The sequence below is a fragment of the Alcanivorax borkumensis SK2 genome (assembly GCF_000009365.1).
Lineage (GTDB): Bacteria > Pseudomonadota > Gammaproteobacteria > Pseudomonadales > Alcanivoracaceae > Alcanivorax > Alcanivorax borkumensis.
The window spans coordinates 2,321,479-2,377,786 of sequence record NC_008260.1 but is presented as its reverse complement, the minus strand read 5'-3'; the positions used below and the strand labels follow the sequence as shown (position 1 = coordinate 2,377,786).

The following is a 56,308-nucleotide window of genomic DNA, read 5'->3' as shown; positions in this document are numbered from 1 at the left end:
CGGCCTTCCAATCCGCGGATAAGGTTTTCAGTAGCGTTAGTGAACGGGAGTCCCGGCGCGTTGCGTCGTGAAAATAAAACCGCTTGCCGGTAATCGGGTAGAGTGCCTTGAATAAACTTTCTTTAGCAGAAAAAATTAAGGTGATGCGGTTGGCACGCTGAATGTCCGATAACCCTTCTAATTGTTCCCGTTCTTCATGGGTCAGCAGTTCGCGGCATAGTCGTGCCGCTCGTTCTGCGCTGAGCCATTGCTCCGTGTCCAGCCCCACGGTTAGCCAATGGCGCGCGTCAGCGACCATGACTTCAGCGATACCCTGGCTATGGGTAATGCTGCCCAGGGTGCCTTCGGGCCATTGCGGGGCTCGATCGGCCCCCAGAGCAGGAATGCCGCTCACGCCAAGCATCGCCAGCGCTTCACGTGCGCACCAACGCCCAGCCAGATACTCGCTTCGGCGTTTCGCCACGGCGGTGCTCAGAGACGGGGGCAAGGGAATGTCTGCCTGAGCAAAACTATCGTCGCAAAGTCGTTCAGGAGCGTAGTGGCAGCCCACGCGCACCAGCCCGGTGGCGAGCTCTTCGCGATGAAGGTGAGTTAGGCATGAAGGGCGATGGAATAATGACATGATTAGCAGCTTTCCCGGTTGCCGGTACTATATCAGAGCTGCCCGGCAGCGAGGAATTTGATCCTCATTAGAATGCCACAACTGTTACACTGGCCACACTGCTTGCTCTGTATCTTGCTGTTTTTTCTTGCCACCTTTGCCACAGGCTACCTCCGTGACCGATTCTTCTTTTGCCTCCCTGCCGTTGACCCCAGAAATGCTCGCTAACCTGGACGCGCTGGGCTACGTCACCATGACTCCCGTACAAGCGCAAAGCCTGCCGTTATTGCTTAAAGGGCACGATGTGATTGCCCAGGCCAGTACCGGTAGCGGCAAGACGGCAGCCTTTGGGCTTGGTTTGCTGCACCCTTTGAACCCGCGCTATTACGGTTGCCAGGCGTTGGTGCTGTGCCCAACCCGGGAGTTGGCAGATCAAGTGGCCGTGGAAATTCGCCGGTTGGCCCGTGGTCCCGGCAATATCAAAGTACTCACCCTGTGTGGTGGGCAACCCATCGGCCCGCAGATCGGCTCACTGGAGCACGGTGCGCAGATTGTGGTTGGCACACCGGGGCGCGTTCTAAAACACTTGAGTAAGGGGACGCTGAGCTTGGACGGGCTGAATACGCTGGTATTGGATGAAGCCGATCGCATGCTCGATATGGGCTTTTACGACAGCATTGCGGAGGTGATTCGGCAGACGCCGCCACGCCGTCAAACCCTGCTGTTTTCCGCCACCTACCCGCCGGGAATCAAGCAGCTGGCAGAAACTTTCATGAGTAATCCCCAGCATGTAGAAGTGGAAACCCTGCACGATAATAGCCAGATCGAGCAGCGCTATTATGAAGTGGAGCCGTTCCAGCGCGAAGAGGCAGTGGCCAGCGCCATTGCCTGTTTCCGTCCAGTATCCTGCGTGGTGTTCTGTGTGACCAAGCAGCAATGCCAGGATGTAGTGAATCAGCTTTGTCGTCAGGGGCTGTCAGCCATGGTGCTCAACAGTGACCTGGAGCAGCGTGAGCGCGATGAGGTGCTCACGTTGTTTGCCAACCGCAGCTTATCGGTGCTGGTGGCCACGGATGTGGCGGCCCGGGGGCTGGATATTGATAACCTGGATATGGTCATCAATGCGGAGTTGTCCCACGAGCCGCAAACCCATATCCATCGTGTTGGCCGCACCGGCCGTGCCGGCGAAAAAGGGCTGGCTATTAATCTGGTAGCCCCCCGTGAATCCCGGCGCGCTATAGCTATTGAACAGTTGCAGGGCGCGCCTTTGAATTGGCATCCGCTCAATAGCCTTAAGCCTCGAGAGGGGGAGCCAATGCAGCCGCCTACCATCACCTTATGTATCGGTGCAGGCCGCAAAGACAAGCTGCGCCCCGGTGATATCCTCGGTGCGCTTACCGGTGATGCTGGCATTGCGGGTAATCAGGTGGGAAAAATTACCGTCACGGATTATCAGGCCTATGTGGCTATCGATCGTGAGAGTGCGGACTTGGCTCTCGAACGATTACTGAAAGGCAAAATCAAAGGAAAAAACCGGCGGGTGAAAAAGCTTTAATTACCAGGCTGAAAAATGGTGCGCTGTGGAACGCGGTGTTGCCGGCGAAGGCTTGCGTCCTTCCACTGGCGCGACCTCAGGGGGCTTTACCTCCTGGGTGACGTGCATTGCCTACAGCAATTTGCTCTCACATACCCCCACCTATTATTGAAGATGGCCCAGAGCCCGGGGCGGTTTGTTCGACGAGCGCGGTTTTGCCCTAACGCTGGGGGCGATGTGGTTCGTGACGAGGGGGGAGGATATCCAGGTGGTTTGGCATCAGTTTCTTGATAGGTATCCTTCGATAGGTATTTAAGGCCAGCCTAAATTGTTGGGAGACCCACTAATTCGCCGCCTAAAAAATCCTAAAGCATCTGGTCTTTAACGGCTCAAGCCTCAGGCTTATGTGTCGTGGTTAACTAACTACCGGACAGTGATTTAGGTTTTCCCTCGGCCAGCAGAGGGGCTTAAGTACCGCCTCAATATAAGAAAAATCGATAATGGAAAAGGATATCCCATGACACAAGGCCGTAGCATTCGACTGTTTCTGGTAGACGGTGCGCCCAATGGCCTACTTTCTGCCGAGATTATGAACTGGACCGGCCATGTGCTTACCGGTCCACGCTCCAAACTTAGCGAACTGGTGCCGCGCCCGGAAGTGGGGCGCACGGGCATCTATTTTTTGGTGGGGCCAGACCCGGATAACAGCTTTCGCTCGTTAGTTTATATCGGCGAATCCGACGATGTGGGTAAGCGCCTCAAGCAGCACAATAGACCGGAGGGGCAAGGCGGTAAGGATTTTTGGGAAAAAGTCTGCTTGGTTACCAGCAAAGACCAAAACCTGACCAAGGCCCATGTTAAACACCTGGAGAGCCTGCTGATCCAAAATGCTCGCGACGTGGCGCGCTGCACCTTGGTCAACGGTACCGCCCACGACTATATCAATCTGCCGGAAGCGGACCTGGCCGACATGGCCTTCTTTCTGGAACAGATCCGCACCGTGCTGCCGGTGCTGGGGTTCGACTTCCTCCGCGACAGCACACGCCCTGCCAGCCAGCCCAAGACACAACCAGCAGAACCGCAGGAATCTCCTTATTTTGTGCTGGAACTGCCTAAACACAATATCAAGGCTCGTGGCCAGGAAGTGGATGGCGAATTTTTTGTGCTGCAGGGCTCTCTGGCCCGCGAAGAGTGGGTGGGTACCGATCGCGGCTATAAGACCCTGTTCAATCAGTTGCTGGAAGACAGAATCCTGATCCCCACCGATAGCGGCCTCACCACTTTTACCGCTGACCAGGCATTCTCCAGCCCCAGCGGCGCTGCTGCCGTCATCTCCGGCCGTAGCGCTAACGGGCGCACCCAGTGGGCCGTGGAAGGAACTGGCAAGACCTATGGAGATTGGCAGGATGAGCAAGTGTCGGCTAGTACAGGGCAGGGTTTGGATTAAGGAATAACAATGAAGATCGGTTTTGACTTTGGTACCAGCTTTTCAGCATTGGCAGTCTATCGGGATGGTGAGATTCACCGAATCATGTTTGATGGTGAGCCGCAATTTCGTACAGCAATCTACTTTCCTCCTTATGCACCAAGTGCAGATTTTTTTAATGCTGATGATCACCAAACCGAAATAGCCTCTATTCGTTCAGCCCTAATTCGCTCAGAGACGGAGGCCAAAGAAAATTACAGTGACAGGGTGAGAGAAGAAAGAGTCAGGGTTACTAGCCAAGCCAGGAATGATCCTGCTGGTTATAACGCGGATAGACAGCTGTCTGCGAAGTATCAAAGGATGTTGAGCGACGCAATTATCCGTATTCCTGAGCCTGTAGAAACGACGCGAGCAGATAAGGATAAGCAGGCAATTGAAACAGCCCGCAGACAATGGCTTGAATCAGAAGCAGGTAAAGACCGCGTTCTTGGGAATCTGGAGGAAAGCCAGCTTGAAGGCGCGTTGTTTGGCAATGAGGCAGTTGATGCCTACCTGAATAATGATCGCAAGGGACTTTTGCTCTACAACCCTAAGGCTTTTCTTGCTCATGATTTGTCTTCCAGGCTCTCGGCACCTCTGGAAAGGGCGATTGGCAGCTTGTTCAGGAAGGTTGTTGGTGCCGTAGAAGAGCAATTTCAGGGAGAGCAAGTAACAGGGGTTGTTATCGGGCGTCCCGTTAACTTCGGGAAAAAGCAGAGTGATGTGGAAAATGATCGGGCTATTTCGATTATTACCCATGCAGCTGAGCTTGCCGGCATGTCCAATGTTTCTTTCATGTATGAGCCTAGTGCTGCGTCCTACCAATTCCACGTTTCTCAAGATACTCCTCGTAAGGTTCTGGTGGTTGATCTAGGCGGTGGTACGGCGGATTTGTCGTTAGTGACCCTTGGCGGTGCTGAGCCCGCTCCAATTCCTCATCGGCAGCAGGGCTATCTGCTAGGGGGGAATGACGTAGATCGTGAGCTCAACAAGAAGGGGTATATGCCCTTCTTTGGAAAGGGCCAGGAGGTGAGGGGCATCCCTGCGTTGAACTCCTATTTCGCCTATGCCGCTAACGTTCAGCATATCGAATACCAGAAAAAATTTATTGAGGCGGATCTTCGCCTAGTGCCGGAGCCATTCAGGGAGCGCCTGAATCACCTCAAAAAATCCGGTAATACCATTCGATTAAACAGGTTGGCCGAAGAGAGCAAGATTGAGCTGGGGCGGCAGGAAAGTCGCAGCCGAAAGGTGATCGACTTTATCGGTGAAGAGCGTGGGGTCGATATTGATGGCGCTATCTATGCTGATGCGATGGCTCGATATCTAGAGAAGCTCAAGGTTCTGCTGCAGGAGTTTTCTGATGAAGACTTCGATATGGTGTCTCTTACGGGCGGTATGAGCCGTGCAAAAGGCGTCAAGGAACTGGTCGAAAGGGTTTTTCCAGACAAGGATGTTCAGAGCTCAGAGTCTACCCTTGATGTTGTCTCGGGGTTGGCGATTTACGCAGCTCAGCAATAATTTAGGGGAAGTGATAATTGCTGGCAGCCGAGAAGCACTTCTTCAGCTGTACATCATCGACTAGATGATGCCAGCGGGATGGCTAACCGGCCCGGCCCAGCCTTATTTTGGTAAGGTGCTCACACTGTACCGAAATTGTACCTTTGAGAGAAATTGATTGGTGCCAGGCTAAATGGCTGAAGGGGGGGCGTCACAGCTTTATTATCCTCCTGATTTAAAAGGAAAAAATATGTTCGTGTAACCATAAGTTGGCCGGATTTTGATGGCATAGTTTGTCCAGACTATGATCTATCCGGCCAATATGGTTTGTGGTTACTTACATTTTGCCTTTGTCATTGAGGGCTGGAGCTAGTCGGCTCATCAGCAACAGGATGTCTCGTGAATCAAAGTAATTTGCAATTTCATTGATGGATACATCTCTGCCTGATTTCGGGTCAACATAGGTCTTTGCCGTATCACCCCCATGGACAAGCATGATTTCAAAAAGATCAACTTCGTCGAGTTCGGCTGCAAGCATCAATGGTGTATAGCCTTTGATTGGGCTGCTGTGCTCGGCGTTGGCGTCGGCTCCAGCTTTGATCAGAAGAGACGCTACCCTCCTCATTTCTGCAAGGTTCATATTTTCGCAAATGCGTTGGTACATTAAGTCGAGATAACGCTCCCAGATCTGTTGATAAAGTGCTGAGGATTCCATCTGTTCCAGATTTTTCATCTGGTCCTCGAGAGTAAAACCGAAAGCGCCTTGAGAGTAACGACGAATTGAGTCAAGAGTCTCGGGTGTGATTGGGATACTAAGTTGTTCGTTCTTGCTTAATTCTGGGTTTTTAAGGATACCAATGAGCTTCAAACAAACCGTGAGTGAGGTTTGCTCATCAGTTTTGCCTCGTCCATTAGGATTTGCCCCCATGGAGAGAATCTTTTCTACAATCTCAAATCGACCTGTTTGTACCGCCGAGATTATCGGTAGCAAGCGCTTCTTTTCAGTTCGCGTGTTGATGGTTGCTCCATTATGCCTTTCCATTGATATAAGCTGATAAAGTTCATCATTAAGAGATCGATACGGAACTTCTGTTAAGTTAAGTGCCTCTAAAGCAATAAGGATAGGGGTGTCGCCGACTTCAGATTGAACGTTAATGTCAGCACCTTTCTCTAAGAGTTGCCTGCAAGCTTCAATATTTTCATTAATAGCAAACCAGACAATCTGTGGCATGGAACGCTTCCATGTGTCCCCAATCTTGATTTTTCTGCGTGGATACCGGTAATCCGGCTTGATATTTCCAGGATCGGTAAAAATTAGAGGGCCTGTAGAGTCGACCTTGAAACCAAAATCAGTGCCAGGATAAAGGCCTTCTTTGGGGAAAACTTTGAAGAATGCGCTTCTCCACTGCTCAATTTCCCATCTTTCAATAGTGTCTGAAACCGTGTTCGACGGCTTGGATACTGATGCCGAGGGGATGTCATATCCAAAGTTAACAAGAGACCATTTTAGTTGTTTAAGAAAGACGATGTCGGATTTGGATTGATTGGCGGCTACGACAAGTGCCTCTCTTATGATGTCTCTAAGGTTTTCTCCTGCTACAAAAGAGGCCTTCTCGAACGATTCTTTATATAACCGGTTTGCTTCTTCCAATTCTCCGGAGAAAACATGCCACCTAGCATCGTACCAATCTATCCAGTACTGAGCAGATTTAAGGCTGCTTGAATATTGAATTATTTTTCTGACTTGTCTGATGGTTTCTTGGTGCCCCTCACTATCGGACTTTTCAGTTCCTCGCATTAAGTCGCGTTGTAATTTTCCAACATGCTGATCCTTATTTTTTACTGTAAGCCATAATCGGGCCTGAATCCTCTCGATTGCGTTGCCGAAATGAATCCCATTTTCTGCATTCCAGATTGAAAGACGAGCCTCATCAATCAATCTTTTACCCTGGTCATGCCTTTTGATGAAATCGACGGCCCTTGCCATAAAGAGTAATGACTTGGCGAAATTCCTGTTTCTGGTTATCTCACAGGTTTTTGATGGGTTGCTTGTGGAGAATAGCAACTGGATAGACTGAGCTGATGGCAGTTCTTTGCCATTTCTCCATGAGGAAATTCTGTCTCTGTTCTCTTTGCTCAGTGAGGCCAGATAAGCAGTCATGCCGGGTTGATGCTCTTCTAGCCAGGCAAAGGTTGCACCAACAGTATTCGCCCCTGGTGAGAACCAGAAGCTTGGGTGAGGGGCTTTAAGCTCTTGATTTAGCTTTGTTACAAAGCCAACAAGGTGCTCCTTGATGCAGCTTCTAATTAATAAGCCCAATACATCGGCTCTGCTTACTCCGTCAGCGGCAGTCTTACCCACAATGTCGCGCAAATAATGATCAATAAATGTGCTGAGGCTTGTTGATATTTTATCGGAAGCGACTGGACCCATATATTTTTCCAGGGTCGAGGGAGCACTCTGCTCCAGCTCTCTCGTTAGCTCTCTAGGGTCATAGATTGATTTCCCTGCCAGATCATCAAGGCGCTTGTTGGACTGCTTTAGGTCAAGGCAGCGCAACACATAGCGGATAAGCTCGAAGGGATTGGGATAAGGTGTTTCAGCTAGCATGAAGCTGTTCCTGTTTCTTATTGATATGTCGTATATCCCGGTTGAAATTACGCCAAGTACGGCAGTCGCTGGGTGTTGAGGGTATGGCCACACGGTAACCTAGGGGTGATATTAGCACCGAGTGCTTATTTCCGGGTCTGACTGCCCAGCCTGATTTGATCAATGATCGGACCTTTTGATTGATGTTTTTGTCATTACTGTATCGTTTCATCTCTCTACCCCAAGAAACATCGGCCCTCACAATCCAGAGGGCCGAGTAATTACGCCTTACTTGCCCTGCCTGCCGTTGCCGCGACCGGGGCCTGAAGGATTGCCGGTCTTGCTGGGCCAGTTACCGCCAGGACCGGGATGCGTAGACGGACGAGAGCTGCCTTTGCTGGAGCTTGATTTAGCCATGTTAAGTTCCTCAGTTTTGCATTCCCTGGGATTGGGGAAATGCGTCAGTGGAGATTACGAGGATGGCCACTGTGCATCAGCTGGGCTGTTGGCGAGATAATTATCGTTTTTACAAATGAATCGCCACCAGTTTGCTAGATACCTTTTAGCCATACAAAATGGCAACCAGAGAGGTATCCATGAGCAGCAAACGCTATCCCGAAGAATTCAAGATTGAGGCAGTTCGTCAGGTGACGGATCGTGGTCACAGTGTGGCCCAAGTGGCTGATCGTCTCGGTGTCACCACTCACAGTCTGTATGCCTGGATCAGGAAGTTTGGCCCGGATTCCGAGCAGCATCAGGCCAATGCAGATGATCAAGTCGAGATTCGCCGACTCCAGAAAGAGCTCAAGCGCGTTACCGAAGAGCGAGACATCCTAAAAAAAGCCGCGGCGTACTTCGCCAGTCAGTCCGATTGAGGTACGCCTTCATTCAGGAGCACAGCGAGCGGTGGGCAATTCGCTCACTGTGTTCCCTGTTGGACGTTCACCCCAGTGGCTTTTATGCCTGGCAGAAACAGCCTCGTTCAGCTCGAGCAATCGAGGACGAGCGCCTGTCCGGGCTGATAAAGCAATTCTGGTTGGAATCTGGAGCCGTGTATGGCTACAGGAAGATCCACACGGATCTACGCGAGTATGGCGAGCGCTGCGGGCCCAATCGAGTCCATCGCCTGATGCGCCACGCGGGAATACGAGCGCAGGTTGGTTACCGTAAGCCACGCCATAGGGCCGGGGAGCTACACAAAGTGACACCGAATATCCTGCAGCGGCAGTTCAATCCGCAAGCGCCGAACGAGAGCTGGGTAACGGATATTACCTATATCCGCACACATGAAGGCTGGTTGTATCTGGCGGTTGTTCTGGATCTGTTCTCAAGACGGGTGATCGGTTGGTCAATGCAATCCCGGATAACCAAGGAGCTGGCGCTGGATGCGCTGCTGATGGCGGTCTGGCGCCGCAAGCCTGAAGGCAAGGTGGTTGTTCACTCCGACCAAGGCAGTCAATACACCAGCCACGACTGGGATTCGTTTCTGAGGGCGCATGACCTGGAGGGGAGTATGAGTCGGCGCGGTAACTGCCACGACAATGCTGTTGCTGAGAGCTTCTTCCAGCTGTTGAAGCGGGAAAGAATAAAGCGAAAGATTTACAGCAGCCGTGACGCCGCTCGGGCAGATATTTTTGATTATATCGAGATGTTCTATAACAACCGGCGGCGCCATGGTTCTAATGAAAAGCTGTCACCGGTAGAGTATGAAAAGCGTCACCAAGAACGGCTGGGAAGTGTCTAGAGAACTGGTGGCGATTCAAACGTAACCCCAGTGTAACCCTGACAAATGCTGACTTTTTGATCTGTTGTGAGCTTGAAACGGGAAGTGAATAGGTAGAAGGCTGGGGTTACACAGTTGTGAACCCTGAGAGAGTTGTCTTGGAGATGCTGAATGATTGTAAGCTGTTGATTTTTATGGTGAAAATGGTGGGCCCACCAGGACTTGAACCTGGGACCAATCGATTATGAGTTGGCAAGGTATACCGCAAAGCCAGCAAAATCAAGAGTTGCTGACCGTAATGTCGCGTAGCGGAAAGTATTTTAATAACAGTAGGTTAGCGTAATTGTCTGTAGGTGGCCAGAACCTGTGAGTGTACCTGTACTGTACCTTTGTTGGGGTGGGATTTGTTGTCCTCATTGATTTGTTAGTGCAAAATTAGTGCGATAGTGAGGGAGAGAAAGGGGCTTTTATGCCGCAGTCCAACTTTACGTGTCGTCTTGATTCTGAACTCAAAAAAGCTTTCATCAAGGCTGCAAAAGCAAACGATAGATCAGCCTCTGTTCTAATTCGTGATTTCATGCGTGACTATATTCGAAATTTTGGAAATAGCCAAAAAAAGGAATCTTCGTTCTCTGCTGATCATTAAAATTCGTCTACAAAATCCATCTTTGGTTATTAAGCCGGTTTTAAAAGGGAATAAAATGACAAGTGGAACTATCTGCTTTGACCTGTTCGAGCAATGTGTTAAGGCCGTTCAAGGCGGTGAGCTAATTAAATCAGCGCATAAAAAGGATAAAGAATTTCATTTCCAGAATTGGGTCGAAGAGCGGCTAGAGAACATTTCTGTTCATTTTGAAGGCTCTGGCCGTAATACCTATCCTGATTTTTCATTGGTTGAATATGCCGAAGGTTATGAGATTAAAGGCTTGGCTTGGCCTGGTCGTGAGAGAGATTACGATTCAAATAGCCAGGTGCCAACGGGGCATCATAATGGGCGGAAGATTTTCTACGTATTCGGTCGCTACCCTAAAGACCCTGATGGCTTAGAGTATCCTGTTGTGGATCTTGTTATGTGTCATGGCGACTTCTTGAACGCTGACCACAATTACGTCCATAAGAATAAGAGCGTCAAAGGTTTTGGCACTTACGGTGATATCATGATCCGCGATAGGAAAATGTATGTGGCTCCAACCCCTTTCGCATTGACGGAGGGTACTACTGGACTTATGACCTTGATTTTGCCTGCCAACATGGATGGGGACTCGCGGTTTCAAGAAGTTGGATCAATAACGCGTACAGAAGCTGAAAATTTGGTGGTTGGCTATACTTTTGATTTAAGGACTAATGAGCTCAAAGCCGATCTGGTTCCAAACCCGAATGCTGGTAAGGAGCATCATTTTACTGCTTATCGCTTGCTCAGTCAGTCAAACAAGCCTGTGACCTTGGCTTGTAAAGGGTAGTTGGCTGAAAATGGAAAAGATAAAAGATAATGTTGGAAATACACACAAAGACGCATCTAGTGTGTTGGAGTGTGATTTTCCCATGATTGAAATAAGTGAAGTTGCAGAGCAAGAAAGTTGGCGGAAAGAAATAAATAGACCCGTCTATCATATTCATAAGTGGTGGGCTACGAGGCTTGGCTCGGTTTTCAGAGCAATTGTGTTGGGGGCATTGAGTCCGCCTGGGAAAGGTATTTGGGATGTTTTTTATGAAAAGCATAATTTCTCTGGAAAGGTTGTTCTTGATCCATTTATGGGTAGTGGGACGACTCTTGGTGAAGCTGTAAAGCTTGGGGCTAAGGCTGTTGGGTGTGATATTAATCCGGTTAGCTCTTTTCTCGTTCGCCAGGCATTTACTCCAGTTCACGATTCTAAGATAAAGGCAGCATTTTCTTCTTTGGAAGATAAGGTCGCGTCAGAAATAAAATACTATTATCGGACAGTGGACCCACATACTGGGGGGATTATCCCGGTGCTATACTATTTTTGGGTTAAGACTGTTTTTACTCCAACGGGTGAAGAGATTCCGCTTTTCTCTCGTTACGTTTTCTCCCAGAACGCGTATCCAAAGAAAAAGCCGAAAGCGCAGATAGTTTGCCCTAAATGCTGGGGTGTCTCTGAAGGAAGATACGATGACACAGAGTTTATATGTGGGAGTTGTGGTCATGAATTTAATCCACAGAAAGGCCCCGTAAGTGGTCAGTCTGTAACTTCAAAGGATGGCAAGCTATACAGAATAAAAGACCTTCTTTCTGAAGGTGGGTCTCCACCTAAACATAGAATGTATGGCGTATTGGCGCTTCGCCAAGATGGCTCAAAGATCTACTTGCCTGCTCGTGAACAAGATTTTGCCCTATACAATGAGGCAAAAAAACGTCTTGAGGAAGAGAACCTTCCCTTGCCAGATAGTCCTGTTAGGGAAGGACATAATACGAACCAAGCGCGCGGTTATAACTACAAGTATTGGCGGGACTTTTTTAATTCTCGCCAACTTCTTTGCTTGGGTATGCTGCTCAAGGAAATACTGAATATTGAGGATAGAGTAATTCAGGAGCAAATGCTTTGCCTTTTTTCGGGTGTTCTTGAGTTTAATAATCTTTTTTGTAGTTTCAAAGGTGAAGGTACGGGTGCAGTTAGACATATGTTTTCTAACCATATCCTCAAGCCGGAGAGGACTCCTTTGGAGAACTCTGTATGGGGAAACAAAAAAAGTAGTGGCACCTTCAGTACCTTGTTCGAGTCGCGACTTCTCCGGGCAAAGAAATACCTAGATGACCCGTTTGAGGTTGCGATTAAACGTGACCTTTTAGGAAAGCGATTGGGGTCAAGCAAGGTCGTTGCTAGTAGCCCTGTAGAGGCGAAAATAGTTGAATCCTGGGAAGAGCTAGATTCAGCCGAAAAAGGTTTGCTTGTTCTTAATGGTGATAGCTCTAAGCTATCGGTTCCGGAGAAATCTATAGATGCGGTTATAACCGATCCTCCTTATTTTGACTTCGTTCACTATTCGGAGCTAAGCGATTTTTTCTTTGCCTGGCTTTCTCCTGTTCTGAAAGATAGGTACGAATGGTTTTCTCGTGCCGACTCATCAGGTGAGGGTGAGGTCCAGCATAAAGATCCATTAGTTTTTTCGCGGCAGTTATCATCTGTTTTTTCTGAGGCTTGTAGAGTGCTGAAGGATACAGGGGTATTGGCCTTTAGTTTTCATCATTCTAGGCCAGAAGGTTGGGCTGCTATTTATGAAGCTATCAATAATGCAGGATTGGCTGTTGTGACGGCGCATCCTGTTCATGCAGAACTTCGTGGTGCCAGCCCAAAAACAGCAGCTAAAGATCCGATTAGTTTAGATGCAATCCTTGTGTGCAGGAAAAGGGAGTTTGCAATAGTAGATAAAATGGAAATTAAAGATGTCTGCAGAGCTGTGGATACACTTGCGGGGAAATTTGAGAAAGCAGGAATGACTGTCTCCAATGGTGACAGGTTTGTTATTGGTGCAGCAGAAACAATGATTGCAAGAGCTACGGACGATCTCACTTTTGATCAAATGAAAAAGGTTTTAACTTCGGTATATTCAGCTGTGAGGGTATAGGTATGAAAAAATGAATGTTGGTCGTTTATTATGCGTGACTGTTATATATCAATTCCCTTGGTATGCAAATAAGGGATATTTAAATGGTCTTTATGTGAGCCTATAAATAGGTTCTTCTATCGATCCCAGCCAGTAGTTGTCGAAAACATGCGCTTCCCCCCCTGGATCCGATACCTGCTCCTTCTCCTGATCGCCGGCACCGGTGGTGGCCTGTCCATCCTTGCTGCCAGCTACCTGTATCTGGCACCTCAGCTCCCACCCGCCAGCCAGATCCGCGAGGTGGAATACCAGATTCCCCTGCGCATTTACAGCAGCGATATGAAGCTAATTGCGGAATATGGAGAAAAGCGCCGACAACCGGTCTCTTACGAGGAACTGCCGGAGGGGCTGATACAGGCCGTACTGGCCGCCGAAGACGAGCGGTTCTTCAGCCATAACGGCGTCGACCTGAAAGGCTTGCTGCGCGCCGCCGTGGAGCTGGCTCGTTATCGGGAGATCCGCTCCGGGGGATCCACGATTACCATGCAGGTGGCCCGAAACTTCTTCCTCAACCGGGACCAGCGCTTCCTTCGCAAATTCAACGAGATCGTTCTGGCCATCCAGATTGAACGGGTACTCGAAAAAGAAGAAATCCTCGAGCTTTACCTGAACAAGATCTATCTGGGGCACCGTGCCTACGGGGCTGAAGCGGCCGCCCAGGTCTACTACGGCAAATCCGTGGGCGAACTCGATATTGCCCAGCAGGCCATGATCGCCGGCCTGCCCAAGGCGCCCTCCGCCTACAATCCGATCACCAACCCGGAACGGGCACGGGTACGGCGCAACTGGATCCTGTTCCGCATGGAAGAGACCGGCGCGCTGACCCAGGAAGAGCGCATGGCCGCCCAGGCCGAGCCCGTCAGCGCCCGCTTCCATGCCGCACAGCCGGAAGTGGAAGCCGCCTACCTGGGCGAGATGGTGCGCCTGCAAGCCGCCAAACTGGTGGATGACGACATTTTTACCGACGGCATTCGCATCATCACCACCGTGGACAGCCAGCGGCAGAAAGCCGCCGTTCATGCCTTGCGCAACGGTCTTCACAGTTATGATGAGCGCCATGGCTATCGTGGTCCGATCGCCCAGCGGGACCTCAGCGACGCACCCGCCCTGCCTGCGCTCAGCTCCGCCGACAACGAGCAACCGGACGCAGATGACGGCGAACTCCCCAAACAGGAAGACAAGGCGGAAATCGAGAAAACCATTACCGGTCTGGACCCAAGCGTGGCCAGCTGGGCCAAACTGATTCGCGATCAGCGACGCATTGGTCCGCTGCAGCCAGTGATCGTTACCCGTGTCGGCGACCAGGATGCCGACATCCTGTTCCGTGACGGCAAGCGAGCCAGTCTGGCCTGGGACGACATACGCTGGGCCCGCCCCCAGCTCAACAACAAGTACGTTGGCGACAAACCGCAGAAAGCCGGGGACGTGCTAACCCGAGGCGATGTGGTCCGCGTTCGCCCAGTGGGCAGCGAAGACAGCCGTCGCTGGCGCCTGGCACAACTGCCCAAAGCCCAGTCAGCTCTGGTTTCACTGGACCCGGCAAACGGCGCTATCGTTGCCATGCAGGGCGGCTACAGCTTCTCGGCATCCAATTTCAACCGGGCCGTACAGAGCGAGCGCCAGGCCGGCTCGGTCTTCAAACCGTTTATCTACACCTCCGCCATGGAGAACGGCTTTACCCCTGCCTCCATCATCAATGATGCGCCCGTGGTCTTCGACGACGACAAGCTGGAAACCGCCTGGCGCCCCACCGGGGCCAGCGGCAAGTTTTACGGCCCCACGCGCATGCGAGAGGCCCTCTACCGCTCCCTGAACCTGGTTTCCATCCGCATCCTTCGCCAGATCGGCATCAGCCAGGCCATGGGCACGCTGAAGCGCTTTGGCCTGCCGGCAGACACCTTCCAGCGTGATCTGTCCCTGGCTCTGGGGAGCGCCAGCGTGACCCCACTGGATATTGCCAACGCCTACAGCGTTTTTGCCAACGGCGGCTACCGGGTAACCCCGTGGGCCATTGAGCGCATCGAGAATGCCAATGGCGATGTTCTCTGGAAAGCACCGGAAGTGATTCTCTGCGAACCTCCCTGCCTGCCGCCTGTGGAACTGCGTGAAGAAACCCAGAACGACAAGCCGACACTGACCGAGATGCGCGACCGCCAGGAAAGCGACGCACCTGACGCACCGCTCAAGACAATCCAGCCTGCCCCCATCATGGCCCCACGGGTACTCGACCCACGGGTTGCCTGGCTGATGAACTCCATGCTCCAGGACGTGATTCGCATGGGCACCGGCAGCAAAGCGCGCGCCCTGGGCCGTGACGACCTGGCCGGCAAGACCGGCACCACCAATGACCAGGTGGATGCCTGGTTCTCCGGCTATTCTCCCGACCTGGTGGCTACCGTCTGGGTCGGTTTTGACAACCCGGCCAACCTGGGCTGGGGCGAGTATGGCGGCAAAGCCGCTCTACCCATCTGGATCGACTATATGGGCCCGGCCCTGCAAGGGGTCGAAGAACGGCAACTGGAACAGCCGTCGGGCATCGCCACCGTCCGCATCGACCCGGACAGCGGCCTGCTGGCACGGCCGGACAACCCGAATGCCATCCGGGAGTACTTCATTGAGGATCAGGTCCCGGAGCTGGAACCACAGCGAGGCCCCGGGGGCAGCAACAGTGCGCCGGAACAGATTTTCTGAGGGACGTAGATGTTTTTTGTAGTTTATCCACACCACGTTCGGGTTTTCCGCACGCGGTTTACCCGCATGCGGTAAACCCGAACGACTAATAAGTAATAAGCCACTAATAAGAAATAAAAAGAAAATAAATCGCTGTGGATAACGTGAATCTGTGGATAAGTTCAGATGGAGCGAGTCAGAGAAAGAGAAAGTTATCAATACTGGGATGACAAGGGCGCAGAAGCTGCCTGAAATGCTCTCTGGTTCGTTTTCTTTTCTTGGGTGCGGGGTTGGGTGGGTGATGCTGTTATGGCCGATAAGGCGAATTACAGAGCGGTTTTCAGATAGGAGCTTCAGCGCTGATCCATACTTTTGATATTGGTCATTACCAGTGTTGTTGGCCAGTTCTCTGCGGACAAGCTCGTTTGCGAAGTCAGAGGGCCTTTCGCTTCCATGCGACACTGACTAAAGCTCGCTGGCCAATCTTTTCCTGGCGCTTTGTGAGCATGCTGTAGCTCGCAGGTAGTTATGATTTAGCGACGATGCCGCGCTTCAGGTCTTCTGCCTCCAGGGTTTCCATGAATGCATCCCACTCTGCTTGTTTGTCAGTCATTCGCTTCATGACAGCGTCCATATCCATATGTTCGATAGATTTGCCGGTCGCGGTTACTTCAACATAGCGGCGCATGGCTTCACGCAGTACTTGAGCGGCAGTTTGGTTGTTGGCATGGGCCGTTTCAATGAAGGCTTTTTTCAGTTCAGGCTCAACACGAAAGGTGATTGTCTTCTTTGTCGGGGCAGTTGCCATGATGGTGCTCCTGGAACGCGGAGTGGCAGGCGGTCGGGCGTAATGATGGCCGGTTTGGGCCATATCACTGCTTGGGCTCAAGACCTTGTTTCTTATCCTGGGCTTTGAGGTTCTCCATGAATTTGTCCCATTGCTCGTGGCTATTCGCAATACGGCGCATTATTGCGCGGGAATCTGAGGCTTGATCATCCTCGCCATCTAGTGGGTTTCCATCAGGTAGGTCGCCCTGGAAGCGATCTGCCAAGAAGTCTCCCGGCATCGGGTCTTCGTCCAGCATATCAAAGAACTCGTCCCAGCCATTTGGGCGGGCGCTCAATATGACATCCCCAGTTTCAGGATCTTGGCGGATATACACCTCGTCTCCATCGAAACGGTAGTGATCAGGCAGGCGTACGGCCTGGCTGTCGCCGTCCATAAACAGTTTGGCTTTGTCCGTCATGGAGCCTCCTTGCGGTCATGTCGGGAATGGGGTGGGCCAAGTGCGCAGAGCCGATGCGCCTCCAATAAAAAAGCGGCCGTAGGCCGCTTCTCATCTAGGGTTGGACGCCATGGAGAGCGGCCAGATTCAGTATAGACCGGTTATTTGGATTCTGTCAGCCCCTCCAGGGTGACGTCCGCCGCCACCAGCTCGAAAGCACGCCCTGTGTCCTGCTCCTCGACCCACAACATCCCTGTGCTGCTGGGGCGGCGGGCCAGCATGACCTTACCGGTATAGCGTTCCCCTTCCATATCCCAGCTCACCCACAGGGTCGGGTTGCTGATCCGCGTTGGATCAGGTGGCGACGAGTGGGAGGTGGCGGGTTTCTGCGTGACGCTTTCGTTACTGTCGCTGTCCCCTGATTGCGGGGCCGGTGCCTGCGGATCTCCATCAGACAAGGACGTATCGCCATTTGTGGCTGAGTCCGATGATGTGGTGGCAGGCATAGGGTCGGGTTTTGGCGCTGATGCCCCCTTGAGGCTGTTCAGGAACCCTTGGACGGCGGATCGTGACAGGGTGGCCTCACCAGACAATGCCTCCTGGATAAACCGGGAGACATCTGCCGGGTGTTTGTCCTGGGCCCTGGCCAACTCAACCAGGGCGTTAACGTCACGGCAGAGACCACTGGTATAGAGCGTTTTCAGGGCGTCGTTGCTTTGGTACAGCAGCCGGTAGCGAGCCAGCCAGGATTTGTTCTTGCCGAGTTGCTTGGCAATGTCGGTCACCTTCCAGCCCTTGCTGACCAGAGCGTCGATGGATTGGCCAATATCCATGGCATCCAGATCCTCGCGCTGAATGTTCTCCAGCAACTGGTCCGCCTGGGTGCTGAGGTTGTTCAGGATGGCGGGCACCGGCAACGCTTTTAGCCCCGCCAAGCCCTGGGCGCGATGGCGACGGTGGCCATGGTTGATCAGGTAGTACCCCGGCTTGTTCGGGTTATCCCGCACACTGATGGGCTGCAAGATCCCACGGGGCTGGCCGTTCTGGCCTTTCTGCTTCATGGAGTCGGCCAGCTCCTTCAGGGCGTCTTCGTCCATGTGGGTGCGCGGCTGGTCCGGGTCTTCCTCGATCTTGTCCCAGGGCAGCAGGCGGAAAGGGGAGTCATCCTGGTTCTGCGGTTGTGCACTATCCAGATCACTGAAGTTTTCCAGATCCGACAGTACGCTCAGGTCCAGAGGGTTAGGCATGGGCTGGCTCCTGGATGCTGGCAATTTTGGCGTGGACCATGTCTAACAGGGTCAGGATCTCTTTGCCTGCGACTCGGGCGGCGGTATTTTGCTTGCCGAGCTGCCAGACCGGGATGCCATCAGACAGCGCTTCCGGAATGGATTTTCGGATGCCGATGGGTTGCGGCAGGATATAGCTGCCATACTGAGCGGCCAGGGCTTTGAAGGCAGCGATCTGCCGGTCGTTGCGGCTGTTGAAGCGATTGACCGCAATACCCAGGAATTCCAGTTTCGGGTTCAGGTTCTTCTTCACACTGAAGATGGTTTTGAGCAGCTTCTGAAGGCCGTCCAGGCTGTATTCTTCTACCTCAATGGGTGACAGCACATAGTCGGCGGCAATCAGTGAAGCGGTCAGTCGCAGTCCCATGGTGGGGGCCGTGTCGATCAGACAGTAGTCGAACTGGTCGTCTACCAGGGCGAGATTATTGGCTAAATGCGCCATGTCCTCCCATGGCTTGCGATCCACATCGATCAGCTCCGGGCTGGCCGGGATCAGTTGGAAATTGGCCGCCTCGATGTCCCTGCCGGTATTTGCCATGAACAGGGCGCTGGCCGGCACAAAGGTTTTGTACTGGTCCAGCGTCTTGCTGCTGTTGCCCTGCGGGTCCAGATCGATGAACAGCACACGATTGCCCTGTTCAAGCAGATTGAATGCCAGGTGCAGGCCGAGAGTGGTTTTCCCGACACCGCCTTTCTGGTTTGCGATAGTGAGCGTTTTCATGAGATGTCCTCAAGGTTAGCCATGTCTTTGTGTGTGGCTCCCGATCGGTGCCGATGTCCCATCGGCATCGATCGGGAGCGTCCATAAAAACCACTGAACTAGCGGTCCTCGACGTCGTCGGGCCGGGTTAGCCAGGTCAGCCCCAGCCTGGCAAAGGTGGCGCAGATGCAGGCCAGCAGCATCACCATGAACCAGCGGTAGGATTCGGGTGGACCTGGTGGTGTCGATGGTTCCTGGGGCGAGTTGGCCACCGTCATTTCCATAAAACTGGTCACGGCGAATACGAGCGTTGCCACACCGAAGACCATCCAGCAGCCGGTGCGGAATCGTCTCAGCCATAGAGCGAATTCGGGTTTCGTCATCATTTGTTCCACTTTTTGAGATACCCGCTGCCGCCTGGGCCACCCGGTCGCGGGGAGGGTGTGCTGGGGTTCAGGTGTCGCAACATGCCTGGCCCGGGTATAAAACGCAGGGCGTTCTGGATGCCGGGTGCGGTAACGCCAACCAGGCCACCGGCCAGGAAGGGTGTCATCAGTGAGACGCCCATCATGATCAGGCCGACCAACAGCATCTCGGAGATAAAGCCAAGCTGAGCCAGCGCGGCCTTGTTCTCCAGGCGCAGATGCATCTGCTCGAAGATTTCTGCCGCCAAGTGCTCTACGAGAATGATCAAGACATACAGCATGAAGTAGGTGAGAAGCTGATTGACCCAGGCCTCCGTATATCTACTGCTTCTGCGAAAGAGCGAGGCCACAATGAAGATGGGGCCAATGATGATCAGTAGGGCGCTGACAAGCTGACTAGCCACGATGATCAGAAAAGCCGGGAAGCAAATCAGCCAACCGGTGATGCTGAGCATGACCCCCAGGATCTTGTTCTCCAGAGCCTGGCTGATACTCATGCCGCTGTTTTCGTCGAACTTCTCCTCGGAGGTGTCGGTGATGCGTTCCCAGAGCCCGTCAAGGGCATTGATGGCATCGTTGCCAGAGCCGGTGATGCCGCTAAGGACTTCATCGGGCCCATGGAAGGCAATGTCGATGATGTGGTCGCTGTAGATGCTCCAGGTCAGGGCGAAGGTGGATACCGCCGCGATACGAATCAGCCTCGATATCAACTCATTGAGTGGTATCTCTATCTTGCCCGCCCACAGCGCGTAGCCGGTCAGGGCCAGATAGATCACCACCAGGTTGATAAAGATGGGGCGTAACCAACCCATGGTCTGCTGGGCCAGACCGGAAACGGCGGTGACAATGTCAGTGACCAGAAGGGCGTGCATGCTGGCGATGGTGGACATGACCTCTCTCCCTTACTCAAACAGCCGGTGCCGGACTTTGGGTTGATAGCGGTCGCCCAGGCCGAGTTTCTTGGCCTCTTCATAGCCCAGGCCCAGCTCCGCACGGGCGGCATCTAGGTTGTCCCAGGCATTGACGCACTCGCGGGTGGTGGCGCTGTAATCCTGAGGCGGCGTGGTCATGGCCTCACGTTGCCAGTCGGGATGGTCCAGCTCGCAGGTAAAGGCGACGGTCAGGGTTTCTTTCGGGTGCGCCTTGAAATACTCCAGGCTCCGGCCTTCCGGGCCGTTATCGCAACCGATCAGCAGCAGGGCGGGGAAGACCATCATCAGGGCAAAACGGTTCATGGCTTACTCCTCAAACAAGCGGTAGCGGGGCGCGTCTTTTTCCTGCTGTACGGCCAGGGCTTGCTCGTACTCGTATTGACGCTGCTGAAGGGTGATGTTGATCAGCTCGTTAGTGAGCATGGCCTGTTCGCCGGCAATCCGGGCTTGCAGATCCGTGGCGGCTTTCAGGTTGGGGGCGTCATCCACCTTGCGGATCAATTGCTTGAGGGTGCTGTAACGCTGCTGTGAGCGCTCCAGAAGCTGTTGGGTAGTCCCTGCCTGGGTCAACAGCGGAGCCAGCTTTTCCTGGCGCTTGTGGGCCGCATAATCGCTCAGATCGGCCTGGCTATGGGCCACTCCATAGTCTTCCATGAGCTGTTCCAGGCTCGCGTCCAGAGATTCCAGGTCGTAGGGCAATTCTCCCCAGCTTCCGTAACCGTTTTCACCGGTGACGGCCAGCAGGTTGTCGCGCTGAACCTGCAACTGTTCCTGCATGTTGCCGAGCTGATCCTTCAGCGTGTTGTACTGCTGAATCATCTGTTGGTACTGCATGGTCATTTGCTGGAACTGTTGGATGGCTTGGGTCAAACCTGCGACATCCAGAACGGGCACACCGCCTGCCATGGCTTGCTGGCTCAATGATCCAGCGAGTAGGGCGGGTAACATCCATTTGGTTAAACGTTTCATCGTTTGATACTCCTTGTTGGCCCTTGGTGGGGGATTAGTCGTGACAGTGGTTAATGACTTCCCAGGCAGGTTTGTGAGGGGGAAGCCGGTACATCAACAGGTCTGCCTTAACCAGTTCCTGCAACGCCACCTTGATGTCGTATTGCGAGCACTGTGAATGGCTTTCTTGAAGCAGCGCGACAATGTTGGGGTGAGCAATGTTGTCCACTGCGGTGAGAAAGGTGTAGATGCCCAAGGCCGTCAAACTGAGCGAGGAATCGAACACCACCGATTCCTGGATTTGGTAAATGGCCTGGGATTCATTGAGGGCATGTAACGTCATCATCATTCTCCTTGCTGATGGAGCAGGAACGGGGAGAGGTCGGGGTTGTCCGGTGAGTGGCCATGCCACTGGTCTGGTACTTCGGTGACTTGCCATAGGGTGGCGCGCCAGCGTCCTTTGCCGTCTTTCAGTTTGGTGATCCGGAGGTATCCGGCCTTTTCCAGCTCCGCCACCCTGGCGCGAATGAAATCGCGGCCATTGCCTTTGCGCTGTTTTTCAAGAAACGCCAGGCGCAACTGGAAGTCGGGCGGGAGGTGCAGCATGAACGTCAAAAGCCCGAGAGCCTGGAATGTGATTCGCTTGTCCCGGATCAAATCGTTGTCGAGGACCGTGAAGTTTCCATGCTTGCGGAACCGCTGAATGGGATTGGGAATATCGCCGCGACTCATTGCACACCCTCATCGAGGATTCGTGCGACATCCTGAATCCGGAAATACACCCGGCGGCCAATTTTGACTCTGGCCGCATTGAGTCGTTGTGAGAGCTCGCAGTCGCGGTACAGCGAGACACGCAATCCATCCTCACTGCGATAAAGCACTTCGGCCAAATCTGCCATGCGAAGCAAAGGGCTTTTGAATTTATCGGCCAGCCATTTTTCCGTTGCTGAAGTTTCCATAATTAACCCGACGTTTCGGTACGATTCGTTAACGCCTTTTAAAGTACGTTTGAATTCGCGACCGTCAATACGGCGACAGGAGCGCCAATCGGGCTGGGGGCTGTTTTCAGAGAGGGAGGAGGAAACCGAAAAAGTGACTCATGAGTAACTTTTGGAGGAGGAGGGGGGGTAGTGCAGGATTCGCAAAGTGGTACCATTTGCAACCACTCTGGCTGAGCAGAGATGGTCTCCCCCTCCTCTTTACAGTTAATGTTAAATTTAAATTAATATGAATATTTTACATTTAAAGGTGGGGATAGTGGATGCATGGAAAGTTATCCATCCATTTTTTGATGGTGGAGAATTTGACAGGAAAAATGATACGGCTCTATTGATTGGGCGAATAGAAAGGCAGGCGGAGGAGTGGTTAACGGATATTACCTTTCTTTTTCAGTGTCATGACTGTGCTGCTCAATAGCGTCTATCAATTGTTCAGTGCGGGTTTGAATTGGAGGCATATCCTTTCTGAAAGCCAGTACCTGTTTTGCCAGGGCCTGATCCTCCGGGGTTGGGCTTTTGGCCAGGCCCTGTCCTACCCGCTCCCATAGGCTACGCATTTCCTTTTGACGAGCTAGGACCCTCTCTTTCCAAGGTTCTTCCTTACCCTTCCCTGCCATGCGCTCCAGTGCTTCTTTGACGGCCAGCTTGTCGACTTCCGGAGTCTTTGGTGGGGTCTGTTTATTAAGGCGCTCACGAAGGTGTTTAACAGCCAGGTTTTCGCCTTTGCGGGTGACGCCTCGCTCAGCCCTGCGGGTAGCTTCGGCCTCGATGCCCTGTCCTCTCAGGGCCTCGGCAAAGTCCTCTCGCCATTCTTGGGTTTTGCCTTTCGGGATATGTAGTCGGGTGCCGTCATGGCCAAGGTTGCGCACTGTCAGATGAACGTGGGGGTGTTTGGTGTCGGTATGCAGGGCCATCACCCAGTCGTGATTGTGGAATGTGGTTTTAGCGAAATCCTGGGCAGCATCTACTAACCGGTTCGGATCGCCCTTTGGAATAGACAGGACAAGATTGGTGGTGATCCGAGTTGCCTTTCGCCGCCCTTCTGTTTGCTCAAAGGAATCCAGCTCCCATTCTTTAGCTACGTCGGTCGGCCCCTGTTTGCCGTGCAGTTCCCCCTGGTTGGAAGTCATCAAGGGCAATACCCCATCTCGGCTAATATAATCAAGGTGGGAACCCACATGGGCCCCGCTTCTTGTGTATCCCGTAACTTTCACCATGACTTCCGGAGCCTTGCTAGCAACCCTGCTCAACTGCGCCCTATTGGGGCCTCGGCTTCGCTTTGGGCTATTGCTGCCGCCACCACCTTTTTTGATCTCTTCATCCCAAAATAGCCCCATTAGGCACTCCACCGTTTAATGGCAGCTAGTCTGATTTTGTCTACGGTGTCTCTTGCTCTATTTACGCTTGCAATAATAGCGGGCCAATCTAAACCGTATAGCTGAGACGTGTTTTTTGGGTCCATATTAATGGATCTGGATATTTGGTTAAGATTTATTCCTATTCGGTGAATCTCTTGGCGTACCTTTCTGAGCTCTTCTAATTCGGTGTCAGAGAATATGGGGTGATTAGATAAGTTAGAGATGACTAGAGCGGTTGCCCAGCCAGTAGGGGACTTAAAGAAGTTTTTCGCCCGACGTTTGAGTTCGGAAGCCTGTTTTTCTGTCAGCCGAATCTTGACTTGCCGGCTTTTGGGTTCTCTTTTTTCAATATTGGATAAATATTTAATGTTGTCTGCGTTTTCCATGAAATTGGCCCCTGTTTCGGTAACTTACAGTGGGCAAATTTCTAACATTGGATTTGTATAATAGATACGATCGTATTACACGATCGTATCGTGAGGGTGCTATGATTAATATATTGTTTTAAAAGGTTTTTATTGGATTTTGGCTTTGTTTTTATTGTTTGTAAAATTTTCCCAATAAATTCTCTTTATTAAATTAATTTAAGATAAAGGTGTGTTTTGTGGGTTTTATCGAGAGAGAAATAGTTATTGAAACCTGGTAGAGCTTTAGACTTCACGATTCATCTCTTCGGTTACGGCGATCAGCGATTGAGTCAAGCTCGTTCACTAGGTCTTCCGCGCGCAGGTGGGTGTATCGTTTCAGCATCTGCATGGACTTGTGGCCGCTGATGGCGGCCACCTGCTGGTCGCTGAGCCCCCCTTCGACTAACCGGCTTACGGCTTCATGACGCAGGTCGTGGAAGTGGAGCTCTTTCATTCCGGCGGTTTCCTTCGCTTTTAGCCAGGGTTTGTTGAAGTTATAGGGGCGGCGCTGGCCGTCTCTACCTGGTTCCCCAAAGAACACCAGATCTGTGTCGATGGGGCGAACTGGATTGGCTAGAGCTTCCTGCAGTATGGCTGTCGCTGTGCTGGAGAGTGGGACGGTACGTGGTGCTGTGTTCTTGGTTTCCAGTAAGCGTACGACCCGTCGCTTCAGGTCGATTTGGTTGCGACGTAACGTGGTGATCTCTGCTGAGCGCATCCCGGTTTCTAGGGCAAGCCGGACGATCCAGCCCAGCATGGGGTTGGAGTGGCTATCGACCGCAGCTATAAGGCGATCTTCTTCCGTTTGGTTTAGTCGGCGCTCGCGTCCAGGTGGCGGGGCAGGGCGACGAATATTTTGTACAGGATTGGACGGCAGGCCGATTCCCCATTCCCTGATAGCGGTGGTGAACATATGCCCGAGCAACGCAAGGTCGAGTCTTACCGTGTTGGGTGATCGCGGTCTTGGATCAGGATTGCCCTTGGCATCTTTGCGGTCCAGGCCAGCAAGGCGTTCATCGCGATACTTGGCGATAATCTCAGGGGACAGTGCTGCTAACGAGTATTTGCCCAGTCCTTTGATTAGAGGTTTGGAATGTCGAACGTCGCAGGCTGCTGAAGCCGGGCGCTTGGTTGGGGAGACTTCCGCCAGGTAGCGCTTGAGTGCATCCGCCACGGTCATTCTTTCTGCGGGGGCGCGTTGGATGTAAACACCGCGCACCATTTCATCTTCGGTGCGTCGCGACCAATCTTCAGCATCGCGTTTGGTGCGAAAGGTTTTTGAGGTAGTGGGGAACCCCGTTTTGCGAATGACGGCTTTCCATGTGCCGGAAGGGGTTTTGACGAGTGTAGCCATAGTCTTATCGATCCCTGATAGATTCGGTCACTGTACCGAATTTGTACTTTTGGGAGCAATCGACTGGCCCTAGGCTGGAGGGCTGGAATATAGTTGCTGACAAACTGGCCGTATCTCTTTGATTAAAAAGAGAAAAAATGGATTGTCAGCATGTAGAAATGGTGGGCCCACCAGGACTTGAACCTGGGACCAATCGATTATGAGTCGACTGCTCTAACCAGCTGAGCTATAGGCCCTGAGAAATCGCCTGACGTCTTCTTATGTTGAACGCCTGACGCTTGCCTGCGCTGTCGCGCGGGCGAAGATTATAACGTGTATTTGGTTTAGGGAAAGGCTGTACTCTTTTTTATTATTGCCCAGGCTGCAACGCAGCCCAGGCATTTTGCATTTGCCGGTTTTACAGGTCGCCGTCGAGGAAGCTGCGTAGGTGCTCGCTGCGGCTCGGATGCCGGAGTTTGCGCAGTGCCTTGGCTTCGATCTGACGAATACGTTCACGGGTTACGTCGAACTGTTTTCCCACTTCCTCAAGGGTGTGGTCAGTGTTCATGTCGATACCGAAACGCATGCGCAGGACTTTAGCTTCCCGAGCGGTGAGGTTGGCCAGTACGTCGCGGGTGGCTTCTTCCAGGCCAAGCGAGGTGGCGGAATCTACCGGGGATTCCATGTTGCCGTCTTCGATAAAGTCGCCGAGGCTGGAATCTTCATCGTCACCGATGGGGGTTTCCATGGAGATTGGCTCTTTGGCAATCTTGAGTACTTTACGAACTTTATCTTCCGGCATTTCCAAGCGTACACCCAGCTCTTCTGGAGTGGGTTCGCGGCCCATTTCCTGCAGCATTTGACGTTGTACCCGGTTGATCTTGTTGATGGTCTCTATCATGTGTACCGGGATACGGATGGTGCGTGCCTGGTCGGCGATGGAGCGTGTGATGGCCTGACGAATCCACCAAGTAGCGTAGGTGGAGAATTTGTAACCACGGCGGTATTCGAACTTGTCTACGGCTTTCATCAGGCCGATGTTGCCTTCCTGAATCAGGTCGAGGAATTGTAGCCCTCGGTTGGTGTATTTTTTGGCGATAGAAATAACCAGACGCAGGTTGGCTTCGACCATTTCTTTCTTGGCGCGACGCGCTTTTGCTTCGCCAATGGAAATGCGACGGTTGATTTCCTTGATGTCGGCAACGGGCAAGCCAATGATGTCTTCGATAGTGCTGATTTTACGCTGGGCACGCTGAACGTCTTCTTTGACGACGCTCAGTTTATCGGCGATGGCTTTGCCTTTTTTGGTTTTCAGCTGGCTATCGATCCACTCCATGTTGGTTTCGTTGCCAGGAAATGCCTTGATGAAATCCTTACGATCCATACCGCCACGGCGGATGGTGGCGGACATGATTTGGCGCTCGAATTTACGTACCAGGTCCAGGTTGTCGCGTGCACCAACGAGCATGCTGTCGAAAATACGCGGCACCAGTTTAAACAGGGTGAAGTGTTCTGCCAGCGCTTCTAATGCCTTGGCGGTGGATGCATGGTCCCGACCGTTACGCTTGAGAGAGCGTTCTGCTTTCTCTTGCAGTTTTTTCAGCGTCTCGAAGCGTTCTGCGGCCAATACCGGATCCAAGCCGCCTTCATCTTCTTCGTCTTCGTCGTCGCTGTCTTTATCGTCAGAACCTTCTTCTTTGGCTTTTTCTTTTGCCTTAGCTTTTTCTTCTGCCGCCTTCTTGGCTTTTTCAGCAAAAGCAGGATCGCGATTGGCGTTGGTCGCTGCCGCGCCATCGTCATTGGGATCCAAGTAGCCGGCAATGATGTCGGTGAGCTTACGTTCTTCGTTTTCCACGCGGGCGTATTCTTCAATCACCATATCGACAGCGCCGGGCCAGAAGGCGAGGGCGTGAAGAACTTCACGGGTGCCTTCTTCAATGCGCTTGGCAATTTCGATTTCGCCTTCCCGAGTGAGCAGCTCCACGGTGCCCATTTCGCGCATGTACATGCGTACCGGGTCGGTGGTGCGACCGGGTTCGTTCTCTACGGAGGCGAGCACGGCAGCGGCTTCTTCAGCGGCGACTTCGTCTGTGCTGTCGGCGCTTTCGTCGATCGTCAACTGGTCGGCATCGGCGGCTTTTTCAACCACGGTGATGCCCATGTCGTTGATCATCTGAATGATGTCTTCTACTTGATCGGTATCCGTAATGGAGTCCGGCAAGTGGTCATTCACTTCAGCGTAGGTAAGGTAGCCCTGTTCCTTACCTAGTGCGATCAACTGCTTCAGCTGAGATTGTTGCTGCTGCTTTTGAGTCGTCATGCAATTAAAGCCCGTAACGTCGTGCTGGGAGCTTGCGCTTGCCAGCGTGATGGTGGCGTGGGAAAACGGCGTATTATACTGGGATATGGGGTCTACGGCCAGTCAATGCAACCCTGGGGCTGCACCATTGGCCGGGTTAGTCGAAGGGTTTGCGGGCGTGTTGGCGGGCTTCGGCCAAGGCTTTATGTAGCGCCTGCCAGTGCGCCGGGTCGGGCATGCCGGCCTGTTCTACCTCTGTTAATGCGGCTTCCAGGCGGGTCACTTCCAGCTGTGATAGGGCATCGAGCCATAGCCGAGTGGCCATTTCTTCTTCCATTGGCGGTTTGAGGCTAGCTTTGAGCAGGCGAGATAATGTTTCGCCCTGCTCAAGGGCCATCAAGGCGCCGAGCAAGGCGGCAGCGCTATGATTTTGTCGGCACAGCCCAGCGACCTGAGTCAGTAGGTCGATATGCGGTAACGGCAGTTGCTCGATGTTGTCCGGCAACGGATGCTGCTCTACTAGTGATGGGTAATCCAGCAGTACAAGTACCAGGCGCTCGGCCAAGGTTAGTGGGCCTTTGCGACCGCCATTTTGGCGTGGATTGGGGCGAATTCGGTTGCGATTGTCTGCGGTAAAATTATTGCTGCTGCCGTTGTTGCCGCCGTCCGCGAAGGCGAAATCTTCCGGGTAGGGTATGCCGGGGTCGTCTTCGGTGGGCGGCGGCGGGGAACCGAAATCCTCGTAACCATGCCCATAATCGTAGGCGTTGCCAGCCGGTGACGAGGTGCTCGGCGTAGGCCGGGGTGCTGCCGGTGCTGGTTTGAGCTGGATCAGTGATTCCTTGTCCAGTCGGGTGAGGCGGCTGAGCTCTTCAGTGAGCAGGGCGCGGTAAACCGGACCGGCGGGCTTGTCCAGGTAGGGCAGGGCGAGGCGGGCAAGCCGGACGCGGCCATCCACGGTCTCCAAATCCAGCCCTTCTGATAGATGTCGGAACAGGTAGGTGGACAGGGCGTCGGCTTTATCAGTGAGTGCTCGCAACGCCTCTGGCCCTTGTTGGCGCACGAGTGTGTCCGGGTCTTCCCCGTCTGGGAGGAATAAGAAACGTACCTGTTTGCCGTCATCCAGCGCCGGTAGAAGCGATTCCAGCGCACGCCAAGCGGCACGCACGCCGGCCTTATCCCCGTCAAAGCACAGGATCACTTCATTGACCTGGCGGAACAGTTTGCGGGCGTGATCTTCGGTGGTGGCGGTGCCCAAGGTGGCGACCACATTGGGTACGCCGTGCTGCGTTAGGGCGATCACGTCCATGTAACCTTCGACTACATAGAGGCGGTCGCTGCGGTCCCTGCTCTGGCGCCACTCCCATAGCCCGTAAAGCTCCTGGCCCTTGTGGAAAACGGGGGTTTCTGGGCTGTTAAGGTATTTCGGCTTGCCGTCGCCCAGCACCCGACCGCCAAAGCCGATGGTGCGGCCGCGGCTATCGCGAATGGGAAAAATGATGCGATCCCGGAATTTATCGTAGGTGCGGTTATTGTCTTCCCGGCGCACCAGCAGGCCACCGGTAACGGCTTGTTCCAGGCTGGTTTCAGTGAGAGAAAGGCCGTTGATTAGATTGTCGTAGCCGGGTGGCGCAAACCCAATGGCGAACTGTTTTGCAATTTCGCCGCTTAACCCTCGGTTTTTAAGGTAATTCACTGCTTTTTGACGCTCAGGCGCTTGGCGTAACTGTTGCACGTAGAACTTTTCGGCGCGGCTAAGCAGGTCGTAAAGGGATTGCAGGCGATCTTTTTTCTGGCGATCGGCGGTGGTTTCTGGTCGCGATTCAGGCACCTCCATGCCGGCGCGATCGGCGAGTTGCTTCACCGCTTCCGGAAAGTTCAGGTGCTCATATTCCATTAGGAAGCCCGCGGCGTTGCCGGAAGCACCGCAGCCGAAACAGTAATAAAATTGCTTATCTGGCGCGACAGTGAAGGAGGGCGTTTTTTCCTGGTGGAATGGGCAGCAGGCGCTGTAGTTGCGGCCAGTTTTTTTTAGGGGCACGCGAGCGTCTATCAGCTCCACCAGATCGGTACGAGCCAGAAGGTCCTGAACAAAATTTTCCGGAATGCGTGCCATGGTGCGCGGACTCTCTGCGTGGGCTGCTATTCAAGCAGAATTGCCGATGTGGGGAAAGTTTAATGCGGGCGCTGGCTGGTAAGGTGTCAGGTGTGTGTCTGTCTGTTTCGCCCCAAGGTACTGGGATGAAAGGGAAAACGTAGCGGGAACGCTGTATGGTTGGCTCAGGCGAGTTTAGCGCGAACCTTACCGCTAGCTGCGCCCATATCGGCACGGCCTTGCAATTGCGGCTTGAGAATACCCATTACTTTGCCCATGTCCTGCATGCCTGAAGCACCGGTTTGAGCCATGGCGTCATCGATAAGGGCGTCAATTTCCGCATCGGTGAGCTGGGTGGGGAGGAATTCTTGAAGCACCACGATTTCCGCTTCTTCGATTTCCGCCAATTCTGGGCGGTTCGCGTCACGGTATTGTGTGGCTGAATCCTTGCGCTGCTTGATCAATTTGTCGAGCAGGGCGAGTACACGTGCATCATCAGGGTCGATGCGCTCGTCCACTTCAATTTGTTTGATTGCTGCAAGCGCCATACGAAAAACACCAAGACGTGCCTTTTCTTTGGCACGCATGGCGTCTTTCATGGCCGCAGTGAGCTGCTCTTTGAGCGCACTCATCAGACGTCTATACCTTAGTACAAACGTTTGCGTGCGAGTTGCTCACGCTGCAGTTTTTTAAGGTGACGCTTGACGGCTGCGGCACGCTTGCGCTTACGCTCTTGTGTGGGCTTCTCGTATTGCTCGCGACGACGCACTTCAGAGAGAATACCCGCTTTTTCACAGCCACGCTTGAAACGGCGCAGGGCCACATCAAACGGTTCGCCTTCTTTCACCTTCACCTGAGGCATGAAGAATCACCTTCCTAGAAATTAGAGTTTATGGGGGTCGCCGCGGGCTCAGGTGGTCCCGGGGTGCGGCGAGGCGGGGATTCTACCCTAGTGGTGAGGAAATGCAAATCCTACGGTTCATCGCTATCATGGCAACGCAATTTCACAGGGTTGATCACCATGCGCGTATTGGGTATTGAATCGAGCTGCGACGAAACCGGCGTGGCTATCTATGACACCGAGCAGGGGCTATTGGGGCAGGCCTTATATAGCCAAGTAGAGATGCATGCTCGCTATGGCGGTGTGGTGCCGGAGCTGGCCAGCCGTGATCATGTGCAGCGGGTGCTGCCATTGATACGCGAAGTCATGACGGAGGCTAATACCCAACCGCAACAGTTGGATGGGGTGGCGTTTACCGCTGGCCCTGGGCTGGCCGGCGCTTTGCTGGTAGGGGCGGGTGTGGCCCGTTCGTTGGCGTTTGGCTGGAATTTGCCTGCGGTGGCCGTGCACCACATGGAGGGGCACCTGCTGGCGCCCTTGCTGGAGCCTAATGCCCCTGCGTTTCCCTTTGTGGCGCTGCTGGTTAGCGGGGGCCACACACTGCTGTTGGACGCTAAGGCCCTGGGGGAATATGAGATTTTAGGTGAATCAGTGGATGATGCGGCTGGAGAGGCGTTTGATAAAGCCGCAAAAATGATGGGCTTGGGTTACCCCGGTGGCCCCCGTGTTGCGACGTTGGCGCAACAGGGTACGGCAGGTCGGTTCCGTTTTCCGCGCCCGATGACCGATCGTCCAGGCTTGGATATGAGCTTTTCTGGGCTCAAGACTTTCACGTTAAATACCATCAATGATTTGGGCGGAAAAGAAGCGTTAAGTGAGCAGGACCGGGCGGATATTGCTCGTGCGTTCGAAGAAGCGGCGGTGGATACCTTGGTGATCAAGTGCCGCCGTGCGGTGGAGCAGACCGGCCACAAGCGATTGGTGATGGCTGGAGGGGTCAGTGCGAATCAGTCGTTGCGTGCTAAGTTGGCGGAACAGATGAAAAAACGGGGTGTGGACGTTTATTACCCCGCGCCTCAATACTGCACGGATAACGGTGCCATGATCGCTTTTGCGGGAGCCCTGCGGTTGCAGGCCGGGGAACGGGCCGAGCTACCCATCAAGATCCGCCCGCGCTGGCCGCTGACGGAACTGGCGAAGCTGCAAGGCGCGGATTAAGTTCGGTTTACTCTCAGTAAGCTCAGCCCGGCGCCCTAGGGGGACGCTGGTGGTGTGTCTCAGAAATCATCACGTTTTGCCGTGTTGGAACGTGTAGCTAGCTTTTCTTCCTGAACCCCAGCTCTTCCCCACGCAGTATTTTTTGCAGGTTGCTGCGATGTCGCAGAATCAGCACGATGGAAAGGGCCAGAATGGGCCAGAAGGCTTGGGGCAGCCAGGCGAAAATACAGGCTGGAGCTACCACGAAGGCACTCAGTGAGGCGATTGAGGAAATACGGTTGAGGGCAAATACCAGCAGCCAAGTCGCGCCGGCTAACAGCCCACTGGGCCAGTGCAGAACAAACAGTAGCCCAAAGGCTGTGGCCACGCCTTTACCGCCTTGAAAGTGAAAGAATACGGGATACAGATGGCCTAAGAAGGCAAAGACGCCCACCAGTGCGGCCACAAAGGGGCCCATATCCAGATAGCGGGCGAGCACCACGGGTATTACCCCTTTGAGCACGTCGCCCAGCAAGGTGAGGGCGGCTGCGGGTTTGCCGCCAATACGGAGTACATTGGTGGCCCCGGGATTGTTGGAGCCCTCGGTGCGCGGATCTGGGTAGCCGAACAAACGGCAGACCAGAATGGCGCTGGAAATGGAGCCCATCAGATAGCCGGCTACGCACAATGGCAATAACCAGAACCAGACTTCCTGTAATGTCCCTGCTTGCACCGGTTATAATCTCCCATCACATCGCTGAGGCAGCGAAATTGGCACCCAAGTAGTGCTTTGGGGCCATTGTACACAGCATCCCATTGCTGCCTGAGCTGCAAGCGTAACATCTGATTACCTGAAATGGGATTCATCCAGTGCGCTAGCGTCGATGAATGCCACGGCAAGAGAGCCAGTATGGATATTGTTTATATCAATGATTTGAAAGTGGATACGGTAATCGGCATTTTCGATTGGGAGCGTCGCATCCGCCAGACCGTGAGTCTGGATCTGGAAATGGCGGCAGATATTTGCAAAGGAGCGGCCTCGGATCACATTGATGATGCATTGGATTACAAAGCCATTGGCAAGCGGTTGATCACCTTTATTGAAGGCAGTGAATTTCAGTTGGTGGAAACTCTGGCGGAGAATGTGGCGCAGCTGGTGTTGAATGAGTTCAGTGTGCCGTGGCTAAAATTGCGACTCAGCAAGCCGGGCGCTTTGCGCGGCGCCCGTGATGTGGGGGTGATCATTGAGCGGGGTGTGCGTCCCAATGCCTGACGTGTCTCAGGCTCAGGTATTTCTAAGCCTGGGCTCCAATATCGACCGTGAGCACAATATTAGCTCTGGGTTAGATGCCCTAAAGCGGGCATTTTCCCCCTTGTCGATCAGCCCGGTGTACGAAAGTGAAGCGGTGGGTTTCGATGGTGATGCCTTTTACAACCTAGTGGTGGGGCTGAAGACAGCCTTGAGTGTGGGAGAACTGGCTGCCTGTCTAAAAGAGATCGAAAAGGAGCATGGTCGGGTGCGGGGCGAGAAAAAGTTTTCAAGCCGAACCTTGGATATTGATATTCTCACCTACAATGATTGTGTGGGTGAGATAGAGGGTGTGCAGCTGCCCCGGGACGAAATTCTCAAGCATGCTTTTGTTCTAAAACCCCTGGTCGATCTGGCCCCGGATGCCATGCACCCGCAAACCCGTGCATCCTACCGGGCATTGTTGGACGCGGCTGATTTCAGCGGGCAGAACTTATGGGTAGTGCCGTTCGGCGGCAAGAAACAATAGTTTTTGTAGATTGCGTTAGCGACATGTCGGTGCAAACCGGCAGCTATCGGTAGGCCTGAGATGCAACGTGTTCCGTGCTGTGTCTCTCAATACCAATGCGGTGTCATATCGCTTTGCGCCCAACGGAAGAAATCGTATTCCAGCCGAGAGAGGCCACCGGGATAGAGGTGGTCGATACGTTGAAGCGTTGGCCTCTGATGGTTTTTTTCCAGATCCTGAAGCAATTGCCGCAAAATAGAACGGCCCACGGGTTTGGACATGAGAAAGGCGGTGGTTGCCCAAGCAACGGTGTAGGGAATGGCGTTGAGCTGGTGAGCCATCTTGCGCCATTGAGCATCATCCAGGGACAAATACTGCCGCAGGGTAATCAGGCGCTGTTGTTCAACCCAGGTCTGAATGCGTTTTTGGGCATCGGGCAGGGCGCTGATTCTCTGGCGCCCGTCCGGTTGTGTTTCCAGGGTTTGGAAGTATTGCGCTAGCCCTTCCTGTAGCCACACCGGGGCTGATGGCGATAATTGGTAGAGCAACACATGGCTGGATTCATGAAGAATGGTTTGGGCTACTTGTTGTTCATTTTCGGCCCATTTCCACACGGCAACTTCGTTGGTTGCAGGAATGAACACGCCGGCATAATGACGGCTGCTGGAGCCAATCCGCTCAACCATCCATTGTTGAAAATCGTCCTGTTTTTCAATCAGAAACACGTTCACTTCTGCGGTGCCATGTAGGTCTAGCCCGAAGTCCCGGCGGTAGCGTTGGTAGATGTGGCGAATGTTATCTAAGGTGTGTTGCTGCAAGTCGCCGGTCAGGGTGAAATCCTGGCGCTTAACGTGGATTTCCAGGTCTTTGAGTTGCGGGCTGATATTCGGAGTGATGGTTTTGGTTTGGGCGCCCTCTGGTGGCCGATCACCGAAATGCAGCTTGCCGCTGGCATCCTGCCATTGAAAAATATCCGCTTGGGCGCCGGTACTGAAAAGAACGAGAAAAAGCGTTAGAAGTCGCAATGTTCGTCGATCCATTTCTGGGTTTTCTTTTGGTCTGCGGCGACCTCTTCGGCGTTGGCGTTGCGGTGGGTTCCGTCTTCATTCACATAGACGAAAGGCCCTCTCATTTGCTCAAGCCGCTTTTCTGCCTGTTTGCAGGGTTGCGCAAACCGTTCCCGGTATTCATCGCGTGCGTTTTTTTCTGCCAGTGCTTTATGGCGGGCTTGGGTTTGCTGGCTTTGGAGTAGCCGCTGGGTACGGGCATGGATATCTAGAGCGTCATCTTGGCCAATCTTAGGGGGCGGTTTTATGTCCAGAGTTTCATGTTCTGCCTGTGGCGCCCTGTCGCCAAATTGCCAGTTGCCATTGGCGTCCTTCCAACGATAGATTTCTGCGCTGGCAGAGGCCGTCGCCAGTGACAGCAGTATTATTCTTATCATGTTCATGGATGCCCCCGAGAGCCCTTCTCATGTTTTGTTTTTAGCTTCCTTGTAAGGCCAGTGACCGCCCCCCGTCCACGGCCAATATTTGTCCGGTAATAAAGGGGGCGGCAGTAGCCAACCAGTAAACCGTGTTGGCAATGTCATCCGGCTCGCCGCTGCGTTTCAGGGCGGTGGCGTCTTGGATGGCCTGCTGGTTCATCTGCCCGGCTTCTGGCCATAGAATGGGCCCCGGGGATACGCCGTTGACGCGAATCTCTGGTCCCAGTTCCCGAGCCAAGCTTTTGGTCATCATCGCAAGGCCGGCTTTGGCCATGCAATACAGGGTATGCGTTTGCAGCGGTTTTTCTGCGTAAACATCGACAATATTGATAATGCAGCCCTGTTGCTCACGTAATGCAGGCGCCAGCTGCTGGCTGAGAATAAAGGGGGCGCGCAGGTTGCTGTGAATCAGCTTTTCCCAGTCGCTGTCGTTTGCCTGTTCTATGGGGGTGGGGTAAAAGCTGGACGCATTGTTGACAAGTAAATCCAGCTGGCCAAAACAGGCAAGGGCGTCGCTGGCCAGTTGGCGCACGGCGGCGGGTTGGTCCAAATCGGCTTGCAGTAACCCTGCACTACCGGGGCGTAGCTGATTCAGCTCGGCGGCCAGGCTCTCGGCTTCTTCCTGGCTACCCCGGTAATGAATGATCACCCGCATCCCGTGCTGATGCAGGGTGCGAACAATCTGGGCGCCAATACGGCGGGCGCTGCCGGTAACCAGGGCGACGGGGGCGTTCATCAGGGGTTCAGCTCCTGTTGTTTAAAGGTGGCGATGGCATCAATGCGGGCTTGCTCAATCGCTTCCCCCAGTGCCGGACCTTCGTGGCCTTGGGCCTGCAGCGCCTGTATATCTACCTGGCGTGCGGCATCTGCCGCGCCCTGTAGATAGGAGGCTTGAGGATACTCGCGGTTTTCGAAACTGGTGCGGCCCCGCGCGTCGGCTTCACAGGCTCCCAAGAAATCCGTTAGTCGCTCCGGGCGACGAAGGATATCCAGCGACTTGAACAGTTTCCACACCGTGGCCGGTTTCAGTTCCAATGCACGGTGGCTGTGAGTATGGAACTCAGCGACTAAGGTGGCCAAGGTTGCGGCTTCCTTGGGAACTTTCAATCGCTTTGATACCTTTTTGCTTAAACGAGCGCTGCGGATTTCGTGGGCAATGTGTCGGGGCCACTCTTCCTTTGGGGTTTTACCCTTACCTAGATCATGGCAGAGCAATGCATAGCGAGCGTTAAGGCTTAAGCCGAGCCGAGCGGCTTGCTTAAGGCATAGGAATTGATGAAGCAGGGTGTCCACTTCCGGATGGTGTTGTTCCGGTTGAGGTACGCCATCCAACGCGGCAAGTTCTGGAAATAAGGCATGCAGTGCGCCGCAGCGGTGAAGTACCTGAAAGAATACCTGAGGATCGCGCTCCATGAGCGCTCGGCTGGTTTCTTTCCAAACCCGCTCAGCGACAAGATAACCCAGCTCACCGGAGTCGCTCAGTTGTTTCATCAACATAAGTGTGTCATCGGCCACCTGAAACCCTAGCCAGTGGTAGCGAGCGGCAAAACGGGCAACCCGCAATACTCGTAAGGGGTCTTCGGCAAAAGCGGGGGAAACATGGCGCAATAGGCGAGCTTTGAGATCCACGCGGCCATTGAACGGGTCGATGATTTCACCACCACGGGCTTGCGCCATGGCATTGATGGTCAGGTCGCGGCGAATCAGATCCTCTTCTAGAGAGACTGTGCTGGCGGCATGGAAGGTAAAGCCGCCATAACCGTGGCCGGATTTCCGTTCGGTTCTGGCCAGGGCGTATTCTTCCTGTGTTTTTGGATGCAGGAATACGGGGAAATCTTTGCCCACGGGGCGGAACCCGTTGGCTTCCATTTCCTTCGGGGTGGCACCGACCACGACCCAATCTTTTTCCGTCACGGGGAGGCCGAGCAGCGAATCTCGCACTGCGCCGCCCACTAGATAGACATTCATCTTGTGCGCTCTCGTTATCTTGAGCAGAATGGTCGCATGCTTTCTAGTGTACTGAAACTGAACTCTTTAGTCGTAGACCACTGTACTCGCCAATGGCGAGCACAGGGACGACGGCTGTGTGACTGAACGTTTCAGTTTTGCAAGAAGGCCGCAGCGTCCCCCGACCTGCGGCCTTTTTTCGTTTAGGGGGGAAGGTGGTAGGCCGTAAACCCGCTGCAAGCTACACCACGGAATAGGTTTTTCTGGCGGATATCGCTGTAGCCGCGCACCAACATTTGGTCGCGCTTGTTGCTTCAGAATAAAAAAAACCGAGACCGCTTTGTCGCTTAAAACGTGTGGCTCATTTAAGGAGAACGGCATGCCAACCTTGGCAGCGTATTTGATTGTGGTGGCGGTGTGGGCAACCACTCCATTGGGGATTAAATGGAGTGGTGACGCCATGGCGCCGCTGGCGGCGGCCGGTGTGCGCATGGGTATTGCTGCGTTGCTGGGGCTGGGTTGGTTATGGATAAAGCGCCAACCTTTGCCGTTGCATGCTCGCGCGCGTCTCAGCTATTTGGCGTCTCTGCCGGGTATTTTTGGCGCTATGGGCTGTAGCTATATGGCGGCGGTTCACCTTCCTTCCGGGTTAATTTCAGTGATTTTTGGGCTGGCGCCGCTGTTGTCCGGCCTGATGTTGCAAGCCTTGCCGGGCGGTCTGCGCCTTAACCGCTGGCATTGGAGCGCCTGCCTAATTGGTTTAGCCGGGTTGGTGCTGGTGTTTGATGACAGCCTGCAGGTGCTGGTCGCCGGGCAGGGGATGGGCGGCCGGGGAGTGGGTTTGCTGTGGATGCTTAGCGCTGTGACCTTGTTTGCCGGCAGTGGCATTGCGGTGCAGCGAGTGGGAGCTGGGCTGCAGCCTATGCAGCAAACCGTGGGCGGTTTGTTGCTGTCGTTACCCTGTTATGCCATTGGCATGGCCATTACCGGGCAGACGCTGAGCTTTAGCGGCGATTACCGGGGCTTGTCCGCGATACTGTATCTGGCGGTGTTTGGTTCGTTGTTGGGGTTTTATTGCTATTACCAAGTGTTGGCCCGGCTGTCGGCGGCGACGGTGGCGTTAGTGACGCTGATTACGCCGGTGTTGGCATTGTCGTTGGGAAGCCTGCTCAATGGTGAAAGCTTGGGGGTACTGGTGCTGGTGGGTGCCGCGTTAATCGTGCTGGCACTGTCGCTGTTTCTGCTGGGGGACCACAAGATACGCCGCCAGCTGAAGCAACTAACGAAGGCTGACGCCTAGCAGTGGCACTGAATGCGAACCAAGTCGTCTAGCCGTAGTGCAGTTAAGGACCCTCCCCACACGCACCCGGTGTCTAGTGCGTCGACCTTGTCGACGCCACTGTGGCCTTGCAGGGCAGCCCAGTGGCCGAACAGGATGCGAGTATCGGTGACGATTCGGCCGGGGTGCTGGAACCAGGGAATGAACCCGGCGGGGGGCAAGTCGGGCTCACCTTTGCTAGTCAGGTCCAGCTCTGCGGCCTGATCTACAAAACGCATGCGGGTGAAGTGGTTGGTGATCACCCGCCAGCGGTCTGGGCCACTCAGCTTCTCGTCCCAGCCGGCGGGGGTATTGCCGTACATGTGAGTAAAAAATGTGCCGGCCGAGTGGTTACGCAGCACGGTTTCCACTTCCGCTGCGCGCTGGCTGGCCTGGGCCAGTGACCACAGCGGCGGAATGCCGGCGTGGGTCATCACTGCATTATGTTCTGGTAGGTTAATAAGCAGCGGTTGTTGTTGTAGCCAGCCCAGCAGTTCATCACGATCCGGTGCGTTTAAAATTTCGCTGAGAGTGTCTTTACGTTTACTGGGAATGGTGCCGTTGGCCACGGCCAGCAGGTGTAGGTCGTGGTTGCCTAGCACGGTATGTACATTGTCGCGCAGGGCGTGGACGCGCCGCAGGGTGCCTAGTGAGTCCGGCCCCCGGTTGACCAGGTCTCCCGCGAGAAACAGGCGGTCGCGGTCGGCATTGAAGCTAAGCTTTTCCAGCAAACAGTCAAACGCGCCTAGGCAGCCCTGCAGATCGCCAATGGCGTAATCGCTCATAAGGCGTCTCCGGTGATACGCCTGATGCTGGGTGCTTGATGCTCGACGCTTGCGCTTTTACGGGCTAAAACAATGATGTCCCCATCGGCCATATGTTGGGCGTCAGGCATAGGGCCTCCAGCGCATTCAGTGCAATGCATGTGGTGCGGCTAGGGTGAAGGCCGGAACCTGTGCATCGAAGTGGCTGCCGTCTTCGGCGATCATCTGGTAACTGCCGCGCATGCTGCCCACCTCCGTTTCCAGAATGGCACCGCTGGTGTAGCGGAAGGTTTGGCCGGGGGCGATGTGGGGTTGTTCGCCGATAACCCCCTCGCCATGGACTTCCTGAACGCGCTCTTCGCCGTCGGTGATCACCCAGTGGCGGGTTAGCAAACGGGCGCTGACAGAGCCTTTGTTGAGAATGCTAATGTGGTAGGCAAAGACCCAGCGTTGGCTTTCTTCATCACTCTGATCGGGTAGAAATTCGGTTTCCACCGATATCTGTATGTTGTGATTGGAGTCGCCGTTGGCGGTGTTGTCGCTACCTGGTTCGGTGACGCTCATTGGCTGTTGTCTCCCTTGCCTTGTTCAGTGTGTGGTGCGTTGGCGTCTTCCACATCGGCCGGCGGGCGGCTGATGTTGGCCAGCGCCACGTAGTCGGCCACGGACAGTTGATCCGGGCGTAGGCCGGCATCAATGCCGACGGCTTGAAATTGCTCGGCGCTAACCCAAGATTTTAACCCATTTCGGATTGCCTTGCGGCGCTGGGTAAAGGCCTGGGCCACCAGTTTACGCAGGTGGTCTTCGTCGTCCGCTGGGTGGGGCGGGCTGTCGTGGGGAATTAGCCGGACCACGGCGGAGTCTACTCGTGGAGGGGGGCTGAATGCCTCCGGGGGCACAAAGAAAAGATAATCCGCCTGGCAATGATACTGCACCATGATCGAGAGCCGCCCCCAGTCACGGGTGCCGGGGCTGGCAGTGAGCCGTTCCACCACTTCTTTTTGCAGCATGAAAGTCATGTCGCTGATGGCGTCGGCCTGGGCAAGTAGATGAAAGATCAAGGGGGTAGAGATGTTGTACGGCAGGTTACCGATCACCCGCAGGGGCTTGTCCGCTGGTTTTAGGGTGCGGAAATCAAAGCGCAGGGCATCACTTTCGTGGATGGTCAGTCGCTCGGGAGTATTTTCTTGGCGCAGTAGGGCGATTAGATCCCGGTCCAGTTCCACCACATGCAAATGGGGGAGCTCTTCCAGTAGTGGATAGGTGAGGGCGCCTCTGCCTGGGCCGATTTCCACCAAGGTGTCTCCCGTTTGCAGGCCCAGGGTGCGGATCATGCGGTCGACCAAGTTGCGGTCGTGCAGAAAATGCTGGCCAAAGCGTTTACGGGTGCGATGTTCTTTCATAGCGGATCTCAGGTCAGGCCGGGTGGTGTGACTTAATCAACGCAAGGGCGCTGGTGTGGTCAGGCATTATGCTGCGGTGTTGCCAAGGTTAACGCTAGGCGCGTGGCGGCGATCAGGCTGCCGGCGCTGGCCGTGCCGTTGCCTGCCAGATCGAAGGCGGTGCCATGGTCCACTGAGGTGCGAATAAAAGGCAGCCCCAGAGTGATATTGATGGCTTCGCCAAAACCAGCGTACTTGAGCACCGGCAAGCCTTGGTCATGATACATGGCAAGCACCGCATCGTGTTGCTCAAGTAAATGGGGCTGGAAAGCCGTGTCGGCGGGAAGAGGGCCGGTGAGCTGCATGCCCTTAGCGCGTAGGTGTTTCAACGTGGGAATGATTACATCCAATTCTTCACGGCCCAGGTGGCCCTCTTCGCCGGCGTGAGGATTGAGCCCCAGTACCATAATGCGCGGTTCGGTAATGCGGTACTTGCTGATCAGGTCGTCGCGCAGAATGGTCAGGGTGCGCATCAGGCTATCTGGAGTAATGGCTGCCGGTACCTGGCTTAGGGGCAGGTGGGTGGTGGCCAAGGCTACTCTAAGCGGCTGCCCGCCGGGAGACGCGGTGAGCATCATTACTACCTGATTTACCCCGGCCTGTTCGGCGAGAAATTCAGTATGGCCGGTGAACGCTGGGTCGGCTCCGTCGCAAATGACGTTTTTCGCCACCGGGGCGGTGACCATAGCTGAGAAGGTGCCTTTGAGGCAGCCCTGAGCGGCACGAGTGAGCATGGTCACGGTGCCGGCGGCGGTGGCCGGGTCCGGTTGCCCAGCGATGACAGGGGCGCCGGCTGGGGTGTGCCATACGGGCAGGGAGCCTACTGGTAGTAGATCGCCCGGCTGCCAGTCACTTAACGCCACCGTCAGGCCTAATTGTTGCGCTCGTTCGCTGAGTACCTGGCGGTCACCGATGATGACCATTGGGGCATCACTGAAGGTATCCAGCAGAGATAGCACTAGGTCCGGCCCGACTCCTGCGGGGTCGCCGTAAGTGATGGCGATGGGTTGGGAGGGCGAGCTAGGCATGGATTAGTAGAAGGCCTGAAGCCGGACGCCGAGCGCCGATGCTTTCTCCCTCCCCCTTCTCCCGCAAGCGGGAGAGGGGCCTCTCTCGCTTGTGCAGAAGGGAATGGAGTTGTGTTTTAGCACGGCTAAGCGCCGGCTGGCATCGGGTATTCGGCGCTGGATTTTTCACAACCGAATATCCACATAGGACTCGCTGCGTTTTTCTTGCACCCACGTTTCCAGCTCTTCTTCAAAGCGGCGTTTCTGCAGTGCCTGGGTGGCCTGCATGCGGCGGAACTCGGTGCTCATATCTGCATCGCGGATGTCATCTACGCGCAAGAAGTGCCAGCCGAATTGGCTTTCGAACACTGGGGATAGCTCGCCCACTGGGGTATTGAGCATCACTTGTTCAAATTCGGGGACCATTTCGCCTTTGTTGACCCAGCCCAGTTCGCCGCCATTGCGAGCGCTGCCTGGGTCGTCGGAAAATTCGGCGGCGGTTTCCTTAAATTGACGTTTACCTGCGGCGACCTCGTCATGAAGGCGAATCGCTCGTTGTTGGGCCTGCTCAGCACTGGTGAGCGCATCGGCTTTTATCAGCACATGGCGAACGTGATATTGGGTGACCACTTTTTCAGCGCCGCCCTTGCGATCGATCATTTTTAGGATATGAAAGCCGGCACCAGAACGTAGAGGCTGGGAAAATTCGCCTTTTTTCAGGTTGATGGCATTTTCTGCAAAAAGGGTGGGCCACTGTGCGGCTGGGCGCCAGCCGAGGTCGCCACCCTCAAGGGCGTTGGGGCCATCGGATAGGGCGATGGCCAGCTGCTGGAAGTCACTGCCGGCTTCGAGTCGTTCGATGATCTCTTTGGCTTTGGCGCGGGCCTGGCTAATCTGCTGCGGCCGGGCTTCAGAGGGTACGCGGATCAAAATGTGCCCTAAGCGAAAGTCTTCCTGAAACATTTGTTTGCCCAGTTCAGAGCTTAGGAAGCGGTCTACTTCTCGGTCGGTGATCTGAATGCGTGAGGCCACGCTGCGTTGCTGCAAGCGGGAGATCACCATGTCTTGACGAATTTGTTCGCGGAACTGGGTCCAGCTGTAGCCATCTTCACGTAGGGTTGCGGCGAAGTCTTCCAGGCTCATGTCGTTTTGACGAGCAATGCCCGCCAGCGCCTCATTGAGGCTGGCTTCGTCGACTTTGATCCCGGCGCGCTCGGCCAGTTGCAGCTGCAGACGCTCCAGGATCATGCGATCGAGCACCTGCTCGCGGAGGATGGCTGGAGACGGCAGTTGCTGCCCTTTTTCTTGAAACTGCAGGGCGATAGTGTTGATACGCTCATCCAGCTCACTCGCCATGATGGCACCATCGTTAACCACCGCCACTATGCGATCAAGCATCTGCACTTTGGCCTGACTCCAGACCGGTATCATCAGCACAGCCATGGCGAGTAGGCCAAGTAGGGTGTGTTTTGTGTGCAGCGTTTTATTAATCATACTGTCTCCTGTATCCCGGAATGCTGCGCTCCAGCAGGGAATCCACTTGGCCGCCAAAGCCGCCTAAGCCGATCATCTGGATTTGGAACCAGATTGTGCTGTCCGCCTCTAGGTTGCCGTCGCCATTGTCATCCATCAGCTCGCGCTGGCTAAGTAGTCGCAATTTCCAGCAGCAATTGCGGTATTCGGTACCGGCCATGGTTTCCAGCGAACGCTGGTTATCTAGGTCGTACATCCAGCGGCCAATCAGCCGCCAATGCCGGTGAACGGGCAAAATGGCACTGACTTCCGATTCGCGGATACTGTCTGCCGGGCGGTCGTGATAACCCACATTGACGACGCGCCGTTCGCGGTCGTTATAGCCAATTTGAAAGTTGGAGCGCTCGCGTTTGTTTTCTTCTATATCCCACTGGCCTTCAGAGTAGAGGTACCAATCCTGTGCAAAGTTCCAGCGTGCATCGCCAATAACCGGTGTTTGGTCATCGGTGGGGTCTTCCACGGCCCGCTCGGTGACCACTTTGCGGTCCTCAAAGTAGAAGCCTTGCGCCACTCGTAGGCGTAGTTGTTCGCGGCCAGTGCCATCATGCAGGAAGCGACTGGTTAGGCCTACCGCCAATTTCTCTTCGTCGCCGATGCGGTCGTAGCCGATGAAGCGGTTTTCCCGGAACAGCGAGTTATAAGAGAACGTCAGCTCGCCGGAATCGAAGTTGGGTAGTTCGCTTTGGTCTTCGTAGGCGACTTTGTTCAGGAACAGACGCGGCTCCAGCGTTTGGGTAAAACTGGAACCGAACCAATTGCCCGCGCGCTCGAAGAACAGGCCAGAATCTAAGCTGGCCCCCCAGGTTGTCAGGTCAGGGTTGTCTTCTTCGTTGGCGTCAACGCTATCGAGCCGATACTGGGTGTGGTACAGCCGGGCCCGCGGCTCCACATAGCCCCAGGAGTTTTGCAGGCGCATGGTCAAGGCCGGGGCCATGTGGCCACGCAGGCCGGTGGCTTTGCCGCTGTCATCAGAGTCACTTCGGCCGAAGGCTGTGATGTCTGATAGCCATAAGCCTTTCACGGGCCCTACTAGGGTTGGGTCACCGGTTAATTGTAGCTGGGGTAGGCGCCGGTAGGGCAGGTCGGCGTCGTCGAGGGTCGGGTCAATGGTCTGCCAGGATTGCAGCCGGCCCAATACCTGCCAAGTGCGGCCGTAATAGCGGGCCTCCCCGAGCCGGGGCAGGTGGGTTTGTGAGCTGATTTCTAGTCCGGTGTCCAGATCCTTGAAATAGAAGTCATCGGAGACGTAGGTGAAATCCGTCTCCAGGCTCCAGCGGTTAATGTCGCCATTGTGAGTCCAGCGACCGACTTGGCGGTTTTCATTGTCGAACTTGCGGTCGTTGAACAGTACCCCGTAACTGAGGCTGCCTTCGCCCCAGCGCGACAGGTAGCGCATTTCGCTGTCCAGACCGCTGCCTCGACCATCGATATAGCGAGGAGAAATGGTGGCGTCGAGTTGTGGGTGCAGGTTCAGATAAATGGGCTGGGAAATATCCAGCCCGCTGCTATCACCCACGGAGAGGGTGGGAAACAGCAGGCCGCTCTTGCGCCGATCATCGATCGGGAAGGTCATCCAGGGTAGCCAGAAGATCGGTACGCTCTTTACCTTGAGCACTACGTTGTTGGCTTCACCCCAGCCCTTATCACGGTCCAGGAAAATACGATCGCCTTGCATAACCCAGCCGTTGGAGCCGGGGGCACAGGTGGTATAGGTGCCGTGGGTGATGGTGGTGGTATTTTGTTTCAGGAAAATATAATTGGCGCTGCCGCGGGCGCTAGTGTCGAACAGAGAGTAGCGTACCCCTTGCAGGCTACCTTCCTTGCGTCGTGTTTGGCCGCTCATGTTTTCGGCGATAAAGGTCGCCTGATCGCTTTCCATGCGCATGCCGTTTTCCAGCTCAAACTTGCCGGTGGCTTGATCAAGCTCGGCAATATCGGTGGTAATGCGGCGCCCGGGCTGTTCAATCAGGACATCGCCGTCCAGTTTGATTAGGCCGTCTTGGGTAAGCGTGGAATGATCGGCGGTGATCACTGTATCACTGCCCTCCACGGGCATGCCGACATGGGGGTTATAATAAATCCCCGCGCACCAGTCGGGTATCTCCCGCTGCTGGACAGCAGGAAACGTGGCCATTTGTTCGCGGTCAACCCAGTTCAGGTCGTTTTCCGCAAGGCTAGCCCCTGAGGCAAGCAGCAGGGCTGGAATCAATAATCGAGGTATGGGCAGTGGCATCAGCTGCTCAGAACAGGTAAAAAGGCCGTTTTATGGCGGGCCGGGCTTTCCGTTCCACCAAAAGCGGCAGTGTAATCTAACAAGGAAGGCAATGCAGCCTGATAAAAGTAAATCCGGAGTAACTTCGGACCCGAGAAAACACGCCATCGACCAATGGGTAAGTGCTTACCTTGGAGAATCAGTGGTTGGTGAGCCTGCGTCAGCGGATGCCAGCTTCCGTCGTTATTTCCGTTATTTTCATGGGGATAGCAGCTTGGTGGCCATGGATGCGCCGCCGACACAGGAAAATTGTCGCCCTTTCGTGGATATCGCCGGGCGCCTTAAACGAGCAGGTCTGCATGTGCCAGATATTGTTCATCAGGATTTGCAGCAGGGCTTTTTGTTGCTCAGCGATATGGGCACGCAGACGTGGCTGAACGCCCTAAATGAGGCTAATGCCGATGAGTGGTATAGCGCTGCCATCGATACCCTGATTACCCAGCAATTGCATGCCGATACCGCGGGGCTGCCGCAGTACGATGAAGCATTGCTGCAACGGGAGCTGGAACTGTTCCCCCAGTGGTACCTGTTCCGCCATCGTGAAAAGGTGGTCACCGGAGAGTTGCGCCAACGGTTGGACCGGGTGTTTGATGTGCTGATTCGTTCAGCCTTAGCGCAGCCGCAGGTATTTGTGCATCGCGATTATATGCCGCGTAATCTAATGGTGTCCGACCCGAATCCTGGGGTGATCGATTTTCAGGATGCGGTGGCCGGCCCCATCAGCTATGACGTGATCAGCCTGTTTAAGGATGCTTTTTTGAGCTGGCCAGAAGAGCGCGTGCTTGGCTGGCTGGGCGAGTATTTCGACAAGGCCACGGCGGCAGGGCTGCCGGTGCCGGCGGACTTCGATACCTTCTTGCGCGATTGCGACCTGATGGGCGCCCAGCGTCATATCAAGGTGATCGGTATTTTTGCGCGTATCTGCCACCGCGATGGCAAGCCCAAGTATTTGGGCGATGTGCCGCGTTTCTTTGCTTACTTGCGCACGGTTATCGCCCGGCGCCCGGAGCTTTGCGATCTACAGTGGGTTCTCGATCAGATCGAGGACAACCAGTGAAGGCCATGATCCTGGCCGCCGGCTACGGCAAGCGCATGCGCCCGCTCACCGACCACACCCCCAAGCCGCTATTGCGGGCGGGGGGCAAGGCGTTGATCGAATATCATATTGAAGCGTTGCGCGATGCCGGCATTGAATCCTTAGTGATTAATACCGGTTGGTTGGGCGAGAAGCTGGTGGCCTTCCTGGGAGAGGGTACTCGCTACGGCATTCCCCTTGTTTACTCCCATGAAGGTACACCGCTGGAAACCGCTGGGGGCATCAAGCGAGCGCTGCCGTTGCTGGGCGATCAGCCGTTTGTGCTGATTAACGGAGATATTTGGACCGATTTTGACCTGACTCGGCTAGTGGATAATCGCCCGGACCCGGTGCATCTGGTGCTGGTGAATAACCCGGAACATCACCCGAAAGGGGATTTTCATCTGACAGACACGAGCCGCTTGCGCGATAATGCCGAGCCTAAGCTCACCTATGCCGGTATTGGCCGTTTTGACCCTGCTATTTTTGCGCAGTTAGCGGACGGTGAAGCGAAGCTGGCGCCGGTGTTGCGTGCGGCCATGGCCGACGATGCGGCCAGCGGCGAGCATCATGCAGGGCAGTGGTGGGATATCGGCACCCCGGAACGTCTCGCCGAACTGGATCGATTGCTCAGCGGCACATGATCCAGTGCTGAAATTGATTGTTTTGTGAGATCGGTGCAATCACCGCTCCACAGTGACGCTGTCACAACACATGCATTTTAAGGAATTGTCATGCCCAAGCAGGACTATCTGATCGCCCCCTCCATCCTTGCCGCCAACTTTGCCCGTTTAGGCGAAGAGTGCGATGCGGTGCTGGCGGCCGGCGCCGATGTGATCCATTTTGATGTGATGGACAACCATTACGTGCCTAACCTGACCATCGGCCCCATGGTCTGCAAGGCCCTGCGCGACCACGGCATCACCGCCCCCATCGACGTGCACCTTATGGTCAGCCCGGTGGATGAATTGATCAGCATGTTCGCCGAAGCCGGGGCCAGCTACATCACCTTTCACCCGGAAGCCAGCCAGCACGTGGACCGTTCCCTGCAGCTGATTAAGAGCTATGGTTGCAAGGCTGGGCTGGTGCTCAACCCGGCGACACGCCCGGATTGCCTGGAATACGTGATGGACAAGCTGGATATGATCCTGCTGATGAGTGTGAACCCGGGCTATGGCGGCCAGACGTTTATCCCCTCTACCTTGGATAAAACCCGCGCTGTGCGCCAACTGATCGACGCTAGCGGCTACGACATCCGCCTGGAAGTGGACGGCGGCGTCTCTGAAAAGAACATCCGCGAAGTGGCCGCTGCCGGCGCCGATACCTTCGTGGCCGGCTCGGCCATCTTCGGTAAAGAAAATTACGCCGCCGTTATCCAGCAAATGCGCGATGAGCTGGCGCAGGCTTAACGGCCTAGGGCGCTCAGGAGGGAACCGAATGGTCATAATGTTGCCTTATCCCTCCATGCGCTACGCCATTCCTTCACTTTGTTGTTTGCTGCTCCTGCTGGCCGGTTGTGCCGGCAGGGCCCCGGCTGGCGCGCCTCCATCCGTGCAAACCCCTGTTGCTCCCACTCGCTCGGCAACTGTCGGCACCGCACCGGATCTCCAAGCCCAGCAGGAACTGGATGCGCTAGTGGCGCAAGTAATGTCCGAAGCGCCCCCGCCCCCATTGCTTATGTCACTGGAAGCTCAGCACGAAGACTGGAAAGGTGTCCCCTATCGTTACGGTGGTCTGAGCCCCCGCGGCGTGGACTGCTCCGGCTTCGTCTACCTCACCTTTCAGTCGCGCTTGGGTATGGAAGTCCCGCGCACCACCCTTGAGCTGCTGAAAAGCGGGAAAAAGGTAAAGCGCGGTGACATTCGTGTGGGTGACCTGGTGTTCTTCCGCACTGGGCCTGGCAATCGCCATGTGGGAATTTACATGGGGGGCGATGAATTTATGCATGCGTCGGTGAGTAAGGGGGTGATGCAGTCGTCGCTGCACAACCCCTATTGGAGTCAGCGCTATTGGCAGGCTCGGCGGTTGGTGAATCGGTAGCACACGTTCGATATTACTCTTAAGAAATCCCCCGGATTCCCAGCGTCTCCCGAAATCACAGCCAAGACTAAACCCGCTAGAAAAGCGCGCGCCCCTTGCCGCCAGGGCACCTCCTGCCCCAGCCTCATTGTTTATCGAATTCCTGCCCGTTTTCACCCTCACGCAAGCTGAATATGTAGGATATGGCTTACATAAATTTGTAAGTGGTTGATTGGTGTTTTTTTAGAAGAGGGCGATGGAGCTCGCTGTAGGGGGCTGTTGCTGTTAGGTGGCTTGCGAGTCGGATAGTAGCGTGGCGACGATGTTGTTTCAGCGTTTTTGTAGCACTGAGACGGTGGTCAACCCGCTTCCTCCAACGGCTTCCCTTGCGGATCTACAAACCGCACATCCCGCACGGTGAGAGCCTGGCCCTGTTGGTTGTGAACCGCTACCGGGGCCAGCGGTTCGCCGGTTTGGCGGTCCACCAGTTTCATGGTGTCTTTCTCGCCGTTCCAGCGTTCGCTCCACTGGCGCAGGGCGGTGATGACGGTAAACAGATCCCGGCCCTTGTCAGTGAGGCGGTATTCGTAGCGCTTGCCGTGTTCGCCCACGTCCACACGCACCATAACGCCGTTATCCACCAACCGCGATAGACGGTTGCAGAGGATGTTTTTGGCGATGCCCAGGCTATGCTGGAAATCCACAAAGCGGCGGGTGCCCAGCATGGCCTGCTTGACCACCAGCAGGGACCACCAGTCACCAACCTCATTGAGGGCGCAGGCTACGGAGCAGCCCATGTCGTCGAAGCGTTTACGTGTCATGGCGGCAGTATAGATCAGAATGGTTGCATTAAGAAACCAAATAAGGTTTTATTACGCAACTAAATTGAATTGACCGCCCATGATGGCGGATGCGCTGATTCTGTTTGTTTGTTGGGAAAATACGGTTGAAAGGGCTACTGCGAGGGTGCTTGCCATTGCTAGCCCCTTTTTTTGTTACCTCCAATGCTCACGCCGAGCCAGGTACGGGCTCGGCTTAGAGAGTGAATAAACGAAGATTGATTAGGAGAGCCTCATGAGTAGTTCCCTGGATAGCCTGTTGCGTCCTTTTGAACTTAAGTCTTTGAAAATGCGTAATCGAGTGGCCATGGCGCCCATGACGCGCACCTTTTCTCCGGGTTATGTGCCTAATGATCAGGTGGTGGGCTATTACCAGCGCCGAGCCGAGGGCGAGGTGGGCCTGATCATTACCGAGGGTACTTTTGTGGGCCACAAGGCCGCCAATGGTTATGAGGGTGTGCCGGCTATTTATGGCGATGAGGCCATGGCGGGTTGGAAGAAAGTGGTGGACGCGGTGCACGCTGCCGGTGGGCAGATCATTCCACAGTTGTGGCATGTGGGCTCAGTGCGTAAGCCGGGTATTGGCCCGGACAAGGATGTGCCTGCTTATTCGCCTTCCGGTTTGTTTAAGCCGGGTAAAAAAAATGGCGAAGCTATGAGCAAAGCGGATATCCAGGATGTGATTCGTGCTTTTGCTGAATCTGCCAAGGCGGCTAAAGAGGTGGGCTTTGATGGGGTCGAGATTCATGGTGCCCATGGTTATCTACTCGATCAGTTTTTCTGGGAAGGCACCAACCAGCGTGATGATGAGTACGGTGGGTCCATCGAGAACCGTGCCCGTTTTGGTATCGAGATTGTTAAGGCGGTACGCGAGGCGGTAGGTGAGGACTTCGCCATCGTGCTGCGTTTTTCCCAGTGGAAGCAGCAAGATTACGAGGCAAAGCTGGCTCATAATCCAGAAGAGCTGGAGCGCTTCCTGATGCCGTTTGTGGAGGCCGGTGTCGATGTGTTTCACGCGTCTACGCGCCGTTTTTGGTTGCCAGAATTTGAGGGGTCCGATCTGAACTTGGCAGGTTGGACTAAAAAGATTACGGGTAAGCCGGTGATTTCTGTGGGCAGCGTGGGTTTGGATGGCGACTTCCTCAATAGCCCAGAAGGCATGGGTGGAACGGCTAACCCGACGGGGCTTGATGAGCTGGAGCGGCGCATGGATAACGACGAGTTCGACATAATTGCCGTGGGCCGTGCGTTGCTGCAGGACCCGAACTGGTTGGTGAAAATACGTGAGGGTAAGGAAGACGAAATTGCGCCGTTCACTAAGGCTGCGCTGGGCAGCTTGAGTTAAGAGTGAAAGGTTAAACGTTGGAATGCGGGCCGGGGTTTACCGGGGCCGATAACATAGAGGCCGCATCCAGATCTGGACGCGGCCTCTTTCGTTTCAGTAACACGCTTCGCTTTGTTCCTGCCGCTGGCTTTTGTGTTTCAGGTGGCTTGGGCCTCAAACGGTGTTGCAGCCCAAGCTCGTAGCGTGTCGCTCACTCCTCTGCCTGCTCCTCCAGCGACTGGTTAACGGCTAGCGCCAGCAGGGTGCAAATGACGCCGGATAGCAGGTATACGGTCACCGACATGAGTCCGAATTTGGCGGACAGGCCCAGGGCAACCAGCGGGGCGAAGGCGGCACCGAACAACCAAGCGAAATCAGAAGTGAGGGCGGCGCCGGTGTAGCGAAAGCGCGGGGCGAAGTTGGCCGTCACTGTGCCGGATGCTTGGCCGTAGGACACTCCGAGCAAAGCAAAGCCCAGCAGAATGAAGGTGTCTTGCATGACCGGGCTACCGCCCATTAGCAGTGGGGTGAGAAGGCTGAATACGCCAATCATGGCGGCCAGGGCGCCCACGGTGGTGCGTTTGCCGATGCGGGCGGCGATCCAGCCGGAGCAGATGGTGGCGATGATGCCCACGAAGCCACCCAATACTTGTACGGTGAGCACTTCGGCGGTGGTCTGGCTGCCCTGGAAGGCAATCCATGACAGTGGAAAAATGGTTACCACATGAAATAGCGCATAGCTGGCCAAGGCGGCAAAGGAGCCGATAAAAATATTGTGGCCCTCCTCTCGCACCATCTCGCTGGTGCGAATGGGTTCCAGTTCACTTTCCTGCATGGCTTCGGTGTATTCCTCGCCTAGCACCAAGCGCAGCCGCGCGAATAGGGCGACCACGTTGATGGCGAATGCCACGAAGAACGGATAACGCCAACCCCAGCTCATGAAATCCGCAGCGCTCAGGCTGTTATAAAGATACAGGAACAGGGCGCTGGCGATCACGAAGCCAAGGGGGGCGCCCAGCTGGCCAATCATGGTGTACCAGCTGCGGCTTTCTTTGGGGGCGTTTAGGGCCAGTAATGAAGGGAGGCCATCCCAGGAACCGCCGAAGGCGATCCCTTGCATCATCCGAAACAGGGCCAGCAGCACGATGGCATGGCCGCCGAGTTGTTCATAACCGGGCAGGAAGGCAATGCCCGCAGTGGCTGTGCCGAGAAGGAAGAGGGCGGTGGTGAGTTTGATGCCGCGGCCCCACTGTCGCTGGATCCACATGAACAGGGCGGTACCAAAGGGCCGTGCCACAAAGGCCAGCGCAAACACCATGAAGGCATAGAGCATTCCTTGCAGCTGACCGGTAAACGGGAAGAACAGCTGAGGAAAGATCAGCACGGAGGCGATGCCGTAGACAAAAAAGTCGAAATACTCGGAGGTACGGCCGATGACCACACCCACGGCGATTTCGTTTGGGGCCACGGAGCTGTGGCCGGGTTTGCTCGGCATCGAAGCCGAAGAGGTCTGAGACATGTTTTGCGCTCTTCACCAGAGTTGTTGTTAGGGCTCGGAATAACGGTTTGCATGTTTTGAGCAATGTTGAGTGGGAAAACCGTTATTAAAAGGCTCCTTTGTGCATTGATTTCCATCAAGAATATTTAGACTTTAAGCCTATGGGACAAAATGTCCAATACCGGCTACTGATGCCCTTGGATAGAGTCCCGGCTACTTAAAAGCCAACCAGAAGATTCGCCAATGCAATTATTCAAATACTTGCGTGGAGCGTCGTTGACGTTGCTTGTCACCGCCTTGCTTGCGGGTTGCGACGCAGTCGTGATGTCCCCCTCTGGTGACGTGGCCGTGCAACAACGGGATCTGCTTGTGTGGGCCACGGTCTTGATGCTGCTTGTCATTGTGCCGGTGATCGTGCTGACGTTGTGGTTTGCTTGGCATTACCGGGAAGCCAACACGAAAGCCAACTACAAACCCGATTGGAACCATTCCACCGTGCTGGAACTGGTGATCTGGTCTGTTCCCCTCATGATTATCATCGCGCTGGGCGCCATGACCTGGGTGAGTACCCATAAGTTAGACCCCTACCGTCCGCTGGACCGCATTGATGCGCACACACCGGTGCCGGCGACGCTGGAGCCGCTCACCGTGGAAGTGGTGGCGCTGGATTGGAAGTGGTTGTTTATCTATCCGGAGCAGGGAATTGCCACCGTCAATGAATTGGCGGCGCCGGTGAATCATCCTATTCGCTTCAAGATTACCGCCTCTACCATGATGAATTCTTTCTTTATTCCGGCCATGGCCGGGCAGATCTATGCCATGGCAGGCATGGAAACAAAGCTACACGGGGTGATCAACGAGCCGGGTGTCTATAAAGGCTTTTCGGCTAACTACAGTGGCGCGGGTTACTCACAGATGAAGTTTGATTTCCACGGGTTAAGCGAAGAGGACTTCGATGACTGGGTGGCGAAGGTGAAGGCCAGCGAGGGAAATCTGAGCCGTGATGAATACCTGCAACTGGAAGCGCCGAGTATTGATGAACCGGTGAGCTATTACGGTGAAGTGGATCCAACACTTTACTACGGCATTTTTAATCGCTGTGTAGAGCCAGGCCAAGTCTGTATGGAAGACATGATGTACCACGCAGGGATGAATAAGCATGCAGGGCATCACGCTGATGCCAAGGCTAACCATGAAGGTCATCAAGATCACGAAGGTAATGCCGGCCACCCGCACCATGGAGGCCACCATGAATAAATTTTTCCTGATCGCAAACGCAGTAGGTGCCGCCCATGTTTGAGAACCTGGATCTGATCAAACTGATCTTTGGTCGCCTTACCTGGGAGGCAATCCCCTTCCATGATCCGATCATCCTCAGCACCTTTGCCATGGTGGCGCTGGGGGGAGTCGCGGTGCTGGCGGCGCTGACGCGCTATAAGCTGTGGGGCTACCTGTGGAATGAATGGTTCACTACCATCGACCACAAGAAAATCGGCATCATGTACATCATCCTTGGCTTGGTAATGCTGCTGCGCGGCTTCGCTGATGCGATCATGATGCGCCTTCATCAAGCGATGGCCTTTGGTGATGCCACCGGCTATCTGCCGCCTCACCACTACGATCAGATCTTCACCGCCCATGGCGTGATCATGATTTTTTTCGTGGCCATGCCACTGGTGACCGGGATCATGAATTATCTGATTCCGTTGCAAATCGGCACCCGCGATGTGGCTTTCCCGTTTCTGAATAATTTCAGTTTTTGGATGACTACCGGTGGTGCTGTACTGCTGATGGTGTCTCTGTTTGTGGGTGAGTTTGCTAAGACGGGTTGGCTGGCCTATCCGCCGTTATCGGGCATTTTGCAGAGCCCTGGGGTGGGGGTGGACTACTACATCTGGGCGTTGCAGATTGCCGGGGTGGGGACGCTGTTATCCGGGGTTAACCTGTTGGTGACCATCGTCAAGATGCGGGCCCCGGGCATGAGCCTGATGAAGATGCCGGTGTTCACCTGGACCTCCCTGTGCACCAATATCTTGATTGTGGCGGCGTTCCCGGTACTCACTGCAGTGCTGGCCATGCTGTCGATGGATCGCTACCTGGACACGGCTTTCTTCACCAATGATCTTGGTGGCAACGCCATGATGTATGTGAATTTGATCTGGATCTGGGGGCACCCCGAGGTGTACATCCTGATTTTGCCGGTGTTCGGTATTTTCTCGGAGATCGTGTCTACCTATAGCCGCAAGCCGCTGTTCGGTTACACCTCTATGGTTTATGCGACCGTGGTAATTACCGTGCTGTCGTACTTGGTGTGGCTGCACCATTTCTTCACCATGGGGTCGGGGGCCAGTGTGAATTCGTTCTTCGGTATTACCACGATGATTATCTCGATACCGACCGGTGCGAAGATATTCAACTGGTTGTTCACCATGTTCCGTGGCCGGATCAGGTTCGACGTGCCCATGCTATGGACCTTGGGCTTTATGGTGACCTTTGTTATTGGTGGCATGACTGGGGTGCTGCTGGCGGTGCCGCCGGTGGATTTCGTGCTGCATAACAGCCTGTTTCTGATTGCCCACTTCCATAACGTGATTATTGGCGGGGTGCTGTTCGGCCTGTTCGCGGGTATCACTTATTGGTTCCCCAAAGCCACCGGTTACAAGCTGGATGAATTCTGGGGCAAGATGTCCTTCTGGTTCTGGCTGATTGGTTTCTACTTCGCCTTTATGCCGTTGTACGTACTCGGTTTGATGGGCGTAACCCGTCGTGTCAGCCACTTTGAAGATATGTCCTTGCAGATCTGGTTTCAGATAGCCGCCTTTGGTGCGGTGTTGATCGCCGTGGGGATCGCGTCTTTCATCATTCAGCTGGTGGTGAGCTTTATGCGCCGCGAGTCACTCAAGGACGAAACCGGAGATCCATGGGATGGCCGCACCCTAGAGTGGTCCACCTCGTCACCTCCCCCTCCCTACAACTTTGCGTTCACTCCGCGAGTGCATCAGTTAGACGCTTGGTGGCAGATGAAACAGCATGGCTTCCAGCGTCCTGAGTCCGGCTTTATTGCGATTCATATGCCCAAGGGCACCTGGGCGGGCATTGTGCTCTCGGGTATCAGTGTTGCCATCGGCTTTGCCATGATTTGGCACATGTGGCTGCTGGCTGGCGTATCTTTTGTGGCGCTGATCGGCACAGTGATCTATCACACCTTCAATTACGACCGGGAGTACTACATTCCGGCGGAAGAAATAGAGCGGATTGAAGCAGAACGTACACGGGTGCTTGCCAATGTCTGATAACACCATGACGGCTAACGCGAACAGCACGCACGATGGCCAGCTGGAGTTTCTGGTAAAGGGGGATCATCACCCCCAGAACGGAACCTTGCTGGGTTTCTGGATCTACCTGATGAGCGACTGTCTGATCTTCGCTTGTCTGTTTGCGACCTACGGGGTGCTCAGCCGCAGCTATGCGGGTGGGCCCACAGGCATGGAGCTGTTTGACCTGAGCCTGATTGCCGTCAATACCTCATTGTTATTGGTATCGTCTATCACCTATGGCTTCGCCATGCTGCAGATGCAGGCAAACAGGGTGAAGGGCACCATGTTCTGGTTGGCCGTTACCGGCCTGCTGGGCTTGGGCTTTTTAAGCTTGGAATTGTATGAGTTCCATCATCTGATCCACGTGGGTGCCGGCCCGCAAACCAGTGGTTTCTGGACGGCCTTCTTTGCGTTGGTGGGCACTCACGGTTTGCATGTGTTCTTCGGCATCGTGTGGCTGGTGACGCTGTTGTTCCAGCTGAAAAAACACGGCCTGATTCAGGAAAACAAGCGCCGGGTGTTCTGCCTGTCCATGTTCTGGCACTTCCTGGACGTGGTTTGGGTTGGCGTGTTCACTTACGTTTATCTGATGGGAGTGCTGCCATGAGCGAGCATACACACGATCATGATCATAACGACGCGGACATTCCCCACGTTTCCTTGAAGGAATATGCCACCGGGTTTGTGCTGGCGGTAATTCTTACGGTGATTCCGTTCTGGTTGGTGATGGGCGGCGTATTCGAAAGCTCTGCCACCACGGTGATGGTGATTTTGGGTTTTGCGTTAGTGCAGATTGTGGTGCATATGGTGTTCTTCCTGCACATGAACTTCCATTCGGAAGGGGGCTGGAACATGCTGGCGCTGATGTTTACGTTGATTCTGGTATTTATTACCTTGGCCGGTTCACTGTGGGTAATGCATAACCTGAATGTAAACATGATGCCCGGGATGATGGAGG

At 54.5% G+C, this 56,308-nt stretch carries 54 protein-coding genes and 1 tRNA gene (2 of these 55 running past the window's edge); 20 read left to right on the top strand and 35 right to left on the bottom strand.

The features are described from left to right. Nucleotides 1-622, bottom strand: the 5' portion of a protein-coding gene (locus tag ABO_RS10730; protein WP_011589365.1) for a 4'-phosphopantetheinyl transferase family protein. The gene continues 71 nt to the left of window position 1, outside the view; 622 of the gene's 693 nt are visible here — the first part of the coding sequence; its start codon is at nucleotides 620-622; the stop codon falls past the left edge of the window. A 154-nt stretch (nucleotides 623-776) separates the two neighbouring features. Between ABO_RS10730 and dbpA the strand changes: the two genes are divergently transcribed. The 3 genes from dbpA (at nucleotide 777) to ABO_RS10715 (ending at nucleotide 5,121) form a co-directional block, all read left to right on the top strand. Beyond that, nucleotides 777-2,156, top strand: coding sequence for an ATP-dependent RNA helicase DbpA (gene dbpA, locus ABO_RS10725; protein WP_011589364.1), 1,380 nt, complete (start codon nucleotides 777-779; stop codon nucleotides 2,154-2,156). 496 nt (nucleotides 2,157-2,652) lie between these two features. Beyond that, nucleotides 2,653-3,582 (top strand): GIY-YIG nuclease family protein, encoded by a 930-nt coding sequence (locus ABO_RS10720; RefSeq protein ID WP_011589363.1) that lies wholly within the window; start codon nucleotides 2,653-2,655, stop codon nucleotides 3,580-3,582. Nucleotides 3,583-3,591: 9 nt separating this feature from the next. Continuing rightward, complete coding sequence (locus tag ABO_RS10715) at nucleotides 3,592-5,121, top strand: Hsp70 family protein (protein ID WP_011589362.1); 1,530 nt, start codon at nucleotides 3,592-3,594, stop codon at nucleotides 5,119-5,121. Nucleotides 5,122-5,437: 316 nt separating this feature from the next. On the opposite strand, the gene ABO_RS10710 is transcribed toward ABO_RS10715, so the two are convergent. Together ABO_RS10710 and ABO_RS14660 are read right to left on the bottom strand one after the other, a co-directional pair. After that, complete coding sequence (locus ABO_RS10710) at nucleotides 5,438-7,711, bottom strand: ankyrin repeat domain-containing protein (RefSeq protein ID WP_011589361.1); 2,274 nt, start codon at nucleotides 7,709-7,711, stop codon at nucleotides 5,438-5,440. Between the two features lie 267 nt (nucleotides 7,712-7,978). Continuing rightward, nucleotides 7,979-8,107: a hypothetical protein gene (locus ABO_RS14660; RefSeq protein WP_255346557.1), complete on the bottom strand. Its 129-nt coding sequence runs from the start codon at nucleotides 8,105-8,107 to the stop codon at nucleotides 7,979-7,981. Between the two features lie 179 nt (nucleotides 8,108-8,286). On the opposite strand from ABO_RS14660, the gene ABO_RS10700 reads away from it, so the two are divergent. The 4 genes from ABO_RS10700 to ABO_RS10685 all read left to right on the top strand — a co-directional run bounded on the left by ABO_RS10700 (nucleotide 8,287) and on the right by ABO_RS10685 (nucleotide 15,728). After that, nucleotides 8,287-9,434, top strand: a protein-coding gene (locus ABO_RS10700) for an IS3-like element ISAbo1 family transposase (protein WP_144412639.1) whose coding sequence is annotated in 2 segments (ribosomal slippage) — nucleotides 8,287-8,524 and nucleotides 8,524-9,434 — 1,149 coding nt in all. Because the reading frame shifts where the segments join, the coding sequence is not laid out codon by codon here. Nucleotides 9,435-9,994: 560 nt separating this feature from the next. Further along, the gene (locus ABO_RS10695) at nucleotides 9,995-10,873 is read left to right on the top strand and encodes a hypothetical protein (protein ID WP_198407799.1); all 879 of its coding nucleotides are present in this window, start codon (nucleotides 9,995-9,997) and stop codon (nucleotides 10,871-10,873) included. A gap of 10 nt (nucleotides 10,874-10,883) precedes the next feature. Further along, complete coding sequence (locus ABO_RS10690) at nucleotides 10,884-12,998, top strand: DNA methyltransferase (protein WP_011589357.1); 2,115 nt, start codon at nucleotides 10,884-10,886, stop codon at nucleotides 12,996-12,998. 147 nt (nucleotides 12,999-13,145) lie between these two features. Next, nucleotides 13,146-15,728: a penicillin-binding protein 1A gene (locus ABO_RS10685; RefSeq protein ID WP_011589356.1), complete on the top strand. Its 2,583-nt coding sequence runs from the start codon at nucleotides 13,146-13,148 to the stop codon at nucleotides 15,726-15,728. 505 nt (nucleotides 15,729-16,233) lie between these two features. Here the strand turns inward: ABO_RS10685 and ABO_RS10680 are convergent. From ABO_RS10680 to rpsU, 19 genes are all read right to left on the bottom strand, one after another. Further along, on the bottom strand, nucleotides 16,234-16,515 hold the full coding sequence (locus ABO_RS10680; protein WP_011589355.1) for a hypothetical protein: 282 nt from the start codon (nucleotides 16,513-16,515) through the stop codon (nucleotides 16,234-16,236). 64 nt (nucleotides 16,516-16,579) lie between these two features. Beyond that, nucleotides 16,580-16,954: an antitoxin gene (locus tag ABO_RS14530; RefSeq protein WP_011589354.1), complete on the bottom strand. Its 375-nt coding sequence runs from the start codon at nucleotides 16,952-16,954 to the stop codon at nucleotides 16,580-16,582. 140 nt (nucleotides 16,955-17,094) lie between these two features. Further along, nucleotides 17,095-18,180 carry a KorB domain-containing protein gene (locus ABO_RS10670; RefSeq protein ID WP_011589353.1) on the bottom strand — a complete coding sequence of 362 codons (1,086 nt, stop codon included), beginning with the start codon at nucleotides 18,178-18,180 and terminating at the stop codon, nucleotides 17,095-17,097. Beyond that, nucleotides 18,173-18,940: a ParA family protein gene (locus ABO_RS10665; protein ID WP_011589352.1), complete on the bottom strand. Its 768-nt coding sequence runs from the start codon at nucleotides 18,938-18,940 to the stop codon at nucleotides 18,173-18,175. Before ABO_RS10665 ends, ABO_RS10670 begins: the two co-directional genes overlap by 8 nt. A gap of 98 nt (nucleotides 18,941-19,038) precedes the next feature. Continuing rightward, nucleotides 19,039-19,305: a hypothetical protein gene (locus ABO_RS10660; RefSeq protein ID WP_011589351.1), complete on the bottom strand. Its 267-nt coding sequence runs from the start codon at nucleotides 19,303-19,305 to the stop codon at nucleotides 19,039-19,041. Continuing rightward, nucleotides 19,302-20,234, bottom strand: coding sequence for a type IV secretion system protein (locus tag ABO_RS10655; protein WP_011589350.1), 933 nt, complete (start codon nucleotides 20,232-20,234; stop codon nucleotides 19,302-19,304). The genes ABO_RS10660 and ABO_RS10655 overlap by 4 nt, the downstream gene beginning before the upstream one ends. 12 nt (nucleotides 20,235-20,246) lie before the next feature. Then, complete coding sequence (locus ABO_RS10650) at nucleotides 20,247-20,579, bottom strand: hypothetical protein (protein WP_011589349.1); 333 nt, start codon at nucleotides 20,577-20,579, stop codon at nucleotides 20,247-20,249. 3 nt (nucleotides 20,580-20,582) lie between these two features. Next, a complete protein-coding gene (locus tag ABO_RS10645; RefSeq protein WP_011589348.1) occupies nucleotides 20,583-21,245 on the bottom strand; it encodes a type IV secretion system protein in 663 nt (220 codons plus the stop codon). 34 nt (nucleotides 21,246-21,279) lie between these two features. Beyond that, nucleotides 21,280-21,567, bottom strand: coding sequence for a hypothetical protein (locus ABO_RS10640; protein ID WP_041705036.1), 288 nt, complete (start codon nucleotides 21,565-21,567; stop codon nucleotides 21,280-21,282). A 2-nt stretch (nucleotides 21,568-21,569) separates the two neighbouring features. Then, a complete protein-coding gene (locus tag ABO_RS10635; RefSeq protein ID WP_011589346.1) occupies nucleotides 21,570-21,956 on the bottom strand; it encodes a hypothetical protein in 387 nt (128 codons plus the stop codon). Next, nucleotides 21,953-22,183 (bottom strand): hypothetical protein, encoded by a 231-nt coding sequence (locus ABO_RS10630; protein ID WP_011589345.1) that lies wholly within the window; start codon nucleotides 22,181-22,183, stop codon nucleotides 21,953-21,955. The genes ABO_RS10635 and ABO_RS10630 overlap by 4 nt, the downstream gene beginning before the upstream one ends. Nucleotides 22,184-22,599: 416 nt before the next feature. Continuing rightward, a complete protein-coding gene (locus tag ABO_RS10625) occupies nucleotides 22,600-23,352 on the bottom strand; it encodes a relaxase/mobilization nuclease domain-containing protein (protein ID WP_232501288.1) in 753 nt (250 codons plus the stop codon). 206 nt (nucleotides 23,353-23,558) lie between these two features. Beyond that, on the bottom strand, nucleotides 23,559-23,966 hold the full coding sequence (locus tag ABO_RS14135) for a plasmid mobilization relaxosome protein MobC (RefSeq protein WP_050731517.1): 408 nt from the start codon (nucleotides 23,964-23,966) through the stop codon (nucleotides 23,559-23,561). 271 nt (nucleotides 23,967-24,237) lie between these two features. Next, nucleotides 24,238-25,341 carry a site-specific integrase gene (locus ABO_RS10615; RefSeq protein ID WP_011589342.1) on the bottom strand — a complete coding sequence of 368 codons (1,104 nt, stop codon included), beginning with the start codon at nucleotides 25,339-25,341 and terminating at the stop codon, nucleotides 24,238-24,240. Between the two features lie 159 nt (nucleotides 25,342-25,500). Next, nucleotides 25,501-25,577, bottom strand: a tRNA-Ile gene (locus tag ABO_RS10610). Between the two features lie 161 nt (nucleotides 25,578-25,738). Further along, nucleotides 25,739-27,640 (bottom strand): RNA polymerase sigma factor RpoD, encoded by a 1,902-nt coding sequence (gene rpoD / locus ABO_RS10605; RefSeq protein WP_011589341.1) that lies wholly within the window; start codon nucleotides 27,638-27,640, stop codon nucleotides 25,739-25,741. A 136-nt stretch (nucleotides 27,641-27,776) separates the two neighbouring features. Then, nucleotides 27,777-29,735 carry a DNA primase gene (gene dnaG, locus ABO_RS10600; protein ID WP_011589340.1) on the bottom strand — a complete coding sequence of 653 codons (1,959 nt, stop codon included), beginning with the start codon at nucleotides 29,733-29,735 and terminating at the stop codon, nucleotides 27,777-27,779. Nucleotides 29,736-29,899: 164 nt separating this feature from the next. Continuing rightward, nucleotides 29,900-30,346, bottom strand: a complete 447-nt coding sequence (locus tag ABO_RS10595; RefSeq protein ID WP_011589339.1) for a GatB/YqeY domain-containing protein — start codon at nucleotides 30,344-30,346, stop codon at nucleotides 29,900-29,902. 14 nt (nucleotides 30,347-30,360) lie between these two features. Next, complete coding sequence (rpsU, locus tag ABO_RS10590) at nucleotides 30,361-30,576, bottom strand: 30S ribosomal protein S21 (protein ID WP_007148705.1); 216 nt, start codon at nucleotides 30,574-30,576, stop codon at nucleotides 30,361-30,363. A gap of 159 nt (nucleotides 30,577-30,735) precedes the next feature. On the opposite strand from rpsU, the gene tsaD reads away from it, so the two are divergent. After that, nucleotides 30,736-31,773, top strand: coding sequence for a tRNA (adenosine(37)-N6)-threonylcarbamoyltransferase complex transferase subunit TsaD (gene tsaD / locus ABO_RS10585; protein ID WP_011589338.1), 1,038 nt, complete (start codon nucleotides 30,736-30,738; stop codon nucleotides 31,771-31,773). A gap of 97 nt (nucleotides 31,774-31,870) precedes the next feature. On the opposite strand, the gene plsY is transcribed toward tsaD, so the two are convergent. Continuing rightward, nucleotides 31,871-32,485 carry a glycerol-3-phosphate 1-O-acyltransferase PlsY gene (plsY, locus tag ABO_RS10580; protein WP_011589337.1) on the bottom strand — a complete coding sequence of 205 codons (615 nt, stop codon included), beginning with the start codon at nucleotides 32,483-32,485 and terminating at the stop codon, nucleotides 31,871-31,873. Nucleotides 32,486-32,662: 177 nt separating this feature from the next. Here plsY and folB point away from each other — a divergent pair, with 177 nt between their 5' ends. Both folB and folK read left to right on the top strand, forming a co-directional pair. Next, nucleotides 32,663-33,025, top strand: a complete 363-nt coding sequence (gene folB, locus ABO_RS10575; protein WP_035459183.1) for a dihydroneopterin aldolase — start codon at nucleotides 32,663-32,665, stop codon at nucleotides 33,023-33,025. Then, nucleotides 33,018-33,530 (top strand): 2-amino-4-hydroxy-6-hydroxymethyldihydropteridine diphosphokinase, encoded by a 513-nt coding sequence (folK, locus tag ABO_RS10570; protein ID WP_011589335.1) that lies wholly within the window; start codon nucleotides 33,018-33,020, stop codon nucleotides 33,528-33,530. The genes folB and folK overlap by 8 nt, the downstream gene beginning before the upstream one ends. A gap of 86 nt (nucleotides 33,531-33,616) precedes the next feature. On the opposite strand, the gene ABO_RS10565 is transcribed toward folK, so the two are convergent. From ABO_RS10565 to ABO_RS10550, 4 genes are read right to left on the bottom strand one after another with little or no spacing between them, the layout of a single operon-like run. Continuing rightward, complete coding sequence (locus ABO_RS10565) at nucleotides 33,617-34,549, bottom strand: DUF4124 domain-containing protein (protein ID WP_011589334.1); 933 nt, start codon at nucleotides 34,547-34,549, stop codon at nucleotides 33,617-33,619. Beyond that, complete coding sequence (locus tag ABO_RS10560; RefSeq protein ID WP_011589333.1) at nucleotides 34,522-34,959, bottom strand: DUF4124 domain-containing protein; 438 nt, start codon at nucleotides 34,957-34,959, stop codon at nucleotides 34,522-34,524. Before ABO_RS10560 ends, ABO_RS10565 begins: the two co-directional genes overlap by 28 nt. Nucleotides 34,960-34,993: 34 nt before the next feature. Then, nucleotides 34,994-35,731, bottom strand: a complete 738-nt coding sequence (locus ABO_RS10555; protein ID WP_011589332.1) for a pteridine reductase — start codon at nucleotides 35,729-35,731, stop codon at nucleotides 34,994-34,996. After that, complete coding sequence (locus ABO_RS10550) at nucleotides 35,731-36,963, bottom strand: multifunctional CCA addition/repair protein (protein WP_011589331.1); 1,233 nt, start codon at nucleotides 36,961-36,963, stop codon at nucleotides 35,731-35,733. Before ABO_RS10550 ends, ABO_RS10555 begins: the two co-directional genes overlap by 1 nt. A 358-nt stretch (nucleotides 36,964-37,321) precedes the next feature. On the opposite strand from ABO_RS10550, the gene ABO_RS10545 reads away from it, so the two are divergent. Beyond that, the gene (locus tag ABO_RS10545) at nucleotides 37,322-38,242 is read left to right on the top strand and encodes a DMT family transporter (RefSeq protein ID WP_011589330.1); all 921 of its coding nucleotides are present in this window, start codon (nucleotides 37,322-37,324) and stop codon (nucleotides 38,240-38,242) included. Here the strand turns inward: ABO_RS10545 and ABO_RS10540 are convergent. The 6 genes from ABO_RS10540 to ABO_RS10515 form a co-directional block, all read right to left on the bottom strand. Beyond that, the gene (locus tag ABO_RS10540) at nucleotides 38,239-39,045 is read right to left on the bottom strand and encodes a symmetrical bis(5'-nucleosyl)-tetraphosphatase (RefSeq protein ID WP_011589329.1); all 807 of its coding nucleotides are present in this window, start codon (nucleotides 39,043-39,045) and stop codon (nucleotides 38,239-38,241) included. The genes ABO_RS10545 and ABO_RS10540 overlap by 4 nt on opposite strands. Before the next feature lie 126 nt (nucleotides 39,046-39,171). Further along, complete coding sequence (gene apaG / locus ABO_RS10535) at nucleotides 39,172-39,588, bottom strand: Co2+/Mg2+ efflux protein ApaG (RefSeq protein WP_011589328.1); 417 nt, start codon at nucleotides 39,586-39,588, stop codon at nucleotides 39,172-39,174. Beyond that, entirely contained in the window at nucleotides 39,585-40,427 is an 843-nt protein-coding gene (gene rsmA, locus ABO_RS10530; RefSeq protein WP_011589327.1) for a 16S rRNA (adenine(1518)-N(6)/adenine(1519)-N(6))-dimethyltransferase RsmA, read from the bottom strand. The genes apaG and rsmA overlap by 4 nt, the downstream gene beginning before the upstream one ends. A 59-nt stretch (nucleotides 40,428-40,486) precedes the next feature. Next, nucleotides 40,487-41,494 (bottom strand): 4-hydroxythreonine-4-phosphate dehydrogenase PdxA, encoded by a 1,008-nt coding sequence (gene pdxA / locus ABO_RS10525; protein WP_011589326.1) that lies wholly within the window; start codon nucleotides 41,492-41,494, stop codon nucleotides 40,487-40,489. Between the two features lie 165 nt (nucleotides 41,495-41,659). Beyond that, a complete protein-coding gene (locus tag ABO_RS10520; RefSeq protein ID WP_011589325.1) occupies nucleotides 41,660-42,967 on the bottom strand; it encodes a peptidylprolyl isomerase in 1,308 nt (435 codons plus the stop codon). Next, nucleotides 42,960-45,239, bottom strand: a complete 2,280-nt coding sequence (locus ABO_RS10515) for an LPS-assembly protein LptD (protein WP_011589324.1) — start codon at nucleotides 45,237-45,239, stop codon at nucleotides 42,960-42,962. Before ABO_RS10515 ends, ABO_RS10520 begins: the two co-directional genes overlap by 8 nt. 91 nt (nucleotides 45,240-45,330) lie before the next feature. Here ABO_RS10515 and ABO_RS10510 point away from each other — a divergent pair, with 91 nt between their 5' ends. The 4 genes from ABO_RS10510 (at nucleotide 45,331) to ABO_RS10495 (ending at nucleotide 48,393) form a co-directional block, all read left to right on the top strand. Continuing rightward, complete coding sequence (locus tag ABO_RS10510; protein ID WP_011589323.1) at nucleotides 45,331-46,335, top strand: aminoglycoside phosphotransferase family protein; 1,005 nt, start codon at nucleotides 45,331-45,333, stop codon at nucleotides 46,333-46,335. Further along, nucleotides 46,332-46,997, top strand: a complete 666-nt coding sequence (murU, locus tag ABO_RS10505) for an N-acetylmuramate alpha-1-phosphate uridylyltransferase MurU (RefSeq protein ID WP_011589322.1) — start codon at nucleotides 46,332-46,334, stop codon at nucleotides 46,995-46,997. The genes ABO_RS10510 and murU overlap by 4 nt, the downstream gene beginning before the upstream one ends. A 90-nt stretch (nucleotides 46,998-47,087) precedes the next feature. Further along, on the top strand, nucleotides 47,088-47,762 hold the full coding sequence (gene rpe / locus ABO_RS10500) for a ribulose-phosphate 3-epimerase (RefSeq protein WP_011589321.1): 675 nt from the start codon (nucleotides 47,088-47,090) through the stop codon (nucleotides 47,760-47,762). 28 nt (nucleotides 47,763-47,790) lie between these two features. Next, on the top strand, nucleotides 47,791-48,393 hold the full coding sequence (locus ABO_RS10495; protein ID WP_011589320.1) for an NlpC/P60 family protein: 603 nt from the start codon (nucleotides 47,791-47,793) through the stop codon (nucleotides 48,391-48,393). A 338-nt stretch (nucleotides 48,394-48,731) separates the two neighbouring features. Here the strand turns inward: ABO_RS10495 and ABO_RS10490 are convergent, their stop codons facing one another. Continuing rightward, nucleotides 48,732-49,193, bottom strand: a complete 462-nt coding sequence (locus ABO_RS10490; RefSeq protein WP_011589319.1) for a winged helix-turn-helix transcriptional regulator — start codon at nucleotides 49,191-49,193, stop codon at nucleotides 48,732-48,734. Nucleotides 49,194-49,446: 253 nt separating this feature from the next. On the opposite strand from ABO_RS10490, the gene ABO_RS10485 reads away from it, so the two are divergent. After that, nucleotides 49,447-50,556 (top strand): NADH:flavin oxidoreductase, encoded by a 1,110-nt coding sequence (locus ABO_RS10485; protein ID WP_011589318.1) that lies wholly within the window; start codon nucleotides 49,447-49,449, stop codon nucleotides 50,554-50,556. 190 nt (nucleotides 50,557-50,746) lie between these two features. Here ABO_RS10485 and ABO_RS10480 read toward each other — a convergent pair whose 3' ends face one another. After that, nucleotides 50,747-52,054, bottom strand: a complete 1,308-nt coding sequence (locus tag ABO_RS10480) for an MFS transporter (RefSeq protein WP_011589317.1) — start codon at nucleotides 52,052-52,054, stop codon at nucleotides 50,747-50,749. A gap of 222 nt (nucleotides 52,055-52,276) precedes the next feature. Between ABO_RS10480 and cyoA the strand changes: the two genes are divergently transcribed. The 4 genes in view from cyoA to cyoD are tightly spaced (at most 35 nt apart) and all read left to right on the top strand, a layout consistent with a single transcriptional unit that may run on beyond the window. Continuing rightward, complete coding sequence (gene cyoA, locus ABO_RS10475; protein ID WP_011589316.1) at nucleotides 52,277-53,290, top strand: ubiquinol oxidase subunit II; 1,014 nt, start codon at nucleotides 52,277-52,279, stop codon at nucleotides 53,288-53,290. A 35-nt stretch (nucleotides 53,291-53,325) separates the two neighbouring features. Then, a complete protein-coding gene (gene cyoB, locus ABO_RS10470; protein WP_041705030.1) occupies nucleotides 53,326-55,326 on the top strand; it encodes a cytochrome o ubiquinol oxidase subunit I in 2,001 nt (666 codons plus the stop codon). Beyond that, nucleotides 55,319-55,957 carry a cytochrome o ubiquinol oxidase subunit III gene (gene cyoC, locus ABO_RS10465; RefSeq protein WP_035459162.1) on the top strand — a complete coding sequence of 213 codons (639 nt, stop codon included), beginning with the start codon at nucleotides 55,319-55,321 and terminating at the stop codon, nucleotides 55,955-55,957. The genes cyoB and cyoC overlap by 8 nt, the downstream gene beginning before the upstream one ends. Next, a protein-coding gene (gene cyoD / locus ABO_RS10460; RefSeq protein WP_011589313.1) for a cytochrome o ubiquinol oxidase subunit IV crosses the window boundary here: on the top strand, nucleotides 55,954-56,308 show its 5' portion. It continues 41 nt past the right edge of the window; only the first 355 of its 396 coding nucleotides appear in the window; the start codon lies at nucleotides 55,954-55,956; its stop codon lies off the right edge, out of view. Before cyoC ends, cyoD begins: the two co-directional genes overlap by 4 nt.

Coding starts and splice junctions, on each gene's coding strand:
- ABO_RS10485 (WP_011589318.1), top strand. CDS start 49,447: ATGAGTAGTTCCCTGGATAGCCTGTTGCGTCCTTTTGAACTTAAGTCT.
- ABO_RS10670 (WP_011589353.1), bottom strand. CDS start 18,180: ATGCCTAACCCTCTGGACCTGAGCGTACTGTCGGATCTGGAAAACTTC.
- rpoD (WP_011589341.1), bottom strand. CDS start 27,640: ATGACGACTCAAAAGCAGCAGCAACAATCTCAGCTGAAGCAGTTGATC.
- ABO_RS10615 (WP_011589342.1), bottom strand. CDS start 25,341: ATGGCTACACTCGTCAAAACCCCTTCCGGCACATGGAAAGCCGTCATT.
- ABO_RS10630 (WP_011589345.1), bottom strand. CDS start 22,183: ATGGAAACTTCAGCAACGGAAAAATGGCTGGCCGATAAATTCAAAAGC.
- ABO_RS10560 (WP_011589333.1), bottom strand. CDS start 34,959: ATGAACATGATAAGAATAATACTGCTGTCACTGGCGACGGCCTCTGCC.
- cyoB (WP_041705030.1), top strand. CDS start 53,326: ATGTTTGAGAACCTGGATCTGATCAAACTGATCTTTGGTCGCCTTACC.
- rpsU (WP_007148705.1), bottom strand. CDS start 30,576: ATGCCTCAGGTGAAGGTGAAAGAAGGCGAACCGTTTGATGTGGCCCTG.
- ABO_RS10720 (WP_011589363.1), top strand. CDS start 2,653: ATGACACAAGGCCGTAGCATTCGACTGTTTCTGGTAGACGGTGCGCCC.
- ABO_RS10645 (WP_011589348.1), bottom strand. CDS start 21,245: ATGAAACGTTTAACCAAATGGATGTTACCCGCCCTACTCGCTGGATCA.
- ABO_RS10680 (WP_011589355.1), bottom strand. CDS start 16,515: ATGGCAACTGCCCCGACAAAGAAGACAATCACCTTTCGTGTTGAGCCT.
- ABO_RS10555 (WP_011589332.1), bottom strand. CDS start 35,731: ATGAACGCCCCCGTCGCCCTGGTTACCGGCAGCGCCCGCCGTATTGGC.
- cyoA (WP_011589316.1), top strand. CDS start 52,277: ATGCAATTATTCAAATACTTGCGTGGAGCGTCGTTGACGTTGCTTGTC.
- ABO_RS10595 (WP_011589339.1), bottom strand. CDS start 30,346: ATGAGTGCGCTCAAAGAGCAGCTCACTGCGGCCATGAAAGACGCCATG.
- folK (WP_011589335.1), top strand. CDS start 33,018: ATGCCTGACGTGTCTCAGGCTCAGGTATTTCTAAGCCTGGGCTCCAAT.
- ABO_RS10515 (WP_011589324.1), bottom strand. CDS start 45,239: ATGCCACTGCCCATACCTCGATTATTGATTCCAGCCCTGCTGCTTGCC.
- ABO_RS14530 (WP_011589354.1), bottom strand. CDS start 16,954: ATGACGGACAAAGCCAAACTGTTTATGGACGGCGACAGCCAGGCCGTA.
- tsaD (WP_011589338.1), top strand. CDS start 30,736: ATGCGCGTATTGGGTATTGAATCGAGCTGCGACGAAACCGGCGTGGCT.
- ABO_RS10480 (WP_011589317.1), bottom strand. CDS start 52,054: ATGTCTCAGACCTCTTCGGCTTCGATGCCGAGCAAACCCGGCCACAGC.
- ABO_RS10520 (WP_011589325.1), bottom strand. CDS start 42,967: ATGATTAATAAAACGCTGCACACAAAACACACCCTACTTGGCCTACTC.
- ABO_RS10510 (WP_011589323.1), top strand. CDS start 45,331: ATGCAGCCTGATAAAAGTAAATCCGGAGTAACTTCGGACCCGAGAAAA.
- rpe (WP_011589321.1), top strand. CDS start 47,088: ATGCCCAAGCAGGACTATCTGATCGCCCCCTCCATCCTTGCCGCCAAC.
- ABO_RS10660 (WP_011589351.1), bottom strand. CDS start 19,305: ATGATGACGAAACCCGAATTCGCTCTATGGCTGAGACGATTCCGCACC.
- ABO_RS10545 (WP_011589330.1), top strand. CDS start 37,322: ATGCCAACCTTGGCAGCGTATTTGATTGTGGTGGCGGTGTGGGCAACC.
- rsmA (WP_011589327.1), bottom strand. CDS start 40,427: ATGAAAGAACATCGCACCCGTAAACGCTTTGGCCAGCATTTTCTGCAC.
- ABO_RS10625 (WP_232501288.1), bottom strand. CDS start 23,352: ATGACTTCCAACCAGGGGGAACTGCACGGCAAACAGGGGCCGACCGAC.
- ABO_RS10685 (WP_011589356.1), top strand. CDS start 13,146: ATGCGCTTCCCCCCCTGGATCCGATACCTGCTCCTTCTCCTGATCGCC.
- ABO_RS10650 (WP_011589349.1), bottom strand. CDS start 20,579: ATGAACCGTTTTGCCCTGATGATGGTCTTCCCCGCCCTGCTGCTGATC.
- ABO_RS14660 (WP_255346557.1), bottom strand. CDS start 8,107: ATGGCTAAATCAAGCTCCAGCAAAGGCAGCTCTCGTCCGTCTACGCAT.
- ABO_RS10495 (WP_011589320.1), top strand. CDS start 47,791: ATGGTCATAATGTTGCCTTATCCCTCCATGCGCTACGCCATTCCTTCA.
- ABO_RS10690 (WP_011589357.1), top strand. CDS start 10,884: ATGGAAAAGATAAAAGATAATGTTGGAAATACACACAAAGACGCATCT.
- folB (WP_035459183.1), top strand. CDS start 32,663: ATGGATATTGTTTATATCAATGATTTGAAAGTGGATACGGTAATCGGC.
- ABO_RS10490 (WP_011589319.1), bottom strand. CDS start 49,193: ATGACACGTAAACGCTTCGACGACATGGGCTGCTCCGTAGCCTGCGCC.
- pdxA (WP_011589326.1), bottom strand. CDS start 41,494: ATGCCTAGCTCGCCCTCCCAACCCATCGCCATCACTTACGGCGACCCC.
- ABO_RS10655 (WP_011589350.1), bottom strand. CDS start 20,234: ATGTCCACCATCGCCAGCATGCACGCCCTTCTGGTCACTGACATTGTC.
- apaG (WP_011589328.1), bottom strand. CDS start 39,588: ATGAGCGTCACCGAACCAGGTAGCGACAACACCGCCAACGGCGACTCC.
- ABO_RS10550 (WP_011589331.1), bottom strand. CDS start 36,963: ATGAATGTCTATCTAGTGGGCGGCGCAGTGCGAGATTCGCTGCTCGGC.
- ABO_RS14135 (WP_050731517.1), bottom strand. CDS start 23,966: ATGGAAAACGCAGACAACATTAAATATTTATCCAATATTGAAAAAAGA.
- ABO_RS10640 (WP_041705036.1), bottom strand. CDS start 21,567: ATGACGTTACATGCCCTCAATGAATCCCAGGCCATTTACCAAATCCAG.
- ABO_RS10665 (WP_011589352.1), bottom strand. CDS start 18,940: ATGAAAACGCTCACTATCGCAAACCAGAAAGGCGGTGTCGGGAAAACC.
- ABO_RS10710 (WP_011589361.1), bottom strand. CDS start 7,711: ATGCTAGCTGAAACACCTTATCCCAATCCCTTCGAGCTTATCCGCTAT.
- ABO_RS10540 (WP_011589329.1), bottom strand. CDS start 39,045: ATGAGCGATTACGCCATTGGCGATCTGCAGGGCTGCCTAGGCGCGTTT.
- ABO_RS10635 (WP_011589346.1), bottom strand. CDS start 21,956: ATGAGTCGCGGCGATATTCCCAATCCCATTCAGCGGTTCCGCAAGCAT.
- cyoC (WP_035459162.1), top strand. CDS start 55,319: ATGTCTGATAACACCATGACGGCTAACGCGAACAGCACGCACGATGGC.
- ABO_RS10715 (WP_011589362.1), top strand. CDS start 3,592: ATGAAGATCGGTTTTGACTTTGGTACCAGCTTTTCAGCATTGGCAGTC.
- dnaG (WP_011589340.1), bottom strand. CDS start 29,735: ATGGCACGCATTCCGGAAAATTTTGTTCAGGACCTTCTGGCTCGTACC.
- ABO_RS10565 (WP_011589334.1), bottom strand. CDS start 34,549: ATGGATCGACGAACATTGCGACTTCTAACGCTTTTTCTCGTTCTTTTC.